We start from the raw sequence: 57,671 nt of genomic DNA on the forward strand, positions 1-57,671 counted from the left end.
TTGCCGGCGCCGCCGATGACGTTCTCGATCGAGATGAGCTCGTCGTCGCCGGCCTCGTCGCCCGAGGCCGTGCCGGCCGACAGGTCGACGGTGACGCCGGCCGTGTCGTCGGAATAATCGGCCGTGTCCACGCCGTCGCCGCCATCGAGCAGGTCGTCGCCGACGCCACCCTTGAGCACGTCGTCGCCCGCGCCGCCGAACAGCGCGTCGTCACCGGCACCGCCCTCGAGCAGGTCGTCGCCGGCCTCGCCGTGGAGCTCGTCGTCGCCTTCGCCGCCCTCGACAATGTCGTTGCCGGCCCCCGCCAGCACGAGATCGTCGCCGGCGCCGGCGAGGATCACGTCGTCGCCGGCCGTGCCGGCGATCTCGTCATCACCGGGGGTGCCGGCCGGCAGCTGCGGGGCGACGGTGATGGCGACGCTTCCGGTCGCGGTGCCGCCCTTGCCGTCGGAGATCTCGTATGAGAACGACGCCTCGCCCGAGAAACCCTCGGCCGGGGTGAAGACGATGTTGCCGTCGGCATCAAGCGCCACCGTGCCGCCGCTGACGGCGGTGACGGACTGGATCGTCAGGCTGTCGCCATCGGCGTCCGCGTCGTTGGCGAGCAGCGTGCTCGCCAGGATCGTCAGCGCCGCACCATAGGCCGCCTCGATCCCGGTGTCGTCGGCAGCGACCGGGGCGCTGTTCGGCGGNGTCGTTGGCGAGCAGCGTGCTCGCCAGGATCGTCAGCGCCGCACCATAGGCCGCCTCGATCCCGGTGTCGTCGGCAGCGACCGGGGCGCTGTTCGGCGGCGGCGCATCGACGATCTTGCGCAGCGAGACGTCGTCGAGAGCGGCGCCGTAGCCGTTGAGGTTGGTCTCCGAGCCCTGGAAGATCAGCTCGTTGGTGCCGTCGCCGGAGCCGCCGACGACCTCGACAGTGATCGCCTGCCAGACATTGCCCGGCACGCCTTCATAGACGAGTTGCCCGCCCCAGTAGACGCGAACGCCATCATCACTGGTCCTAGCGTCGGCATCGGCGATGTGGAAGGTCAGCCGGTAGGTGGCACCGTCCTCGACGCCCGCCACTGTCTGGACGAGCTTGGCATTGTTCCTGTTGCCGTCCATGTCGAACCAGACATTGCCGTCCTTGGCGCTGACGCCGTTCTGCGTGTCGAAATGCAGCTCGGCTCGGCCGCCGGCAGACGTATTGACCTGCTTCCAGCCGGGAATGACGCCGTTGTCGTTGCGATAGCCCCAGTCGCCGTTCCAGTTGCCGTTATAGGAACCGGTCAGGTCCTCGAAGCTGCCGTTGACGATCAGGTTCGGGTTCTCGTCGATCCAGACCATCGAGACCTTGTCGAGCGCTACGCCGGCGCCGTTCGGGTTCACCGTGGTGCTCTCGAATTCAAGCTTGTTCAGGCCATCGCCGGCACCGCCGACCACATCGATCGTGATCTCCTGCCACTTGTTCTTCGGGATACCGGTGTAGATCACCTGGCCGCCCCAATAGACCTTGATGGTGTCGCTGGCCTGGTTGGCGTCGGTGTCGGCGATCGAGAACTTCAGGCGATAGGTCTCGCCCTGCTCTACGCCGGCGATGGTCTGGACCAGCCTGGCGTTGTTGTTCGCGCCTTCCATGTCGAACCAGTAGGCACCCTCGGCGGGGCCGACGCCGCCGACCGTGTCGCGGTGGATCTCGGCCCGGTTGTCGGCGACGTTGACCCAGCCCGGGATGACACCGGCCGGGCTGGTGTTGCGATAGCCCCAGGCGGCGCTGTCATTGGCTCCGGTGAGATCCTCGAAGCCACCATTGACGATCAGCTCGGGCCCGGTCGTGCCGGGCGGGAGGATCGTCAGGGAGAGGGTCGCCGTGCCCGTGCCGCCGGCACCGTCTCTGACGAGAAAGGTGAACGCGTCCGTGCCGGTGAAGCCCGCAGCGGGGGTATAGCGATAGCTGCCGTCGGCAGCGATCTCGACCGTGCCGTGCGCCGGCCCCTGACCGAGGGCGAAGGTCAGCGATGCGTCGCCATCGGCATCCGTCGCCACCAGCTGTCCGTCGATGACATTGTTCCGGCTCCCGGTCGCAATTCCGTCGACGGCATCCGGGGCCGAGTTCTGCATCGGGGCGCCTGCCAGAGTCGCGAGCAGGCTGGGGAGCAGCGCGGCGACCTCGGCATCGCTGCCGGGGACCGCGATCGCGGCGAGCTGGGCGCCGGTGAAGATCGCCCCGCCGCCGGTCGTGATCGAAGCCGGCTGACGCGCCGGATCGACCCCGTCGAGCAGGACGATCGCATCGCTGCCCGCGCGGATGATCAGGTTGTTGCCGTCGCGTATCACGGCGAGATCGGCGGGAAGGTCGCCTTCGAAATGAAGCGTGCTGGCGCTGTCCAGCGAGACCAGGTCGATCCCGTCGCCCACCCGGAAGACGACGCTGTCGCCGGTCGCGACGATGACGTCGTTGCCGGCGCCGCCGATCAGCGTGTCGGTGCCCTCGCCTCCGGAGAGGAAGTCGTCGCCTGCACCGCCATGCAGTTCGTCATGGCCGGCGCCACCGAACAGCACGTCGTTGCCGCCATCGCCATAGACCACGTCGTCGCCCGCGCCGGCGCGGGCGATGTCGTCGCCCTGCATGGCGTAGATCTTGTCCGCGCCGTGGGTGCCGGTGACGACGTCCCCCTGCGCCGTGCCGAAGACGGCCTTGACCCCGGCGATCGCCTCGATGCTTTCGCGGGCGAGCCTGGTGTCGTCGACGAAGATCGCGTCGACGCCCATGTCGACATATTTCTGGACGTCGGCCTTGGCGCCAAGGACCGTCCAGGTCACGACCTTGAGGCCGGCCGCATGCGCCGCCGCGACATCCACCGCGGAGAAGGAATTGACGCTAGGCGCGATGATGTCCGCGAAGGTTACGGTGTCGGCGATGTTGCCGATGCCGCTGCGCAGATAGGCCAGCGGGATGTCGACGCCATATTGCGGCATGATGGTGTTGTGCAGGTCCTTCAGGTTGCCGGCGCCGAAGCTCTGGATCGTGACGAGTTCGGGATCCGTGAAGTCATGTGCGACCAGCGCCTTGATGACGGCTTCGCTGGTCGCGTAGTTGGTGCTCTTCGTCTCGGGAATGACGCCGATCTTGCGCCCGGTCTCGATCGACATCGTCTTTGCGATCTCGATGACCTCGTCGAAGGTCAGGAGGTTAGGCTCGATCGCCTTCGCCTCGGCATAGGTCAGATTCTGGTAGTTGTGGTTGTCGTGGCTCGCGACGAGCACGCCGTCCTTGGTCAGATAAAGGTCCGGCTCGATGAAGTCCGCGCCGTAATTCACCGCCCAGACATAGGCGTCGCGGGAATGGTCGGCATAGGGATTGGTGCCGCGATGCGCGAGCAGGATGATGTCGGACATGACGATGGTTCCGGAGGGCGCAACGGGGGGCCAGCCAGCCGCGCCCCTCGCAGCTTGCCTAGGCGGATAACTCTGATGGGCAGCCTGCCCCAATAGGCACGGCATTGATGCCCGAGGGCGTCCGGGGACGCCCTCGGGACGGTTTCGATCAGACGAAGCGGAAGTCGTCGGCGTGCAGCGAATTCAGCTGAATGCCGCTAATCGTCAGCGTGTTGTCGGCATCAACCGTGATCACGACGTCCGCTCCGACCTGGGCCGCATGCGAGAAGAGCGCGTCGATATCGGCGAAGATCGCCCTGTCGAACTCGATCACGTCCTCCTGGCCGCCGGCGAAATCCGTGATCGTGTCGCGGCCGAAGCCGGGCGCGAAAACGAAGACGTCGTTGCCGGAGCCACCGGTCAGGATGTCATCGCCGGCGCCGCCATCGAGCACATCGTCGCCCGAGCCGCCGCTCAGCTTGTCGTTGCCGAGGCCACCGAGCAGGATGTCGTCGCCAGAGCCGCCCGAGATGTCGTCGTTGCCTTCGCCGCCGTCGAGGAGGTCGTCGCCCGAACCGCCCTTCAGCGTGTCGTTGCCGAGCCCGCCGTAAAGCGTGTCGTCACCGGCGCCGCCGCTGAGCGTGTCGTCGCCCGCGCCGCCGTCGAAGGTATCGTCGCCATTGCCTCCGGTGACGACGTTGTCGCCGTCGCCGAAAGCCAGGTTCTCGATGTTGACGAAGGTCTGGACGCCGATACCGGCGCCGGCGACACGGCCCGAGGCCATGTCGACATAGATCGCGCCGCTGGCGGCGGAGAGATCGAGCGTGTCGTAACCGTCACCGCCATCGATGTAGTCGTTGCCCGGCCCGGCGATGATCGTGTCGTTGCCCGCTCCGCCATGGATCGTGTCGTCGCCCGCGCCGCCGCTGATGATGTCGTTGCCCGCGCCGCCATGGATCGTGTCGTTGCCGGCCTCGCCATAGAGGATGTCGTCGCCATCGCCGCCGTCGATGAAGTCGTCGCCGGCGCCGGAGTAGATGGTGTCGTTGCCGACCCCGCCGCGGACGCTGTCGTCGCCATCGCCGAGATAGATCTGGTCGTCGCCGTCGCCGGCATCGATGTCGAAGTCGCTCGACGAGGTCGCCGTGACGAGATCGTTGCCGGCACCGAGCAGGATCTTGCCGTTGACGACCGCACCGACATAGAGGTTCAGGTGGTCGTCGCCGTCACCCATGTCGATGGCCGCGCCGCCGGTGGCTTCGATCAGGCCCGAATTGCCGAGCTTGTCGTTGCCGCCGCCCATCGAGACGCCACCGATGATAGTGGCGCCGGCGACGTTGATCACCTCGTCGGCATGGTCGCCGATCAGGTTGATCGCCTCGTTACCGCGCAGGTCGAAGCCGGCGGCCTCTTCCGGCGAGACGTTTTCGGGGCCGTTGCCCTGGCCCTCGATCAGGCCGCGGTTGACGATCAGGGTTGCGCCCGGTGCGCCGGCATTGCCGGAATTGTCGACCTGGATGGCGCGGCCATGGCCGCGGATCGTCGCCCCGGTGTCGTTGACGATGGTGCCGCCGCCAGCCGCGATGGCTTCGGACACGTTCGGCTCGCCGTCCTTCGAACCGCTCGCACCGAGGCCCTCGATCGTGCCGGTGTTCAGGATGGTCACGAGGCCGTCGACGTCGATCGCATCGCCGTCGCTGTCGGCGAGGCCGGCGGATCGGCCCTGCATCACGCCGTTATTGGTGATGTGGACGCGGCTGGCCTCGGCGCCATCGTTGTCGATGTTCACCGCCGAGCCGTTGCGGCCGATGATCGTGCCGTCGTTGACAATGGTGACCGTCTTCTTGCCGGTGATCGCGTGTTTGGCGCCTTCCAGCAGGCCGCCGGCATGGTTGTTGACCTTGCCGCCGCTGTTCTCCTGGAAGTCGATCAGGTCGCCGCCGGCGACCGCGCCGGTCTCGGAGGTGATCGTGCCCCAGTTATTGACGGTGCCGTTCTGCCCCGGGCGGATGACGTCGGTGTTCTCGCCATGCTGGCGGATGATGCCGCCGGCCTGGTTGTTGATGGTGACGCTGGCGCCGTTGTCGTCAAAATCGTCGAAGTCCATGACGCGGCCATCGGCCTCGATGACGCCGGCGTTGCTGACGACGATGGTCGCGCCGGCCGCACCGGCCCGGCTCGGACCGATTTCGCCGCGCAGCGTGCCGCCGGCGAGGTTGTCGATGGTCAGCGAACCAGCCGCCCCGGCCGTGGCCTGAAGCAGGCGCTCGCCGGCATTCACCTCGATCAGCCCGGCATTGGTCAGTACGGCGTCGCCGCCGCCGGCCCAGGTAACTGCATTGTTCGAGACGATCAGCTTGCCGCCGGCGTCGATCTCGACCTCGTCGTCATTGTCGATGATCAGGCCGGACGTGACGGTGGCGCCGTCGCGGATGACGATCTCGTCATAGACCGCGCTGCCGGCGACCGACCAGCTGCCGGCCTGAACCTCCAGCCGCTCGACGCCGGTCGCCGCCGCGAGCGAGCCGGTGCCCGCGCCGAGCAGCTTGACCGTGTCGAAGCCCGTGCCGCCGTCGACAATCGCCGCGGCCCCAGCCCCGGCCTTGACCTCGATGCTGTCGTCGCCCTCGCCGCCGATCGCGGTGTCGCCGGCACCAATGACGATGCGGTCATTGCCGGCGCCGCCATTCAGCACGTTGGCCTGGTCATTGCCGATCAGCACGTCGTCGCCGCTGCCGCCGATGACGTTCTCGATGCCCTGCAGGGTGTCGAGGCCGATATCGGCGCCGGTCGCCTTGCCGGTCGAAAGATCGACCGTGATGCCGCTCGTCTCGGCGGAATAATCAGCGGTGTCGATGCCTTCGCCGCCGTCGAGCAGGTCGTTGCCTTCGCCGCCGACCAGGGTGTCGTTGCCAGCGCCGCCAAACAGGAAGTCGTCGCCGAGGCCGCCGATCAGGCGGTCATTGCCCTCGCCGCCCTGCAGGACGTCGTCGCCTTCGCCACCGTCGAGCAGGTCGTCGCCCGCGCCACCGCGAACGAGGTCGTCGCCGGAGCCGGTTCGTACGATGTCGTTGCCTGAGCCGGCGTCAACGACGAGATCGTCCTCGACCTCGGTCGCAGTCAGCGTATCGTCGCCGGCGCCCAGCCGGATCTCGCCATAGATGTTCGAGCCTTCGAGCAAGGTGACCGCGTCGTTGCCGTCGCCCATGTCGATGGCGATGCCGTCAAGGCCGATGATCGTGCCGGAATTGACCAGCGTGTCGTCACCGCCGAGCATCGAAATGCCGCTGAACAGCAGGTCGTTGTTGGTGAAGTTGTCATTGCCGTCGCCGAACGGGTTCGTCGTCGCCGCTTCGTTGCCGGGAACGAGATTTGGCGCGCCGTCCGAATTCGGCGGCGTAGGCAGCTGGGGGGGCGTTGAGACGCTGGTGACCGCCGCGCTGCTGCGGACGGCCTTGCTACCGCCACCGCCGGCAATGATCTCCATCGCGGCCGGCGCACCACCGGAAGCCGATATGCCGCCCGGCATCGCGAGATGGATCGCGGGATCGACGATGGTGTTGTCGAGCGTCGTGTCGATCAGGCTTGGATTGGTCGAGCTGCCGTTTACCGCGCTGGAGCTGCCGATGCTGCCGGTCGAATCGACATCGGCCTCCCCCTCGCCCTCATTGCCGGAAGCGCCGGCCGAACCGCCGCCCGTGCCCAGGCCGTTCACAGTCACGGTTTCGCCGGCGGCGATGTTGCGGTCGGCGGTCCAGGTCCAGCTCGTCGCGCTGCCCTCGCCGAACTCGGCACCGTCCTGCCGGACGGTGATTACGTCGCCCGCGAGGACGGGTTCGAGAACCCTGACCGTGACGCTGCCACCGGCATCAGGGCTGAAGCCGATGTAGCTGACCGAACCGACTGGGCGAGCCATAGCATATTCCTCTAAGTCAAACGGGTAGCAGCGGCCCAGACGGGGCGCGGGTCGAGACGGATCGTTCCGGGCCTCGGCGTGCGCTAATGACGCGCCGCGAATGACAACAATTTTACGTTTTTTTAACTAACTAGAATTTTAGCATTCCGAGCACGCTGAAATTATTCGTCGGCTACAGATTAAGGCAGCGCGGCGATCGGCAAGATCGCCACGCCGTCGTTGGCAAGCTTCACCGCACTGTCACATCGCGGCCCTATCGCTCCGCGCCGCCCATCCTGAGTGCTCGGCCCAGGGCCGAAATCCCGGAGGGTCAGGCGCGCGGATGCTCGCCCCGCATGCAGCCGGGGCTCGTCCGGGTGCTGTCCAGTTCGGTACGCGTCCCGGGGAAACGCCCTTGCTCCCAAAATCTCAAAAGAACGCGGCCAGCGAAGCACTGGCCTCATGTCGTTCGGCCTTCCTCGCAGTGGCCCTGTTCTCCGCCGTCGTGAACGTGCTGATGCTGACAGGCTCGATCTACATGCTGCAGGTCTATGACCGCGTACTGCCGTCGCGGAGCGTTCCGACACTGGTCGCGCTCTCGCTCATCGTGGCGGCGCTCTACGTCCTGCTCGGCGTGTTCGACTGGCTGCGCCAGCGCATCCTCACCCGCATCGGCGCAGAGCTTGACCGCAGGCTCGGCGGCCCGGTGCTGACCGCGATCATCTCCGGGCAGCTCCGCGGCGCCCCCGTCGGCACGCAGCCCTCGCGCGATCTCGACAGCGTCCGCGGCTTTCTCTCCGGCCTGGGCCCGACGGCTCTGTTCGATCTCCCCTGGATGCCGCTCTACGGCGCACTCTGCTTCATCCTCCACCCCTATCTTGGCTGGACGCTGGTCGCCGGCGGCGTGATCCTGATCATGCTGGCGCTGCTGACCGAATTCATGTCGCGGCGGCCGAGCGCCGAGCTCGCCCGCACCACGGCGGAGCGCGCCACGCTGATCGAGGCCTCGCGCCGCAACGCCGAGGCAGTCTCCGCGCTCGGCATGGGCGGGCGCATCGGCGCCATGTTCGAGCGGATGAACGATCGCCATGTCGCGGCGAACCTCGGAGCCGCCGACATCACGAATGGTATAGGCGGTGCATCGAAGGTGATCCGCTTCATGCTGCAATCGGCGATGCTCGGCGTCGGCGCCTGGCTGGTGATGCATGACCAGGCTTCTTCGGGCGTGATGATCGCCGCATCGGTGCTCAGCAGCCGGGCTCTCGCGCCGATCGAGCTGGCGATCGGCAGCTGGCGCCCATTCATCGGGGCGCGCCAGGCCTGGGGCCGGCTGCGCACCGCCCTGGCGGAAGGCCCGGCCGCACCGGCCGTCGCGCCCGAGCTGCCGATGCGCGGCGTGACGCTAGAGCATGTCTCGGTGGCTCCCCCCGGTAGCCCGACGCCGACAGTCAAGGACATCGCCTTCACGCTCGAAGCCGGACAGGGCCTTGCGGTGATCGGCCCCTCCGCCTCGGGCAAGTCCTCGCTGGCGCGCGCGCTCGTCGGTGTCTGGCCCGTGTCACGCGGCAACCTGCGCCTCGACGGCGCCACGCTCGAGCAATGGCCCGAGGAGCAGCGCGGCGCCGTCATCGGCTATATGCCGCAGGACGTGCAGCTCTTCGCCGGTACCGTCGCCGAGAACATCGCGCGCTTCGACCCGGCGATGACGGAGGAGGCGGTGCGCAGCGCAGCCAAGGCCGCAGGCGCCTACGACCTGATCCTCGGCCTGCCGAAGGGCTTCGAAACGCCGGTCGGCGAGGCCGGCGGCACGCTCTCAGGCGGTCAGCGCCAGCGCATCGCCCTGGCCCGCGCGCTCTATCGCGACCCCTTCCTCGTGGTGCTCGACGAGCCCAACGCCAATCTCGATGCCGATGGCGATGCGGCCCTGACCGGGGCGATCTCGGGCGTACGCGCCCGCGGCGGCATCGTCGTTGTGATCGCCCATCGCCCCTCGGCGCTGGCTGGAATCGACCTCGTGCTGATCATGGCCGAGGGCCAGGCGCAGACCTTCGGACCGAAAGAAGAGGTCCTGCGCAAGAGCCTTGCGGCAAAGCCCGGCAATGCCGCGGCGGTACCTTCGAACTCCAGGATCGTGGTGGCTGCCGATGCGCGCGGTTAACGAGAACAAGGCCGGCGGAAGCCTCCCGCTCGCAGGCGCCAATGCAGGTGGCAAGCGGCCGAATCCGCGCCGCGACATCCGCCGCGCCACGCTGTTCGGCGTCGCGACCATGGCCGTGTTATGCGGCACCGTCGGGCTCTGGGCGGCGACGGCACCTCTCTCTGGTGCGGTGATCGCCTCCGGCAAGGTCGTGGTCGAGAGCAATGTCCGGCGTATCCAGCATCCGGCCGGCGGCGTCGTCGCCGAAATCCGGGTGAAGGAAGGTGACCGCGTCAAGGCGGGCGATGTCCTGGTACGCCTCGACGAGACCAATGCCCGCGCCAGCCTCGCCCTGATCGAGATCGAGCTCCTGCGCTTCCAGGCGCGCAAGGCACGGCTCGAGGCCGAGCGCGACGGCGAGGCCGAGCTCGAAATGCCAGCTGCCCTGCGCGACCGTAGCGAAGACCCCGCCGTCGTGCAGGCCATTGGGGCCGAGACGCGGTTGTTCCGCACCCGCCGCGCTGCGGCCGAGGTGCAGCGCTCGCAGTTCCGCGAGCGGATCGCGCAGTCGCATGAGGAGATCAAGGGCCTCGCCGCGCAGATCGAGGCACGGCAGGTCCAGGCCAAGCTGATCGGCCAGGAACTCGACGGCGTGCAGAAGCTCTACGACCAGAGCCTGGTCGCGCTCTCGCGGCTGACGGCGCTGCAGCGCGAGGCCTCCCGCCTCGTCGGCGAGCGCGGCAGCCTGACCTCGGACACCGCCCGGGTGAAGGGCCGTATCGCCGAGGTCGAGCTGCAGATCGTCCAGATCGACGAGGATCTGCGCCGCGAGGTCACGACGGAGCTGCGCGACGTGGACGGCAAGATCGCCGATCTTACCGAGCGCCGCGTCGCGGCCCGCGACCAGCTCGACCGGATCGAGATGCGCGCGCCACAGGACGGGCTCGTCCACCAGCAGATCGTGCACACCATCGGCGGCGTGATCGGCCCGGCCGAGCAGATCATGCTGATCGTGCCCGAGACCGACGGGTTGGTGGTCGAGGCACGGGTGGAGCCGACGATGATCGACCGCCTGCATGTCGACCAGCCGGCGATGCTGCGCTTCCCGGCCTTCGACAGCGCCACGACGCCGGACCTCAAGGGGCGGCTGATCCATGTCTCGGCCGACGCCAGCACGGACCAGCAGACCGGTGCCTCGTTCTACACGGTGCGCGTGGCGCTCGACCGCACGGAAACGGACCGCCTCGGCGGCAAGACCCTGCTGCCGGGCATGCCGGTCGAGACCTTCATCCAGACAGGGACGCGTACCGCCTTCGCCTATCTGGCCAAGCCCTTCCAGGACCAGATCACCCGCAGCTTCCGCCATTGAGGGCGTCTGCCGATCGCGTGAAACGTCTTCCCGTCACCGCTGTGCAAACCCGCACGGCGGTGACGGGAAGGACTGGAATCGAATCCGTTCGGAGGATGCGTTGAGCAGCGGCTACCCGCTCAGCCCCACCAGCGCTCTGCAACCGGGAAACGACCGGCCGCATCCTCGATGATCTGGCCGAGCGAGAACAGCGTCTCCTCGTCGAAGGGCCGCCCGATCAGCTGGAGGCCGAGCGGCAGGCCCTGCGCATCGAGACCTGCAGGAACGGCGATGCCGGGAAGGCCGGCCATGTTCACCGTCACGGTGAAGATGTCGTTGAGATACATCTCGACGGGATCGGCAGAGCCCTTCTCTCCGATTCCGAAGGCCGCGGATGGCGTTGCGGGCGTCAGGACGGCGTCGATGCCGGCAGCATAGGCCTGGTCGAAATCGCGCTTGATCAGGGTGCGGACCTTCTGAGCGCGGACGTAATAGGCGTCGTAATAGCCTGCCGAAAGCACATAGGTGCCGATCATGATGCGGCGCTTGACCTCGGCGCCGAAGCCGGCGGCGCGGGTCTTCTCGTACATCTCGACGATGTCCTTGCCCTGCTCGCGCAGGCCATAGCGCACGCCGTCATAGCGGGCGAGGTTCGAGGACGCTTCGGCGGGCGCGACGATGTAATAGGCCGGCAGGGCGTATTTCGTATGCGGCAGCGAGATCTCGACGATCTCGGCGCCGGCAGCCTTCAGCCAGTCGATGCCCTTCTGCCAGAGCGCGTCGATCTCATCGTTGAGCCCGTCGAGGCGGTATTCCTTCGGGATGCCGATCTTCATGCCCTTGACCGAGCGGCCGATGGACTTCTCGTAGTCCGGCACGGCGATGTCGACCGAGGTCGTGTCCTTCGGGTCGTGCCCGGCCATGGAGCCAAGCATCACGGCGCAGTCGCGAACGCTCTTGCCTATCGGCCCGGCCTGGTCGAGCGATGAGGCGAAGGCGACGACGCCCCAGCGCGAGCAGCGGCCATAGGTCGGCTTGATGCCGACCGTGCCGGTGAAGGCTGCGGGCTGGCGGATCGAGCCGCCGGTATCGGTCGCGGTCGCGGCGAGGCAGAGATCGGCGGCGACAGCCGCAGCCGAGCCGCCCGAAGAGCCGCCCGGCACGAGGTGGTTGCCCTCGACGGCGCCGCCCTGCCCGGCCGAGACATTGGAGCCCTTACGGCGCCACGGGTTCACGACATTGCCGAAAGCCGAGGTCTCGTTCGACGAGCCCATGGCGAATTCGTCATTGTTGAGCTTGCCGAGCATGACGGCACCGTCGCGCCACAGCTGCGACGAGACCGTGGACTCGTAAGGGGGCACGAAATTGCCGAGGATGTTCGAGCAGGCCGTGGTGCGCACGCCCTTGGTCGCGAACAGGTCCTTGATGCCGAGCGGCAGGCCTTCGAGCGCGCCACCCTCGCCCTTCGCCAGCTTCTCGTCGGAAGCCGCCGCCTGCTTCAGCGCGTGCTCGGGGGTCTCCAGAACATAGGCGTTGAGCGCGCGAGCCTTCTCGACGGCTGCGATATGCGCCGTGGTGAGCTCCGTGGCGGAGAAGGTCTTGGCCTTCAGCCCGTCGCGGGCTTCGGTCAGGGTCAGGCGGGTGAGATCGGTCACGGGCGGAAAATTCCGTTCTGCATGCGGATGGAGATCCCCGGCCCATGCTCCGCATGTCCGGGGATGATCGAATGAGCGGCTAACGGCCGCTCATTCGATCACCTTCGGCACCATGAAATAGTCGTCCTCGGAGGCCGGCGCGTTGGCGACGATCTTCGCAGCGATCTCGCCGTCGGTCACGACGTCCTCGCGCTGCTTCATCGCCATCGGCATCACCGAGGTCAGCGGCTCGACACCGGAGACATCGACCTCGTTGAGCTGCTCGACGAAGCCGAGGATTGCGTTGATCTCGCCTTGCAGCTTCGGCAGGTCCCCCTCCGGCACGGCGATGCGCGCCAGATGCGCGACGCGTTTGACGGTGGCGAGATCGACCGACATGGCGGACTCCTGAAAGGGGGGCGGCGCAGAGCGCCAGACGAGATCAGGGCTATAAGGTGCGGATCGACCGCTCGCAAGGATTGGCGGGCCGCCTCAGATCGCGAAAGCCTCGCCCTTCCTGGGCAAAATCGCTTCGATCGCACTGCCCTTCAACCCGGCGACGAAGGCGTCGGCATTCTGGTCGATGATCGGGAAGGTGCCGAAATGGCAGGGAATCGCGACCTTCGGCTTGACGAAGCGGGTCATGGCGAGCGCGGCGACCTTGCCACCCATGGTGAAGCGATCGCCGATCGGGCAGATGCAGGCTTCGACGCCATGGATCTCGCTGAGCAGCTCCATGTCCGAGAAGATATCGGTGTCGCCCATGTGCCAGAGCGTCTTCGCCCCCTTCGCCTTGATGATCGCTCCATTGGCGCTACCGACGGGCACGTTGACACCGCCCTCGCCCATCCCGGCAGAATGGTCGGCGCGGACCAGCGTGACGCTGAAGGGGCCGAGGTCGACGGTGCCGCCGGTATTCATCGGCTGGAAGCTCTTCAGACCCTTCGAGGCGAGGTGCATGGCGAGGTCGTAATTGGTGATCACCGCCGCGCCGCTCGATTCGGCAATGGCGAGGGTATCACCGACATGGTCGCCATGGCCGTGGGTCACGATGATGTGGGTCACGCCCGTCGAGATCGCCGCGATGTCGCCCTCGAAGACCGGGTTGCCGGTAAAGAACGGGTCGATCAGAACGACGGCACCGTCGATCTCGGCGCGGAAGGCGGAATGGCCGTACCAGGTGAGTTTCATGCGGAGGCTCCGGACTCTCGAGATGCGAGCTCCTGTCTAGGCCGTTCCCACGGGTCGACCAAGTCGACAATGCCGCCGCCTGGATGCAGGCTAGTCGCAACGCAGCGCAAGTTACGGACCCACCTCATGCCCCACTCCTCCGAGGTTTCCAGCCAGGAACTCGCCCGCAGGATCGCCCAGGGGCGCGGCGATGAACCGGCCGATCTCGTCATCCGCGGCGCGCGGCTGCTCGATCTGGTCACCGGAGCGCTGGTCGAAAGCGACATCGCGATCTGCGGCGACACCATCGTGGGAACCCATGGACGCTATGAGGGCAAGACCGCGTTCGACGCGGCCGGGCTGATCGCCGTGCCCGGCTTCATCGACACGCATCTGCATGTCGAATCCTCGCTGGTGACGCCGTTCGAGTTCGAGCGCTGTGTGCTGCCGCATGGCGTCACCACGGCGATCTGCGACCCGCACGAGATCGCCAATGTGCTCGGTATCGAAGGCATCACCTATTTCCTCGAATGCGCCGAGGCGCTCCGCATGGATCTCCGCGTCAACCTGTCGAGCTGCGTGCCGGCGACGCATCTGGAGACGGCAGGTGCACGGCTGGAGGCCGGCGACCTGACCCCGTTGATGGACCATCCCAAGGTGATCGGGCTGGCCGAGTTCATGAACTTCCCGGGCGTGATCAACCGCGATCCCGGCTGCCTCGCCAAGCTGGAGGCGTTCTCGCACCGCCATATCGACGGCCACGCGCCGCTGGTGCGGGGCATGGACCTCAATGCCTATCTTTCGGCCGGCATCCGCACCGACCACGAAACCACGGCGGTCGAGGAGGCGCGGGAAAAGCTCGCCAAGGGCATGGCGATCCTGATCCGCGAAGGCTCGGTCTCGAAGGACCTGCACGCGCTGATCCCCCTGATCTCGCGCGACGCCTCACCCTTCCTCGCCTTCTGCACCGATGACCGCAACCCGCTCGACATCGCCGAGGAAGGCCATCTCGACTACATGATCCGCACGGCAATAGCCCATGGCGCGGATATCCTCGCGACCTATCGTATCGCCTCGCTTTCGGCCGCGCGCAATTTCGGCCTGTTCGACAGGGGTTTCATCGGCCCGGGTAAGCGCGCGGACATCGTCCTGGTGGAGGATCTGGCGGCCTGCTCCGTGAAACGGGTCTTTACGGGCGGCAGGCTGGTCGAGGACGCGCTGTTCGGCGACCGCGTCCCGGTCGCGCCGGTCGGGCTCGCCAGCGTCAAAAGCCGAGCGCTGACGCCCGAGGATTTCAGGGCTGCCGCAGGCGAAGGCGAGACGCCGGTGATCGGCGTCGTGCCCGGCCGCATCATCACCGAGCGCCTCGCGATGCAACTGCCGTCGCGGGTCGGTGAAGCCCTGCCCGATCTCGCCCAGGACGCCGTCAAAGTCACGGTGATCGAGCGACATGGCAAGTCGGGCGGCATCGCGACCGGCTTCGTCCACGGCTTCGGCATGAAGCATGGCGCCATCGCCTCGTCAGTCGGCCATGACAGTCATAATCTCTGCGTCGTCGGTGTGGACACGGCCTCGATGGCCGCGGCCGCCAATCGGCTTATCGAGATCGGCGGCGGCTTTGCGGTTGCCGATGGCGGCACGGTCACGGCCGAGCTGGCGCTGCCGGTCGCCGGGCTGATGAGCGACCAGCCCTTCGAGATGGTGCGGTGCGATCTGGAGGCGTTGCGGGCAGCAGCCAAAGCGCTCGGCGTGGTACTGGCCGAGCCGTTCCTGCAGGTTGCATTCCTGACCCTGCCGGTGATCCCGCATCTCAAGATCACCGACAAGGGGCTGGTCGACGTTGATCGGTTCGACTTCGTATAGGGTAGCTCGCGGCCTATTCGCGCGAGAACAACTCGCCGCAGCGCGAGAAGGACAGCCCCATGCCGTCGCTGTCGCGGCTGATCCGGATGGATTCGATCACGCCCTGCGCATCGACCGAGATCTGCGCCTCGCAGACATAGTTGATCTGCTGGGGCGGCTGGTAAGTGGTCTGCGTCATGCTGCGCTGCGGCTGGCCCGCAGGGGTCCAGGTCGGCATCTGCCGCGTCTGGAAGCTGCCCGGGCGCGTCGTCGTCGCCTCACCGCCGCGCCACGTGTGGATCTGGCCGCCATTGTCGAGCGGGTAGCTCGATACCGGCGGACCGTTCGTCACGAAGAAGGAATCGGCGCGCTGGCCGACCCATTCGCTGCGCATCGTCTTTGCGGCTTCCTGCGTCGTCTGGCAGCCGGCGAGCACCGCCGTCGCGAGCAAGGCGGCAAGCATGGTCGTCTTCATCTTTCCCCCAAAAGGCATCTCAGGCCGTCGCGGTCCGGTACGGCTCTCGCGTTGCCTAGACGAAGTCTCTTCAATTTTTTCTTTTGATTTCCGTAAAATGCTCTGCATCCGGCAGACTTCCGGTCGAGCCGCGAAAACGCCCGCGGTGGCTGGGCGCTCATGCTAAGTTTTCTCGGAACCACGTCGTCATCCCGGACGAGCTGCGAAGCAACGTAGCTCCGGGATCCATCGTAGAGTTCAGCGCCCTTCGATGGATCCCGGGGCAAGCCCGGGATGACGTTGTGGTTCCGTGCAAAATCAGCAAGCCACAAACAACGGCGAGAGCGCGGACGACTTGCGATTTTACAGCGTAACCTCAATGCCTTCCGCCCGCGCCTTCGCGCGTAGGTTTAGCCTTCTCGTGCCCGGCAGGCGCGTGCCGTCCTGCTCCTCGATGGCGTGGACAAGGGCGCGCATGCGCTCGTCGAACCAGTTGCCGCCCATCGCATGCGGGTCGATGGCGAGGATGAGCTGACCTGTGTCGGGCGGGCCGCCCTTGTCATCGAGGAAGGACGAGGCCTGGAACCCGAAATGCGCGCCGACCAGGGCCGCCGCCAGGATTTCGACCATCATGGCGAGCGTGGCGCCCTTGGCGTCACCAAGCGGGACCATCGTTCCGGCAAGCGCTGCGGTCGCATCGGTCGTCGGCTTGCCTTCGCCATCGAGCGCCCAGCCCTCGGGGATCGCTTCGCCCTTTTGCTTCGCAGCCACGATCGGGCCGCGGGCGACCTTCGACAGCGCCATGTCGATAACCACCGGCTCACGCCCGGCGAGCGGCGCCGCGAAGGCGATCGGATTGGTTCCGAAGACCGGCTTGGAACCGCCCCATGGAGCGATCGCACCGGGCGTGTTGGCAAACAGCATGGCGACGAGCCCCTGCTCGGCCAGACGCTCGACATGCAGGCCCGCCGCCCCGCAATGGCCGGAGCGCCGGATCGGCGCGGCCATGAGCCCCTGCGCACGGGCGAGTTCAGGCAGTTCGGCCACGGCGAGGTCGATCGCCGGATAGGCGAAGCCGTGGCCGGCATCGATTGCGAGGACACCGGGCTTCGGCCGTGTCGCCTTGGGCACGGCTTGGCCATCGATCTTGCCCGATTTCAGCATGGCGAGATAGGTCGGGACGCGCGACAGGCCGTGGCCCTTCAGCCCGTCGGCCTCGGCCATCACCAGCGCCCAGGCGACCGAGGCTGCGTTGGCGGAAGAGGCGCCGGACTCCGCGAAAAGCTCCGTTAGGCGGGCCTCGGCCTGCTCCAGCGAAAGCCGCGTCATGCCCTGCCCTCCAGCGCCGCCATGACGCGCTCGGCCACCAGGCCGGAAACGCGGCCATTCGACTCGACCGTGTTGCCGGCGATATGCGGCGTCAGGATCAGGTTGGGCACGCCGGCGAAGAGTTTTCCTGCACCGCGCAGCGGCTCCTCGGCGAAGACGTCGATCGCCGCGCCGCCGAGCTTTCCCCCCTTGAGCGCTTCGACCAGCGCCGCCTCGTCCATGATGCCGCCGCGTGCCGCATTGATCAGGATCGCGTCCGACTTCATCCGGGCCAGGGCGTCCTTGCCGATCAGTCCCCTCGTCTCGGGGGTGAGCGGCAAGTGGATGCTGACGACATCCGAGGTCGCGAGCAGCGCATCAAGGTCGAGCCGTTCGGCCGCGGCCCAGACCTTGTCGCCGGCCGGGACATAGGGGTCGTAGGCGGCGACGGTCATGCCCAGCAGGCGACCATGCGCGGCAGTGTTGCGAGCGATCGCGCCGAAGCCGACGAGGCCCAGGCGCTTGCCGGCGATCTCGCGGCCGATCAGCTTGGTCTTCGGGAATTCGCCGGCGACCATTGCGGCGTTGGAGAAATAAGCGCCGCGCAGCAGCGTCATCGCGCTGCCGATGACGTATTCGACCACCGACAGGCTGTTGGCCCCCGTCGCCGGGAACACCTTGATGCCGCGCGCCGTGCAGGCGTCCATGTCGATATTGTCGAGCCCGACGCCGAGGCGGCCGACGACCTTGAGATTCTTCGCAGCGGCCAGAACGTCGCCACGCACCTGCGTCTGGTTGCGCACGATCAGGGCGGGAATATCGGCAACCAGCTTCGCCAGTTCCTCCGGCTTGCCGAAGAGCTCCGGGTCGTGATGGACCTTGTAGCGGGCGCTCAATGCGGCGACAGCCGCGTCGTCCATGAATTCCGTGATGACGATATCGGTCATGGAGGAAAGCCTTTCAGCCTTGAGGTTCAGCCCAGTGCGATCAGGCCGCCGGTGACGATGACGAGAATGACCAGGCTTGTGCCGGTGACCAGCACCATATGACGCCAGCCTAGCCGGGCCATGGCGCCAAGCGAGGTACCGAGCCCGAGCGCCGCGATGGCGATGAGCAGGCCCCAGCCCGAGATCGCGAGGAGCAGGTTGCGGACCGGGCCATAGAGTTCCGCCAGCGCCGGCTGCGCCGCCAGCACGCTGTTCACCAGGCACAGCACGAGGAACATGATGGCGAAGACGGGCACCGGCACCTTGGCCCTGGCGGAGAGGTCACCGGCACGCTGCGCCTCGTCGCGCAGAAGCCACCAGCCGACGATCAGGACGGCCGGCAGCAGCAGGAAGACGCGGAAGAGCTTTACGATGATCGCGGCATTGGAGGCCTCGACCGAAACCGACTGGCCGGCGCCGACCACCTGCGCGACATCGTGGATGGTGGCGCCGAGCATGATGCCGGTCTGCTCGGGAGACAGGCCCAACCAGACGCAGAGCAGCGGATAGGCCAGCATCGCCAGGGTCGAGAGCGCGTTCATAGCGATGACCGTGAAGGCGACGTCGGCGGCCTTGGTCTTGTAGTCCGGCACCACAGTCGCGGTCGCAAGCGCGGCGGAAGCACCGCAGACCGCCGTCGCGACGCCGCCGAGCGCGCCCATGCCGGTCTCGCGACCGAGCCAGCGGGCGAGCAGGAAGCCTGAAGCGATGGTCACAGCCATCGCGACGACCACCAGCAGCGCCGTGGTCAGCCCGAGGGCGACGATGTCGCCAAGCGCCACGCGCAGGCCGAGCAGCGCGATCGCCCAGCGCAGCAGCTTCTTGACGCAGAACACCATGCCTGCCTGGAAACGCGGCGCGTTGGCGACGGGATGGAGCAGCATGCCGATGATCAGGGCGATCACCACGGCCGGAATGCCGAAACGGCCCCCTGCAGCGGATCTAAGCAAGGGATCGGCAAGATAGGCCGCGAGTGCGACTGCGCCGGAGAGCAGGATGCCCGGCAGCAGCGGGCTGAGCGTGCCCGCCTTGCGGGATGCGGCAATGTTGGTCATGGCGCGATTTCGATGGTGAAGCGCAAGCGCGGTTCGGATCCGTAGAGCGGCGCAGAGAAGCTCTCGACGAACCTCCCGCCATTACGTTCGATGATGCGTCTCGACGCGTGGTTTTCGACATCGCAGGTGATGACGATCCGCGACAAGCCGATTTCGCGCGCCTCGTCGAGCATCGCTGCGAGTGCGGCCGTTGCATAGCCGTTGCCGGAGAAGGCAGGCAGGATGCTGTACCCGACATGGCCGAGGACATGCGGCGGCAGCGCCTCGACCGGTCGCCCCTCCGGCTCTTCGAGCCAGCGCAGGTTGATCGACCCGACGAAAGGCTCGTCGGATCTGTCCTGCGCGAAGATCCAGCGGGTGCGGCCCGGAATTTTGTCGACCTCGCTGCCGTCGTTCAGGCGGATGCGCCCGCCGCGGCCGAGCAGGTCGGCGATGAACGCATCCGGCTCCGCGGCGATGGCCGCGAGCTGCTCGGGCGCGACGTCACGCGTCGTGTTCGGCGACCAGCCGCCGCACAGCGCCGTTTCATAGGCGCCGAGCAGAAGCCGGTCCGGAACCCGCAAGGTCACGCGTGCCGCCATGCCGTGTCACATCCTCCCGTTGCCGGCCAGCTCCCGTCCGCGGGCGCCCGGCTCAGGCCGAGCGGTATAGCTTGGTCATCGAGAACTCGCGATGGCCCAGAGCCTCGGCTGCCGTGAGCCTGCCATTCGCAGTGCGCACGATGTTCTCGATCAGTGCGTCGCCGGCCTGCGGGATCGTCATGTCGCGGCGCAGGATGCCGGACACGTCGACGTCGATATGCTCCGGCATGGTGCGCATCGTCTTCGGGTTGCCGGTGATCTTGATGACCGGGACGATCGGGTTGCCGATAACGTTGCCCTGCCCGGTCGGGAAGGTGTGGACGACATAGCCGCCCGCCGCCATCAGGGTCACGCATTCGGCCGCGGCCGAGGAGGTGTCCATGTAGTAGAGGCCAGGCCCCTTGGACGGCGCTTCGGCCGGCTGCAGGATGTCGATGAACTTGCACTCGCGGCCGATCTTCTCGAGATTGCCGAGCGCCTTCTCTTCGATCGTGGTGAGGCCGCCGGCGATGTTGCCCTTGGTCGGCTGCGAATCCGAGAGATCGTCGGTCTTGTGGGCCTCGATCACGTCGTCCTGATAGGCCTTCCACATCTTGTACCAGCGCTCGCCGATCTCGGGCGTCGCGGCGCGGGCCTTGCAGAGATGCTCGGCGCCGGTGATCTCGGAGGTCTCGCCGAAGACGCCGTAGACGCCGCGCGGGATCCACTTGTCGTACATGTTGCCGACGGTCGGGCAGGAAGACAGGCCGGTGGTGGTGTCGGACTCACCGCATTTGGTCGAGACCCAAAGCTCCTCGATGCCGCACTTCTCACGCTGGAGCTCGGTCGCCCACTGAACGAATTCCTTGGCGACATAGGAGGCCTTCGCGATGGTGGCGATGTCGCCGTGGCCCTCGATGCCGAAGCCGACCACGGGCTTGCCGGTCTTGGCAATGCCGTCCACCACGCGCTTGGTCCAGCCATCCTCGATGCCGATGACGATGACGGCGGCGACGTTCGGGTTGGAGCCCGTGCCGATCAGGGTGCGGAAATGGACCTCCAGATCCTCGCCGAACTGCAGGCGACCATAGGCGTGCGGGATGGCGAGCGTGCCCTTGATGTTGTTGGCGACGGCCTCGCAGGCGGCATTGGAGAGATCGTCGAGCGGCAGCAACAGGACATGGTTGCGCACACCGACGCGGCCGTTCTCGCGGCGCCAGCCCAGGAAGGAATCGAGATCCTTGCCGCTCGGGCGGCGGATCGTCGGGGTCTTGAATTCGGGGGCCTCGATGCTGCGGCCGGCGACGGCGGCCATCTCACCCTTGGCGAGATCGAAGTTGGCGACGATGGACATGGCGTTTCCTCTGTTCCGTTGTGGCTCGACCTTTGGCGGGAGCCGTGGCGTTTGCGCAGCTTTACGAGTGAGTTAGAGGCGAATTCTCGCGCTACGAATCACCAGCGCTTCGTCTTGGCGTTGTGAATGTGCAGGTGCTCGCCCTGCTTCACGTCGGCCCGCGCCTCGCCGATGTCCTGACCGTACTTCCAGATCGTCTCGCCCTTCTTGATGTCCTTGAGCGCGACCTTGTGGCCGATCGGGATGTCCATCTTCGCCGTCAGGCGGAAATCGGAATTGTCGTGCGTCACCACGCAGAGCATGTCGGTGCCGGCTTTCAGGCCCTCGACGACGACGACGCCGACCGTGTCCTTCTTCTCGTGAACCAGGAGGTGGGGGTTGCTCATCGATGTCTCCTCACGAACGATTTTTCGTGGCGAGCGAGCCTAATCCAGACTCGACCGCCGCCTTTATTAGTCTTATATAAGACAGATGAGAGAGCACAAGCTCGAAGATGCATTACGGCTTAATTCGGCTTCAGGGGCTGAAATCCTCGGATTTCGGCCGCTTTACCGTCAGGTCAAAGAGAATTTCGTGCGCCGGCTCGTCGATGGCTCCTGGTCGCCCGGCATGGCCTTGCCGAGCGAGGGCCAACTCGCCAGCGAGATCGGGGTCAGCCAGGGCACCGTGCGCAAGGCGCTGGACGAGCTCGCTGCCGAGAACCTGTTGGTTCGTCGCCAAGGGCGCGGCACCTTCGTCGCGGAGCATGATGAACAACGCATCCTGTTCCAGTTCTTCAAGCTGGTGCGGGACGATGGTATTACCCACTTTCCCGACAGCACCGTTGTTCACGTCGAGATCGCCGGCGCCAGCGATGCCGAGTACGCGGCACTGGAGCTCAAGGCGGACGATCAGGTCATCCGTATCCGCAGGCTGAGGTCGCTCGGCGGCGCGCCGCTGATCCTGGAGACGATCAGCCTGCCGGAACGCGTCTTCCCCGGGCTCGCGGATGGGCCGGTCCCCAATAATCTCTACAGCCTGTTCGCACGCCGTTACGGCGTCACCATCGCCAATGCGCGCGAGAAGCTGAAGGCGGTCGTGCTCACCACCGAACAGGCGGATGTCCTGCAGGTCGCCGCAGGATCGCCCGCGCTCGAAATCGACCGCGTCGCGCTTTCATTGGACGGCTCGCCCGTCGAGCGGCGCCTCAGCCTGTGCCTGACAGAGGAGGTTCACTACCAGTCAGACCTGCGCTGAGCATTTCCGGTCCTGAACTTACCCACCAAAGCCGCCGAAGAGCGGCAGTTCACAACGACCAACGGAGGAAACGCATGAACATCACAAAACGGGCCGCCCTCGCCGGGCTGCTCTCGCTCGGGCTTGCCACGCCGAGCCTGGCGCAGACCTTCCCGACGAAACCGATCACGGTCATCGTCTCCTTCGCGGCCGGCGGACCGAGCGACGTCATCGCCCGCCTGCTCGGCGAGCAGATGAGCAAGACGCTCGGCCAGCCTGTCGTGGTCGAGAACATCGCTGGCGCCGGCGGGACGGCCGGCGCCAAGCGCCTCGTCGCAGCCGACCCCGACGGCCACACCATCCTGATCCACCATCTCGCGCTTGCCGCCGCCCCGGCGCTCTATGCCAATCTGGGCTACGACACCAAGGCGGCCTTCGCTCCCATCGGCCTCGTCAATACGGGGCCGATGGTCATCACCAGCAAGCTCGCGCTGCCGCCGACAGACGCGAAGTCGTTCTTTCCCTATGCAAAGGAGAACGCCGCGAAGCTGACCGTCGCCCATGCCGGCGTCGGCTCGAACTCGCATCTCTGCGCCGTGCTGATGTCCCAGCAGTTGGGCGCCAAGTTCTCGCAGGTCGCCTATCGTGGCACCGGCCCTGCGATGAACGACCTTGTCGGCGGGCAGATCGACATTCTCTGCGACCAGTCGACCTCGGCGATCCCCCAGATCCAGGGCAAGAAGATCCGCGCCTATGCGGTAACCTCGGCACAGCGCCTCGACGTGCTGCCCGAGACGCCGACGATGGCGGAAGCCGGCGCCAAGCTCGACATGACGATCTGGCACGGCCTTTATGCCCCCAAGGACACGCCGGTTGCCGTCCTGGACAAGCTGAACGGCGCGTTGCGCGTGGCGCTCAAGGACCCGGCAGTGATCGAGAAGTTCAAGGCCTTTGGCACCACCGCCTTCCCCGAAGCCGAATGGACCCGCGACGCCCATGCGAAGCTGTTCGCTGCGGAGATTGACAAATGGGCCGCCTCGCTGGCGGCCGCGGGCGTCAAGCCGCAAGGGTAACCACGCCCCTACGACACCGATCCGAACATCCTGTTCGGGTCGGTGTCGTAGGTTTTTGATTCTCACGTCAGCGATTACCGAAAACCGCATTCCACTTTTCGGGCCGATGCTCGCGCATGCGTTGCTCGCGTCCTGCAGCGACGCATGCTACCGCCTGCGCATGTCCAGCAACATCGTTCCGCTCGAAGCCTTCCTCACCCTGCCCGACCGGGCGCGGCTGCTCGGGCTCGACCTCGGCACGAAGACGATCGGCCTCGCCCTATCCGATGTCGAGCGGCAGATCGCGACGCCGCTGGAGACGATCAAACGGGTCAAGTTCGGGCAGGACGCCGCCGCGCTCCTCAAGGTCGCCGAAAAATACGAGATCGTCGGGCTGGTCATCGGCCTGCCGCTCAACATGGACGGCACGTCCGGGCCGCGCGTGCAGTCCACACGAGCCTTCGTGCGTAATCTCGCGCCGCTCACGGCGCTGCCGATCGTGTTCTGGGACGAACGCATGTCGACGCTGGCCGTGACGCGAACGCTGCTCTACGCCGATGCATCGCGGGCCAAGCGCGCCGCCGTCGTCGACAAGATGGCGGCCGCCTACATTCTCCAGGGCGCGCTGGACCGGCTGATGCGCCTTCCCCCGGATGAGGTCACGGAAGTCCCGACCAGCGCCTGAACGCAAAAGCGCCGCCACGGCGAGAGCCGGGCGGCGCGACGAGTTGTGCAGGGATTTCCAGCCTTGCTTCAGCGATAGTCGCGGAAGTCATATTGGGGCTGGTAGTAATAGCGGCGATAGACTGGAGCCGGCGCATAGACGGGCGCGGGCGCATAATAGCCATCGTAATAATAGGGATCGGCATATGCAGGGCGGCTCGCGGCGATCGCCGCCGCGCCCAGGATGCCGAGGCCCACACCAGCCGCGATCGCAGCACCGCGATTGCCGCGATAATAGCCGCCGCGGTAGCCCCTATAGCCGCGATACTGGGTGTATTCGGCCTGCGCCTTGTCGAGGCGAGCGGGGTCGAAGCTCTTGCCGGTTTCGCCGGCAAAGGCCGGCGCCACGAAGCCGGCCGAAACGACGCCCACCGAGGTGAGCGCGATAATCGCGGTCTTCCTGAGAGACATCATCGTTAAATCTCCTGTTTTGCCGGAATAGGCCGGCTTGAAGGTAGCTTCACACCCGCCGCTTGAATGGGCCATGAACCAATCGCGGCCGGATTGCGGCGGGTGCATTACCGCACCAATTCTACGCCATTGCCCGAATGCATCCGCCATGAAAGGAGTGGATCATGGGTCCTCCCGGACCTTCGACGGCGGCATTGACTTACCAACGGTCAAGCGAAAGTTTTGTTCCATTTGGTCCAGTGGTTCCTGGGAGCAATGCGACCGCCATCAAGACGGGAGCCACTCGTCCAATTCTCAATTGTTTCGCGGATGCCATGCTCGCCAGCCTGATCGCCGTCTTCCTCGTCATCGCGACCGGCTGGGCCCTCAAGGTCCGCGGCATCGTCTCGCCTACACATTGGCTTGGCGTCGAGCGCCTGACCTACCAGGTGCTGTTCCCGGCCGTCGTCATCCACACCCTTGCAGTGGCCGATCTCAGCCGGCTGCCGGTGCTGGCGATGGGAGCGAGCCTCGTGATCTCGATCCTGGTCGTCGCCTCGCTCCTGCTGGCGAGCCGCCCACTGCTGGCGCGGGCCGGCGTGGGGGGCCCCGCCTTCACCTCGATCTTCCAGGGCTCGGTCCGGTGGAACACCTTCGTAGCCCTGGCGATGGCCGCCGGGCTGAACGGGCGCGACGGCACGACGCTCATGGCGATCGCTGTCGCGGCGATGATACCGCTGCTCAACGTGATGTGCGTGCTGGTGCTGGCGCGTTACGCCAATGGCCGGCCGATGGGGGCCGCCGCCACGATAAAGTCGATCGCGTTCAACCCCTTCATCTGGTCGTCCGCGCTCGGTCTCATCCTCAACCAGTTCCAGGCCTACCTGCCGGCTGCGATCACGACCTATGTCGACATCATGGGCCGGGCTGCGCTGGGCGTCGGCCTGCTCGTGGTCGGAGCAAGCCTCGACCTGCGCAGCCTCGCCCGGCCGCGCCTCGCCCATTGCGTCGCGATCGTGCTCAAGCTCGTTGTCATGCCGGTGCTGGCCTGGACGATCGCTCGCCAATTCGGCGTATCCGGCCCGGCCCTGACCATGACCGTCGTCGCTGCCGCGGTCCCGACCGCGACCGCAGCCTATTTCCTGGCACGTGATCTCGGCGGCGACGCACCGCTGATGGCCGAGATCACCACGCTGCAGACACTGCTCGCCCTGGCGACCCTGCCGCTCGCCGTGCTTTTCCTTATTTGACATCTATCGGGACGCTTGAGATTTCAGACCCGTACACGTTATGATTGCAGTTGAGCATCTCTCTCAGGAGCGGCCTGAGTCGAGAGCACGACAAGAGGGCTAAGCCCAAGGGCTCAAGGATCCGTCGGGGATGACGCCAAAGCAACGCAATCAGCACCCCTCGCCCGCCGAAGGGAGCTCGGCCCATGGCGCAATGGAGCCCCAGGCCCGCAGCAGGAGAGGCGCGGCGAACCGTCGCCGCCCGATCGGCAGCCCGCCCGTACTGCAGCGCGACCTGGCCGTTTATATCGAGGGCTTGACGGCCGAGATGCGGACCATGGCGCATGCAGCCGATCTCAACAGCCTCGCCTATTTTCTCGAGATGGCGCGGCTGGAAGCGTCGATTCAGGCGCAACGCCTTGCGCGCTCCGCAGGGGAATAAGAGCGAAAGCTGACGCAGCGCGCGGTAACGCCTGCCGCTCCTCGCTCTAGCTATTTGTCTTGACGCATTTTCTTCACGCGAACCGGTACCCGCTTTGCTCGAAGATGCTCTAGGCGAGGCTGACTTCGCCTCCCGGATGACGCCGCACGACGCCGTCGAGTTCGAGTTCGAGCAAGGTCCGGCTGATCTCGCGGGCCGGGTAGCCACCGGCGCGCACGATGTCGTCGACCGTGACCGGCGCGGTGCCGAGAAGCTGCAGCACGGACTGCCGCAGGTCGATGCCCTCGCCATTGCTCGAAGGCGCGTCCGGGTTGCCGATCAGCCCTGAAGCCGGCGCCGGAGGGGCGGGCTCGATGCCCGGCAGTTCGAGTTCGTCCCAGAGCGCCTGCTCCCGTGGCTCTCCAGCCCCATCCCACAGCCCCTGCGGCACCTCTCCAAACCCCCTGCCGTCATCGAGCAGTGGCGTCAGCGCCTCGATGACATGGGAAGCCTCGGCGCAGAGCGTGGCGCCTTCCCGGATCAGATGATTGCCACCCTCGGCGCGCGGATCGAGCGGCGAACCCGGCACGGCGAAGACGATACGACCCTGCTCATTGGCAAAGCGCGCCGTGATCAGGGAGCCGGATTTGCGCGCCGCCTCGACCACGACCGTGCCGAGAGACAGACCCGATACAAGCCGGTTGCGCCGCGGAAAATCCCGTCCTCTCGGGGCCAGCCCGAGCGGCATCTCGCTGATCGCGGCACCCTCCTCCAGCAGACGCTGCAGCAGCGGCAGGTTCTGCGGCGGATAGACGTGCTCCAGCCCGCCTGCGAGCACCGCGACGGTGCCGGTGGCGAGGCTCGCCTCATGCGCCGCCGTATCGATGCCACGCGCCAGGCCCGAAACCACGACGAAGCCGGCCTCCCCCAGTTCGCGCGCGAGCCGTGCGGTGAATTTGAGCCCCACGGCCGAAGCGTTGCGTGAGCCAACCACGGCCACGCCGGGCCGCAGCAGCGCCTCGGGTCGTCCGAGCACGGACAGGAGCGGTGGCGCGCTGTCGATCGCCTGCAGCGGCCGGGGATAGCCGGCTTCCCCCAGCGCGATCAGGCGGGCGCCGCGCCGGTGCAGGCCTTCGAATTCGCGCTCGGCCTCGGCCGTCGTGCAGATGCGGATGTCGCGGCCCGCCTGCCGGGCGAGACCGGGCAAGGCCTCGAGCGCGGCCGCCGCGCCGCCGAAACGGTTCATCAGGGAGCGGAAGGTGCGCGGCCCGATGCTTTCGCTGCGGATCAGGCGGAGCCAATCGAGGCGCTGGCGATCGGTGAGGACGATGCCAGCCATCTTCGGTCAGCCCTTCTGGCCTATCTTGCCCTCGCTGCCCGCGAGCAGCCGGGCGATGTTCGTCCGGTGCATGAACCAGAGCAGGACGGCCAGCACAGCCATGAGGAGCGCCGCCTGTCGGTTGCCGGTCACGACCCAGAGGACAAGGGGGGTAAGCAGGCTCGCGACGAGAGCCGACAGCGAGGAGTATTTCGAAAGCTTGGCGACGGACAGCCAAATCGCGGCGAAGGCGAACGCCACCGGCCAGGCGAGGCCGATCAGGATGCCGAGATAGGTCGCGACGCCCTTGCCGCCCTTGAAGCCGACCCAGACCGGGAAGAGATGGCCGAGAAAGGCGGCGAGCCCGGCCGCGAGCGCAGCCTGCGGGCCGCCGAGGAAATGAAGGCCGATCAGGACCGCCGCCGTCCCCTTCAGCATGTCGCCGAGCAGGGTCAGCGCCGCCAGCTTCTTGTTGCCGGTGCGCAGGACATTGGTCGCGCCGATATTGCCCGAACCGATGCTGCGCAGGTCCGGCCCGCCGCTCAGCTTGGTCAGGATCACGCCGAAAGGGATCGAGCCGAGCAGATAGCCGAGGGCGAGCGCGATCAGCGTGGCGGAGCCCGACAGGCTCCAGTTCAGCGTCTCAGCCATCCAGCCCTCTCGCCCCTACTCGGCCGCCACGATAGAATCTGTATCGACGATTAGAACGCGCCACGCCATCCCGGACAAGCCACCTCAACGAGGACGCGCACTGGTTCCGGAACCTTGTCGTTCAGACTTCGGCCTCATGGACCACGCTGCCGCCGACGAGCGTCGCCATGACGATGCCTTCGAGCCGCGCCTCGTCGAAGGGCGAGTTCTTGGCGCGCGACTTCAGCTTCGCCTTGTCGACGACATAGGGCGCGTCGAGGTCGAGCAGCATCAGGTCGGCCGGGGCCCCGGCAGCAAGCCGGCCGCAGCCGAGGCCGAGCAGGTCGGCCGGTCGGGTGGAGAGGGCCGCGAGCAGACCGGGCAACGCGATCTGGCCAGCCTGCACCATGCGCAGCGAAGCCGACAGCAAGGTCTCGATGCCCAGCGCCCCGTCCGCCGCCTCGGCGAAGGGCTGGCGCTTGGTCTCGACGTCCTGCGGATCGTGATCGGAGACGACGACGTCGATGATGCCTTCCGCCAACGCCTCGACCAGGGCGAGCCGCTCCTGCTCGTCGCGCAGCGGCGGCGAGACCTTGCAGAAGGTGCGGTAGTCGCCGACGTCGTTCTCGTTGAGTGTGAGGTTGTTGATCGACGCGCCGCAGGTGACGCGCAAACCGTCCGCCTTGGCGCGTCGCACCAGTTCGGCCGATTCGGCGCAGGAGATCATCGCGGCGTGGTAGCGCCCGCCCGTCGCCCGGGCGAGGCGGATGTCGCGCTCGAGCATCAGCGTCTCCGCCTCGCGCGGAATACCGGGCAGGCCCTTGCGGCTGGCGAACTCTCCCTCATTCATCACGCCGGAGCCGCGCAGGTCGGGATCCTCGACATGGTTCATGATCAGCGCATCGAAATCGCGCGCATAGATCATCGCCCGGCGCATGATCTGCGGATTGCGCAGGGCCTTGGCGCCGTCCCCGAACGCGACCGCACCGGCTTCCAGCAACAGACCGAATTCGGTGATCTCCTTGCCGAGCAGCCCCTTGGTCAGGGCGGCGCAGGGCAGGACGTTGACGATCGCCTTGTCGCGGGCGCGACGCCGGATGAAGTCGATGATCGCGGGATCGTCGATCGGCGGGTCGGTATCGGGGCGGCAGACGATGGTGGTGACGCCACCCGCAGCCGCGGCTTGCGAGCCGGTGCCCAGCGTCTCGCGGAACTCGGCGCCCGGCTCGCCGAGGAAGGCACGCATGTCGACGAGACCCGGCGCGACGACGAGCCCGCGCGCATCGATGCGGCGGACGCTCTCGGCTGTCGCCGGCGCCGCTCCGCCCCACTGGACCGAGGCGATGCTTCCCTCGCGCAAAAGCACGGCGCCCGGCCCCTCCCGCCCGGTGGCGGGATCGACGAGGCGCGCATTGACGATCGCGATGTCCTGAAGCTCAGTCATGCCCGGTTTCCGTTACGCCTTCGCCTCAGCCGTTCGGCAGGTGCTGCGCCAGCGCGTCGAGCACCGCCATCCGGACCGCGACACCCATCTCGACCTGCTCGCGGATCAGCGACTGTGCGCCGTCGGCCACCTCGGACGAAATCTCGACGCCGCGATTCATCGGCCCGGGATGCATCACCAGCGCGTCCGGCTGGGCGACGTCCAGCTTGTCACGATCGAGCCCCCAGTAGCGGAAATACTCCTTGGGCGACGGCACGAAGGCGCCGTGCATACGCTCGAACTGGAGGCGCAGCATCATGACGATGTCGGCGCCCTCGAGGCCCTTCTTCATGTCGGTGAAGACCTCGACGCCCATGCGTTCGATGCCGGCGGGCAGCAGCGTCGAAGGCGCGATCAGCCGCACCTTCGCGCCGAGCGCGTTGAGCAGGATGATGTTCGAGCGGGCGACGCGCGAATGCAGGATGTCGCCGCAGATCGCGACGGTGAGCCCCGCGATGCGGCCCTTGTTGCGGCGGATCGTGAGTGCGTCGAGCAGCGCCTGGGTCGGGTGCTCATGGGCGCCGTCGCCGGCATTCACCACCGAGCAGTCGACTTTCCGGGCGAGCAGATTGACCGCGCCGGCGGCGTGATGGCGCACGACGATGATGTCGGGGCGCATCGCGTTCAGCGTCGCGGCGGTATCAATCAGCGTCTCGCCCTTCTTCACCGAAGACGAGGCGACCGACATGTTCATCACGTCGGCGCCGAGGCGCTTGCCGGCGAGCTCGAAGGAGGCCTGCGTGCGCGTTGAGGGCTCGAAGAACAGGTTGATCTGGGTGCGGCCGCGCAGCGTCGCGGTCTTTTTCTCGACCTGGCGGGACAGCGCGACATAGGCGTCCGCCCTGTCCAGCAGCGCCTCGATGTCCAAATGGGAGAGCCCCTCGATGCCGAGGAGATGCCGGTGCGGATAGAGCGGTGCTGGCGATGTCATTTGAAGAGGGGTGTTTAGGCGCGACTCGGGCGCGGCGCAAGCGGCTCAACGCCGTTGTCACCATGCGGCTGCGCCGGATGGCGGATTGCGCGAAACGGCGCTACCTCTGAGGCGAGCGGCGCGGCCGCCCGACCCCGTCGCGAGGAGCCTGCCTTGACCACCGATGCCTTCGTCCCGGCCGCCCACGGCACCCTCTGGAACACGGTCACGCCGGCAGAAGCCGGCTTCGATGCCACCAAGCTCGACAGCGCCGTCGCCTTCGCCGGGGACCATGAAAGCCCGTGGCCGCGCAGCCTGTTCTACCCGGACGGCCGCTATGTCGGGAATGTCGAGTGGAACGAGAGCGGCCCCTGGAGTGAGATCGTGGGGCCGGTGCGCGAACGCGGTGGCCCGGCCGGGCTGGTGCTCAAGGGCGGAAGGATCGTCGCCGAATGGGGCGATACCGACCGCACCGACATGACCTTCTCGATCGCCAAGAGCTATCTCGCGGTGCTGGCCGGCGTCGCCTTCCAGGACGGGCTGATCCCCGATCTCGACGAGCCCGTCGGCAAGACGGTCGCCGGACCTTTCTTCGAGAGCGCCCATAACGCGCAGATCACCTGGCGCCACCTGCTCCAGCAGTCGAGCGAGTGGCAAGGCGAGATCTTCGAGAAATCCGACCAGGTCGATCACAACCGCCAGATCGGCCCCGGCGCCGACAACAGCCGCAAGGGCCAGCGGCGGGACATGCACACGCCCGGCAGCTTCTACGAATACAACGACGTCCGCGTGAATCTGCTCGGCTACTGCCTGCTCCAACGCTTCCGCCGCCCGCTGCCGGAGGTGCTGCGCGAACGGATCATGGACCCGATCGGCGCTTCGCCGGACTGGCAGTGGCAGGGCTACGAGAACTCCCATGTCGAGATCGACGGCAAGCGCATGCAGTCTGTGCCCGGCGGCGGGCACTGGGGCGGCGGGCTGTTCATCGGCGCGCGCGATCATGCCCGCTTCGGCCTGCTGATCGGCCGCAAGGGCGAGTGGGGCGGTCGCTCGCTGCTCTCCGCCGACTGGATCGCGCAGATGGTGACGCCTTCGCCCACGCTCGGCAATTACGGCTATCTCTGGTGGCTGAACCGCGCGCCCTCGGCGAAGCCCGGCGTATCGGCAAACGCTTTTTGGGCACTGGGCGCCGGCACCAACGCGATCCTCGTCGACCCGGAGCACGATCTCGTCGCGGTGCTGCGCTGGATTAACGGCGCGTCCTATGACGGCTTTCTGGCAAAGCTGTATGAGGCGCTTTGCTGAGCGTGTCTCGTATCATTCCCGTGCCGTCATTCCCGGCCTCCGCTTTGCGGCTTGTCCGGAATGACGGCGCGGGAATGACATGCAGTCGAGGAAACGTTGGCACCGTTCGACTCTGTCTCGGTCGAGGGCGATGTAATTCGCCATTCGACACGAGACGGGCCCCGCCCGGCTTGACGCGCTACCTTGCCCTGCGGTGCCCGCCTTCCTATTTCAGGCCACGTCCGAGGGATTGTGGCCAAAAGGCCGCCGCCTGCCGCGAAAGCGCAATCGGGGTTTGACACGGCCTGCGGGCTGAACCACTTTCGCGCGCAATTCCGAACCGCCGGGTCTTTTCCGGTCGCGGAGCCGACCCTCGCGGCCGGTTCCGCGCTCTGCTGAGGCTATTACCGAGACACCGCACCATGAAGCTCCTCGTCGTCGAGTCGCCGGCCAAGGCCAAGACGATCAACAAATATCTCGGCTCCGACTACGAGGTCGTGGCGTCGTTCGGCCATATCCGCGACCTGCCGGCAAAGGACGGCTCGGTCGACCCCGAGCACGACTTCGCGATGAAGTGGGAGATCGAGGGGCGCGGCGCCAAGCAGGTCTCCGAGATCGTCAAGGCGCTGAAGGGCGCAGACAAGCTGATCCTCGCGACCGACCCCGACCGCGAGGGCGAGGCAATTTCCTGGCACGTGCTGGAGGCGCTCAACGCCAAGAAGGCGCTTAAGGGCATTCCGGTCGAGCGCGTCACCTTCAACGCGGTCACCAAGGACGCGGTGCAGAAGGCGCTGGCCAACCCGCGCAATGTCGACCAGGCGCTGGTCGACGCTTATCTCGCCCGCCGCGCGCTCGACTATCTCGTCGGCTTCACGCTCTCGCCGGTGCTCTGGCGCAAGCTGCCGGGCGCTCGCTCGGCCGGCCGCGTGCAGTCAGTCGCCCTGCGCATCGTCTGCGACCGCGAACGCGAGATCGAGGCCTTCCGGGCCCGTGAATACTGGTCGCTCGTCGCGACGCTGGCCACCGCCGCAGGCGGCGTCTTCGACGCGCGCCTCGTCGGCGCAGACGGCAAGAAGATCACCCGGCTCGACATCGGCACCGGCGACGAGGCGAAGGCTTTCAAGGAGGCGCTGGAGAGCGCCGCCTTCAGCGTGGCGAGCGTCGAGGCCAAGCCGGTCAAGCGCCACCCCTACCCGCCCTTCCAGACCTCCACGCTGCAACAGGAGGCCTCTCGCAAGCTCGGCCTCGCCCCGGCACGCACGATGCAACTGGCGCAGCGACTCTATGAGGGCGTAGACATCGGCGGCGAGACGGTCGGTCTCATTACCTATATGCGTACCGACGGCGTCGACATGGACGGCTCGGCGATCGCCGCCGCCCGCAGCGTCATCGGCAAGGAGTTCGGCGAGAACTACGTCCCCGGCGTTCCGCGCAAGTACACCGTCAAGGCGAAGAACGCGCAGGAGGCCCACGAGGCGATCCGCCCGACAGATCTCGGCCGCCTGCCGTCCATGGTCGCACGCCATCTCGAGCCCGAGCAGGCCCGGCTCTACGAGCTGATCTGGAAGCGCACCATCGCGAGCCAGATGGAATCGGCGTCGCTCGAACGCACCACGGTCGACATCGCGGCCAAGGTCGGCGGACGCAATCTCGAGCTGCGCGCCACCGGGCAGGTCACACTCTTCGACGGCTTCCTGACGCTCTATCAGGAAAGCCGCGACGACGAGGACGACGAGGATTCCAAGAAGCTGCCGGCGATGAAGGACGGCGATCCGCTCGAGAAGCGTGCGATCGCCGCCGACCAGCACTTCACCGAGCCGCCGCCGCGCTATTCGGAAGCCAGCCTCGTCAAGCGCATGGAAGAGCTCGGCATCGGGCGGCCCTCGACCTATGCCGCGACGCTCTCGACGCTGCGCGACCGCGAATATGTCCGCATCGAGAAGAAGCGCCTCGTGCCCGAGGACAAGGGCATGCTGGTGACAGCGTTCCTGGAGAGCTTCTTCAAGCGCTATGTCGAGTTCGACTTCACGGCCAACCTGGAGGAAAAGCTCGACCAGGTCTCGAATGCCGAGATCGACTGGAAGGTGCTGCTGCGCGAATTCTGGGAGGAGTTCACCAGGTCGATCGGCGACACCAAGGAGCTGCGCGTCACCGAGGTGCTGGAGGCACTGAACGGCGTGCTCGGCGCCCATGTCTTCCCGCAGCGGGACGACGGTGGCGATCCGCGCTCCTGCCAGGTCTGCGGCACCGGCACGCTGTCGCTGAAGCTCGGCAAGTTCGGCGCCTTCGTCGGCTGCTCGAACTATCCCGAATGCCGCTATACGCGTCCCCTCACCGTCCAGGCGGCCGATGGCGAGGCGACCGCCGAGGGCGGCCAGGGTGCACCGGGCGTGCGCATTCTCGGCAAGGACCCGGTGACGGAAGCTGAGGTCACGATCCGCGACGGCCGCTTCGGGCCCTATATCCAGCTCGGCGAGGGCGAGAAGCCGAAGCGCTCCAGCCTGCCCAAGGGCATGAGCCCGGCCAGCGTCGATCTGGAGAAGGCGCTTGCCTTGCTCTCCCTGCCCAAGGAGGTCGCGAAGCATCCCGAGAGCGGGGAGCCGATCCTGGCCGGCATCGGCCGCTACGGGCCTTACGTCCAGCACGGCAAGACCTACGCCAATATCGACAAGGACGACGACATCCTGCAGATCGGCGGCAATCGCGCCATCGACCTGATCGTCGCCAAGGAAAGCGGCGGCGGTGGTGGGCGCTTCGGGCGCGGCGCGGCCGTGCCAGGCCGCGAGATCGGCGAGCATCCGGGCGGCGGCAAGCTCGTCGTCCGAGCCGGCAAGTATGGCCCCTATGTCAACTGGGGCAAGGTCAACGCCACCCTGCCCAAGTCGATAACGCAGGAGGCGATCACGCTCGAGCAGGCGGTCGAGCTGGTCAACGCCAAGGCGGAGACGAGCGGCACGAAGGGACCCGGAAAGGCCAAGGCGGCGAGCGCCGCGAAGAAGCCTGCCGCCAAGAAGGTCGCGGCCAAGAAGCCGGCGACCGGTGCCGCCACGACCAAGCACAAGGCGGCCTCGAAAGCGGCGGCAAAGGAGAAGCAGGCGAAGACGGTCTGAATCTGCTATCGTCCAGGGGCGTCGCGCAAGACCGGCTGCATCGCGGTGGCGCGCCGCCACCTGAGCTGACGATGCTGCGGAGAAGACGTCATGTTGAACGCAGGCCTGATCGCGATCGCAGTGAATGCCGGCCTCCTGACCTTCGTCGCCGATGGCCCGCCGCGTTTCGACATCGAAAAGTCCTGTGCCGGACTGACGGCCCGCAACAGCGGCATCGCCCGGCCGCAGCAGGCCTGTCACGACGACGAGAGCAAGGCGCAGACCGCGCTGGCCGCGAGCTGGGCCAACTATTCTGCTGCCGACCGCAACCGCTGCGTCGAGTCGGCCAGCCTCGTTGGCGCGCCGAGCTATGTGCAGGTTCTGACCTGCCTCGAGATGACGAAGCCAAAATAGGCCGTAGACTTGTTGGCAGCTTTCGCGGCAAGCCACGCCGTCTTTCCGGGGCAGGCGGCAGACATGCCGTCATCCTGGACAAGTGGCGCAGGCCGCGCAGCTTCTGGACCCATCGTAGAGATCTGCGCTCGACGATGGGTCCCGGGACGAGCTGCGGTCGCCTAGGATGGCAGCGCGCTTCCGCGCGAAATCATCCCGTCCTAGTTAAGGCTCGCCACGACCACCAGCCGCTTCACCTCGCCGCGCAGATAGGCCTGCAGGAAGCGGTCATAGTCCTTGAAGGAGACGCAGCCGTTGGAATCGCCGCGAGGGCCGAGCAGGTAGGGGTGGGTCAGCAGGCCGGCGCGACCATAGATGGCCTTGCTGCCGCCGACAGGGTGCATGCGCAACGCGCGCGTGCCGTGGAAAAGCGCCTCGCGCTCAGTCAGCGTGTAGGTATGCGGCGGGGTCGCGCCTTTCATCCGAACATGGACGAAGCGCACATCGTCCATCTTGTCGCCGAGGCCCGAATGAGCTTCGAGCCTTTCGCCATTCGGCATGTAGACGGTGCGTGCGCTGATATCATAGACCGCCGTTCCCGCCGATGCCGGGCCAGACGCGGGGCCTAAGGACGGGCTGAGCCTGCGGCCACGCGAACGGTCGACGACGTCGTCTTCCGGTGCGGCATAGGCCATGGCCGGGCCGTTCGGCTGGCGCGGCGCGCCGAACAGCTTCTCGAAGAAGGAGCGATTGTCCTGCGCCGCGGCGACAGGCGCCGGGGATGCTGCAGCCCTGGCGCGGCGCGTCGGCTGGCGCAGCGGGATGGCAGACTCGGCGGTTGCAGGCAGCTTCAGTTCGGCCGGGCGGGGTGCCGGCATGGGAAATCCCTTGATCGCCGTGGAAATGGCTTGCGCCGCTCCCGCATCAGCCTCTTCCGACGTCTCGAGCGGGATAGTGGCGGAGGCCGCCGGTAAAGGCAGCGCGGGATCAATGGAGGCGATCTGGGCCGCAGGCTCCGGCGCCGTCACCGGCTTCAGAGCCTCGGGCAAGGGCGTGCGCTGCAGCGCGGCCTGCATCGGCAGGTTCCCGCCAAACGAGCCCGGTGTCGTGCCGAGAATAAAGCCCGGCTTCAGCAGGTCGCCATGCGCCGTCGCGGATTTTGCCAGGGAGCCGGTGATCTCGACATCGGGCAGAAGCGTCGCGCGGAGCGGGCGCTCTGCCTGCGGCCCGGGCTCAAGCAACACGAATCCGATCCCGCAGCCGACAACAATGAGAGCGATCTGGAGAAAGATGTTGTGCGCCACCCGGTAACGGGTGCGTGCAACAAGCCGCCGCCTATGGCCCAATCCCGACATCCAGCAACGCTCTCGACTCGACGCAACACTTGCCTACCGCCGGGCCGAAAAGCGGGAAGACCGGCGACCGCAGCTGCATTCGAGTAGAGGGCCGCGTGGTTAAGGCCGGGTGAATGGATCGCATCGAAGGCGAGAGAATGGCGCGGCGGTGTCGGCTTCCCGATCCGCCGCGCGTCATTTTGGCTTGCTCTCAAGAACAGCTGGACACGGCGCGTCTTAGAGCGGCTTCAACCCGGCTTCGATCTCGGCTCGCCGGCCCTCGAGGAAGGGCGGCAGCGCCAACTTTTCGCCCATCGTTTCCGCCGGCTCGTCTGCGGCGAAACCCGGCTCGTCCGTCGCAATCTCGATCAGGATGCCGTTCGGCTCGCGCAGATAGAGCGAGCGGAAATAGAAGCGATCGACCGGCCCGCTGTTCGGATAGCCGGCAGCGCGCAGGCGTTCCGCCCAGGCATCATAGTCCGCGAAGGTGGGCGTGCGGAGCGCCAGATGATGGACGCCGCCCGCTCCTTCCCGCGCCTGCGGCAAGCCGGGTTCGACAGCGACATGCAGTTCGGCCGCCGGGCCGCCCTCTCCGATCTTGAAGACGTGTATGTCACCGGACGCATGCCCCGCATCGCGATAGCTGCCGATGCGCTCGAGGCCGAGAAGCTGCGTCAGCACCACCTCCGTGCGGTCGAGCTTCGGCACGGAGATGGTCACCGGGCCGAGCCCACGGATCTGATGCTCGGCTGGGACTGGGCTCTTTTCCCAGACGACGAAGGGAATATCGCCGCCATCGGCGATCAGCGTCAGGCGCTGCCCCTCGGGATCCTCGAAATCGACACCGGCGCGGCCGTTGATCTGGCGGATCTCCGTAACCGCGACGCCAGCCTCCGACAGGCGCCCGCGCCACCATTCCAGCGACGCCTCGTCCGCAACACGCAGCGAGGTACGGCTGATCGAATGCGTACCTCGCCTTGCAGGAGCCGCAGGCCAGTCGAAGAAGGTCAGGTCGCTGCCGGGCGAGCCGGCGCCGTCGGCGTAAAACAGGTGGTAGGCCGAGGTATCGTCCTGGTTCACGGTCTTCTTGACGAGGCGCATGCCCAGCGTCTCGACATAGAACCGGCGATTGCCCGGCGCGTCTGCCGAGATCGCCGTGACGTGATGGATGCCTGTGAGCTTCATCGCTTGCCTCTTCATTTGGCGCCGGCCCAGCGGCGCGGCTTCTTGGGAGAGAAGATAGCAAGCGGGTTGGGCAATGGAAGACGGGCTCAGCCAAGTATGTCATTGCAATGATGCAATGTCAGAATCTGTACTCAACAGCGCCAGATTGTAACTCGGGCTCTCGCCTGAAGGGCGTGCATGGCACGTTTTTCAGATCCTCGTCTGTTAAGGCTTTGGCGCGGACGGCGCGGGCGCGGTCGTCTTGTCGGTCGGCGTAGCAGGCGTCGTGCAATCCTCCGGCTTAGCCTTGCAGTCGAAGACCATGGTCGGCGCGGCCGACTGCCCGGACTGGCCGGCCGACGGCAGGATCATGTTCTGCCCCTTGTCGATCTGTGAGGGATCGGTGGTCTTCGGCCCAAGTCCACCGCTCGACTGGGCTTCCGCCGGCTTCTGCGGTGGAGGCGTTGTCTGCCCCCCCGTCTGGGCGGTGGCGGCGAAGGCCAGTGACGACAGGGCGGCGGCGAGCGCGAGGCCCGAAAGCGAACGAAGCATCGGATTTCCCTTTGCGCGACCCGCAGATGACGGGCCTCATGACGAGGAAACCCCGTCTGCGCGCCGATGTTCCGGGTGGCATTCGAGCGAAACGACCGCCTCAGGCCGATACGGCGTGGCGTCCCGGCTTCGCCTTCAGCTTCAGTTCCTCCAAATCCTGCCGTTCGCGCGGCGTGTTCCGCATCAACTGGTCCCTGCCCGGCTGATACTGCACCGGCTGCATCAGATCGACGCCATACCAGGCGGCTGCGCGGAGCACGAAGGACGGATCAGCAAGATGCGGACGCCCCAACGCGACGAGGTCGGCCCGGCCGGAGGCGACGATGGTGTTGGCCTGGTCGGCGCTCGTGATGTTGCCGACGCACATCGTCGCGACGCGCGCCTCGTTGCGGATCCGGTCCGAGAACGGCGTCTGGAACATGCGGCCGTAGACGGGCCGCGATTCCCGCACCGTCTGCCCCGTCGAGACATCGACGAGGTCGCAGCCCTCGGCCCGGAAGGCCTCGGCGATCGCGACCGAATCCTCCGCGGAAAGTCCGCCCTCGGCCCAATCCGTCGCCGAGACGCGAGCCGATATCGGCTTCTCGCGCGGCCAGAGTTCGCGCAACGCACGAAAGATCTCGAGCGGGTAGCGCAGCCGGTTCTCGACCGGGCCGCCATATTCGTCGCTGCGGCGGTTGGTCAGAGGCGACAGGAAGCTCGCGAGCAGATAGCCATGGGCGCAGTGCAGCTCCAGCATGTCGAAGCCGGCGCGCAAGCCGCGTTCGGCGGCGGCGACGAACTCGGCCTTGACCCGGTCCATATCGGCGCGGCTCATCTCGCGCGGGACCTGGCTCTCGGGATAATAGGGCAAGGGCGAGGCCGAGATGATCGGCCAGGCGCCGTCGGCGAGCGGGCGGTCCATGCCCTCCCACATCAGCTTGGTCGCGCCCTTGCGGCCGGCATGGCCGAGCTGGAGACAGATCTTCGCGCCCGAATTGGCGTGGACGAAGCCGACGATGCGGCTCCAGGCTGCCTCCTGCTCGTCGGTGTAGAGCCCGGCACAGCCGGGCGTGATGCGGGCGTCCGGCGCGACGCAGACCATCTCGGTGAAGATAAGGCCCGGGCCGCCGATGGCACGCGAGCCGTAATGCATCAGGTGCCAGTCCCCCGGCAGGCCGTCTTCCGCCGAGTACTGGCACATCGGCGAGACCACCATGCGGTTCTCGATGCGCAGGTCGCGCAGCATGAGCGGCTGGAAGGCCGGCGGCACCGGCGTGCCGTCCTTGCGGCGGCGGGCGAGCGGACCGAGTTCGCCCGCGACCATCTCGTCCACGGCCTCGACCATGTCCGGCGCGCGCAGGGCGAGATTGTCATAGGTGATCGCCTTCGACCGCGTCATCAGGCCGAAGGTGAAGCGCAGCGGATCGAAATCCCAGAAGCGGCGCAGCTGTTCGAACCAGACCAGCGAGACGTCGGCAGCATGCTGCGTCTTCTCGACCTCCTCGCGGCGTGTGTGCTCGAACAGCGCCAGTGCCCGGCCGACGTCGTGGCCCGCGCCGTGGAAGGCACGGTGGAGGCCGATCGCATCCTCCATCGCGAGCTTGGTGCCCGAGCCGATCGAGAAATGCGCGGTCGCCTTGGCGTCGCCGATCAGCACGACATTCTCGACGACCCAGCTGCGGCAGCGGATCATCGGGAAGTTGCGCCAGAGCGAACGGTTGGTGACCAGCCTGTGGCCCTGAAGCTCCTCGGCGAAGACGCCTTCCAGGAAAGCAGCGGAAGCGGCCTCGTCCATGCCGTCCAGTCCGGCCCGCGCAAAGGTCTCGGGATCGGTCTCCAGCACCCAGGTCGAGCGGCCGGCCTCGTACTGGTAGCAATGCGCGATGAAGACGCCGTGGTTCGTCTCCTTGAAGAAGAAGGTGAAGGCATCGAAGGGTCGGGTCGAGCCCATCCAGGTGAACTTGTTGGGGCGAAGATCGACCTCCGGCTGGAAGCGATCCCGCCAGCCCTCGCGGATGCGGCTGTTGATGCCGTCCGCGCCGACGACGAGATCGTAGTCGCGCTTTAGCACCTCGATGTCGGCCGCCTCCTCGCCGAAGCGCAGGGCCACGCCGAGTTCGCGCGCCCGCGCTTGGACCAGCAGCAGCAGTGAGCGGCGCGAGCAGCCGCAGAATCCATTGCCGGGAACGCGGTGCAGGCTGTCCTTGAAGTGGATCTCGATGTCGTCCCAATATGCGAAATTATCGCGGATCGCGGCGTAGCTGGCCTCGTCGGCTGCCTTGAAGATGTCGAGAGTCTGGTCGGAGAAGACCACCCCGAAGCCAAAGGTGTCGTCCGGCTGGTTTCGCTCGAAGACGGTGATGTCGAGTTCCGGCCAGTCGCGCTTCATCAGGAGCGCGAAATAGAGTCCGGCGGGCCCGCCGCCGACGACCGCGATACGCATGATGCTCCTCCCGAGAGCCGCTTACGAAAATTATTTTAGGCCTGAAATAATTTTGACTCAAGCCGGGTCGAACCGGCCTTCGTCAAGACCAAGAACAGATCGCGCAAAACACCCGATTTGAGCGCTATTTCTGCAAAATATCTCCATGCCTTCGGCAGGAACGGCTTGGACGCTCCGCGCCCCTTGCAAAATCCTTTAGACCTAAAATACATTGCCTGCATCTGGAGGTGGATCGGATGCTCCTGTCAGGGCGGCACGCGGTGGTGAGCGGTGGAGGGCGCGGGATCGGCCGCGCTATCGCCGCAGCGCTGAAGCGCCAGGGTGCACGCGTCTCGATCCTGGGCCGCGACGAGGCCGCGCTGGCTGCGACATGCGAAGCGGGCGACGCCGACGCCCATGCGATCTGCGACATTCGCGACGAGGAGGCCGCGGCGGCGGCCGTGGCGCAGTTCGCGACCTCGCAGCCGGTCGACATCGCCATCGCCAATGCGGGCGCCGTCGAGACAGGCCCCTTCCTGCGCAGCCCGGCCGAGCGCTTCCGCCGGCTGAACGAGATCAACCTCATCGGCACCGTGAACCTGTTCCATGCCGCCCTGCCCGGCATGATCGAGCGCAGCAGTGGCCGGCTCATCGCGATCGCCTCCACGGCGGGGCATCGCGGCTATCCTTACGTCTCGGCCTATGTCGCGGCGAAACACGCCGTGGTCGGGCTGGTGAAGTCGCTCGCCCTCGAGACGGCGCGCTTGGGCGTCACCGTCAACGCCGTCTGCCCGGGCTATGCCGACACGGACATGGTCGCGACCGGGCTCGACACCATCGTCGCGAAGACGGGCGCGACGCGCGAGCAGGCGCTGGCCGAGATGGTCAGGGCAAATCCGCAGGGCCGGCTGATCGAGCCGCAGGAGGTCGCGGCAAGCGTGCTCTATCTGTGCGGGCCAGCCAGCGGGTCGGTGACGGGCCAGTCGCTGCTGATCAATGGCGGGGAGTTCTGAGCCATGGAGACCCCCGCCCCCGGCCTGATGCTAGACCGCGAGACCAAGGCCAGCGAACGCCCCGGCGACCACAAAGACGAATTGCGGCTCTGGCTGAGGATGCTGACCTGCTCGACCCTGATCGAGACCGAGATCCGCAACCGGCTCCGCGAGGAGTTCAAGACCACGCTGCCGCGCTTCGACCTGATGGCACAGCTCGACAAATCGAGCACCGGCATGACCGTCGGCGAGGTCTCGCAGCGGCTGATGGTTTCGAACGGCAATGTCACCGCCGTCGTCGCCGGGCTGCTGGCCGACGGGCTCGTCGACAAGCGCGCCGCGACGCAGGACAGGCGCGTCCAGGTGCTGACGCTGACCGCGGCGGGCCGCAAGGCCTTCAAGGCTATGGCCGAGCGGCATGAAAGCTGGATCGCCGAGCTTTTCGCCGGGCTCGACCAGCCGGAGATCGCGCAGCTGTTCCGCCTGCTCGGACAAACCAAGACCTCGCTGCATCGCGCCATAGCGGCGCGGGCGAACGAGGCTGCCCAGGGAGACGTCCGATGAGCCGGACCGCCAACGCCACGATCCTGCCCTTGGTCGATTTCACGCCGGCGCATTTCGCGCTGTCGGTCAGCGGGAAGGTCGCGACCGTGACGCTGAACCGTCCTGAGAAAAAGAATCCGCTGACCTTCGCAAGCTACCGGGAAATCACGGATTTCTTCGTCGCGGCGCAGAAGGACGAGCAGGTCAAAGCGATCGTCGTCGCCGGAGCCGGCGGCAACTTCTCCTCGGGCGGTGACGTGTTCGAGATCATCGGGCCGCTGGTCGCGATGGAGACGAAGGACCTGCTCAAGTTCACCCGGATGACGGGCGATCTCGTCAAGGCGATCCGGGCCTGTCCGCAGCCGGTGATCGCCGCGATAGACGGCGTCTGCGCCGGCGCCGGCGCCATCATCGCGATGGCCTCCGACATGAGGCTCGGCACGGCGGAGACCAAGATCGCCTTCCTGTTCAACCGTGTCGGGCTCGCGGGCTGCGACATGGGCGCCTGCGCGATGCTGCCGCGGATCATCGGGCAGGGCCGCGCGGCCGAGCTGCTCTATACCGGCCGCGTGCTGCGCGGCGAAGAGGCCGAGCGCTGGGGTTTCCTCAACCGGCTGGTAGCGCGGGACAGCGTGCTCGGCGAGGCCCAGGCGCTCGCCGCCGAACTGGCTGATGGCCCGACCTTCGCCAACGCCATGACCAAGCGCATGCTCGAGATGGAATGGGCGATGTCGGTCGAGAGCGCGATCGAGGCCGAGGCCGTGGCGCAGGCGCTGTGCATGCAGACCGAGGATTTCGCCCGCGCCTATCACGCCTTCGCCGCGAAGCAGAAGCCGGTGTTCGAGGGCAACTGAGATGAGCGCGCAGAGCAGCGGACCGTTCGGAACCTCGATGCTCGGCGATACGCTCGACTGGCCCTTTTTCGAGGAGCGGCATCGCCGCTTCGCCCGGGAACTCTCCGCCTGGGCCGATGCCACCCTGCCCGGCCTGCCGCATGACGATGTCGACGCCGCCTGCCGCGCTCGCGTGGCGGCGCTCGGCGAAGGCGGGTTCCTGCGCGCGGCCGTGCCCGAAGCCTATGGCGGGCTGAGTCCGGCGCTCGATGTCCGCACGCTCTGCCTCGCGCGCGAGATCCTCGCCAGCCGCGACGGACTCGCCGATTTTGCCTTTGCGATGCAGGGGCTCGGCACCGGCGCGATCACCGTCGCCGGCGCGGAAGCGATGAAGGCGCGCATCCTCCCCGGCGTCTGCGAGGGCGTGCGGATCGCGGCCTTCGCGCTCTCCGAGAAGGAAGCCGGTTCGGATGTCGCTGCCATGGCGACCACGGCGACGCCGGACGGCGCCTGCCATATCCGCATCGACGGCGAGAAGAGCTGGATCTCGAATGGCGGCATCGCCGATCATTACGTCGTCTTCGCCCGCACCGACGAGGCGCCCGGCGCGCGGGGCCTCTCGGCCTTCCTGGTCGAGGCCGACAATCCCGGCCTGAGCATCACGGAGCGGATCGACGTGATCGCGCCGCACCCGCTCGCGACGCTGCGCTTCGATGGCTGCCGCGTGCCGCTGGAGAACCGCATCGGCGGGCCAGGCGACGGCTTCAAGGTCGCGATGGCGACGCTCGACATCTTCCGCTCGACGGTGGGAGCTGCGGCTCTAGGCTTCGCGCGGCGCGCGCTGCACGAAACGATCTCGCATGCCAATGGCCGCAAGCTTTTCGGCGGTACGCTCGGGGATCTCCAACTCAGCCAAGCGGCGATCGCCGACAGCGCGGCAGAGGTCGATGCGGCCGCCCTGCTGGTCTACCGCGCCGCCTGGACCAAGGATCGCGGCGCGGCACGCGTCACACGCGAGGCCGCTCTCGCCAAGCTCGTCGCGACAGAGAACGCCCAGGCCGTGATCGACCGGGCCGTCCAGATCCATGGCGGCCTCGGCGTCACCAAGGGCGTCAAGGTGGAGGAATTGTACCGGGAGATTCGAGCGCTGCGCATCTATGAGGGCGCCAGCGAGGTCCAGAAGGTCGTGATCGCGCGCGACCTGCTCAAGACACATGCCGCAAAGGCAGGGGAACGAGATGAAAGCAACCGAATTCGCGAGATCGGGGCATGAAGACAGTTTTGCGCGGGACAACCTGCCCCCGCGCGAAAGCTGGCCCGATCTAAGGCTGGAAGAGGCCGCCCTCGCCTATCCCGAACGGCTCAACTGCGTCGCCGAACTGCTCGACCGCCATCTGGCGGAGGGGCGCGGCGGGCGCATCGCGGTGATCGCCGCCGGCCTGCAGTGGAGCTATGCGGAGCTCGCAGAGAAGGTGAACCGCATCGCCACTGTGCTGACGCGCGATCTCGGCATGGTCGCCGGAAACCGCGTGCTGCTGCGGGCCGGCAACACGCCGATGATGGTCGCCGCCTATCTGGCGGTGATCAAGGCCGGCGGCATCGCGGTCGCGACCATGCCGATGCTGCGAGCGGGCGAGCTCGCCTATCCGCTGCGCAAGGCGCAGATCGCGCTCGCACTCTGCGACCACCGCCTCACGGCCGAGCTCGAAGCCGCGAAGGCACAGGCCCCCGGCCTCGCCCTCATCGTCGGCTTCGGCAGCGGCGAGAGCGAGCTCGAGCAACTGATGGCGCAGCCGGGCTACGAGCATTTCGAGGCTGCGGATACCGCCCGCGACGATGTCTGCCTGATCGCCTTCACCTCGGGCACCACCGGCGAGCCCAAGGGCACGATGCATTTCCACCAGGACATGCTGGCAATCTGCGACACCTATGGCGCACAGGTGCTGAGGGCCTCGCCCGACGACCGTTTCACCGGCTCGCCGCCGCTCGCCTTCACCTTCGGGCTCGGCGGGCTCGTGCTCTTCCCGATGCGGATCGGGGCCGCGATGGTGCTGCCCGACAAGGCCGGGCCGGCCGAGCTAATCGAGGCGATCGAGCGCCACAAGGTCAGTGTCGTGTTCACGGCCCCAACCGCCTATCGCGCCATGCTGGACAAGCTGGAAGGGCGCGACATCGCCTCGCTCAGTATCTGCGTCTCGGCCGGCGAGACCTTGCCGAAATCCATCTTCGATGCCTGGCAGGAGCGGACGGGGATCGCGCTGATGGATGGCATCGGCGCGACCGAGATGCTGCACATCTTCATTGGCGCGCCGCGAGAGGCGATCCGGCCCGGCGCTACCGGTCTGCCGGTGCCCGGCTACGAGGCCATGGTCGTCGACGCGGAGGGCACTGAGGTTCCCGACGGTACGCCCGGGCGACTGGCGGTGCGCGGCCCGACGGGCTGCCGCTATCTCGCCGACGAGCGCCAGACGCGCTACGCCCAGAATGGCTGGAACATCACCGGCGACACCTATGTCAGGGATACCGATGGCTATTTCTGGTACCAGGCCCGCTCCGACGACATGATCGTCTCGGCCGGCTACAATATTGCAGGGCCGGAGGTGGAGGCCTGCCTGCTTACCCATCCGGACGTGCTGGAATGCGGGGTCGTCGCGGCGCCCTGCCCCGAGCGCGGCAACATCGTGAAGGCCTATGTCGTGCTGCAAGAGGGCGTTGCTGCCAGCGATGCGCTGGCCAAGGCCTTGCAGGAGCATGTGAAGGCGGCTATCGCGCCCTACAAATATCCCCGTGCCATCGCGTTCGTGGCGGCGCTGCCGAAGACCGCCAGCGGCAAGCTCCAGCGCTTCACCCTGCGCCAGATGGCGCGCGGCGAGACCTGAGCCGACACTTTGCAAGCACCAGACGAGCCGGAACGGCCCCGAAGCGAGGCGACGCCATGTCGAGTGAAACCCTGTCCCGCGCCATCCTGCCCGAGGGCTGGCCGATTCCGCGCGGCTATGCCAACGGCATGGTGGCGGAAGGGCGCGTGCTGGTAACGGGCGGGCTCGTCGGCTGGGATGCTCAAGGCGTCTTCGCGAAGGGTTTTCTGCCGCAGCTCCGGCAGACCCTTCTCAACATCAAGGCAGTCGTCGAGGCCGGCGGCGGGCGCGTCGAGGATATCGTGCGGCTGACCTGGTACGTCACCGACATCGAAGCCTATCGGGCGAGCCTGAAGGAGATGGGCCCGGTCTATCGCGAGGCGCTGGGCCGGCATTTCCCAGCCATGGCCGTCGTGCAGGTGGTTTCGCTGGTCGAGCCCAAGGCGATGGTCGAGATCGAGGCTACAGCGGTCATCGCGGGCTGACCCGTCACCAGACGGAAACCCGCCGTCATTCCGGGGCTTCGCGTAAGCGAAGAGCCCGGAATCCAGAACCGCAGGCGTTCAGAAGCGGTGCGCGATCATCCTGCCAATTCGGCGATTATGGGTTCCAGGCTCAGGCCTTCGGCCTGCCCCGGAATGACGGCCCGGCTCAGTCAGAGCGTGTCCTAGATGCCGCGGATCGCGCCGCCGTCGATGCGGATTTTTGCGCCGGTGACGTAGCTCGCCCGTTCGCTGGCCAGGAAGGCGACGACATCGGCGAATTCCTGCGGCGTGCCGTAGCGCCCGGCCGGAATCGTCGACCGCGAGGCCGCGGCAGCAAGATCGGGCGTGGTCCCGGTGCGGTCGGCGGCGGCCTTGTCAAGCTGGTCGACGCGCTCGGTGTGAATCCGGCCCGGCAGCACGACATTGACGGTGACGCCCTGCCCGGCGACTTCCGCGGCCAGCGTCTTCGACCAGCCGACCACGGCGGAACGGATGCCATTGGAGAGAGCCAGCCGCGGAATCGGCTGTTCGACGCCCGAGGATGCGATGGTGACGATACGGCCATAGCCGCGCTCGACCATGCCCGGCAGCAGGCCCTGCGCCAGATGGAATAGGTTCGCGGCCATCGCCTCGAAATGCTTCAGCCAGTCGTCTCGGCCGGCCTCGCGGGCCTCGGCCGGCGGCGGGCCGCCCGAATTGCCGATCAGGATGTCGACGCCGCCGGCCTCCTTCAGCGTGGCGACGAGCGAGTTCACCGAGGCGAGGTCGGCGAGATCGAGGCTCGCGGAGAAGATGCGGCCGCGGACCTCCTCGGGGCACTGGCTGGCCCAGGCGTCGGTCGCAGCAACATTGCGTGCCGCAGCGATCACCGAGGCGCCCTCGCTTGCCAAGGTCCGCGCGATGGCGGCTCCGAGGCCGCGGCTGGCGCCCAGCACCAGGGCACGCTTGTCGTGAAGGCCGAGATCCATGCTTTTCTCCATTGGGTTGGCGTCGCATGCGCGGCGCACCTCTTGCCCTGATAGCGACTCGATGCCTTCGAGGAAACGGCTGTCTGGCCATTCCAGGCCCAGCCGAGATCGCGGCGCGGCATCTCAGTGGAAATCGCGTGATTTCGGCAGGATTCGAACGTCGCGCGGATGGCGGTGGCGCGGATACTGCGGATGCTTGAACTCGTCCGCCCGCGTCAGCGGGACCTCAGCGCGATGGGTGTCCGACAGCGCGAGCAGATCGGCCGAGCGATCGACGACGCGCTGCGTCATCAGATGCACCACGCCTTCGGGGCTCTTCTGCACCCTGCCCTCGATCAGCATCAGCCGCGCAGCCATGACCTCGCGGCGGAAGCGCTCGAACAGCCGCGCCCACATCACGACATTCACGATGCCGGTCTCGTCTTCCAGCGTGACGAAGATCGCCTTGCCGTTCCCGGGGCGCTGGCGCACCAGCACGATGCCGGCGGCGCGCACCCAGCTTGCGTCCGGCCGAGCCTCGACCTCGACGCTGCTCAGGATGCCCTCGCTGCGGAAACCCGGCCGGAGTAGCTGCATCGGGTGCCCCTTCAGGGAAAGTCGAGCCGTCTGGTAGTCGGCGACGACGTGTTCGGCGAGCCGCATTCTCGGCAAGGCGGCTTCCGGCTCGGCGCCGAGCTCGCGCGCCGCGGCGACCTCGAAAAGCGGCAGCGACTCATCCGAAGGCAGGCGCCGCACCGCCCAGAGCGCCTCGCGGCGATCGAGGCCGAGCGAGCGGAAGGCATCGGCATCGGCGAGGAGGCGCATGGCCCGCGCCGGCAGCCGCGCACGGCGCATGAGTTCCTCGACGCCGTGGTAGCCGTCCTTGCGGTTGCGCTCGATAGCGAGCCCCCAATCCTCGGCGAAACCATCGATCTGGCGGAAGCCTAGGCGCAGCGCAAAGGGTGATGTCTGCCTTATTCCCCTCTCAGCTCTCATCCTGAGGAGCGCTTCCGCAGGAAGCGCGCCTCGAAGGATGCTCCCGACGGCTTCCGAGACCATTGAAGCATCCTTCGAGACGCCGCTGCGCGGCTCCTCAGTATGAGGGCAGTGGGCTCCGAAAGAACCTCCCCGGTCATCCCGGGCGACCGCAGGGAGACCCGGGATCCATTCCGGAACCTCTCCGATAAGCGCTCCGGAATGGACCCCGGAGCTCCGCTTCGCTGCGTCCGGGGTGACGGCGCCTTTTTCTTCAAGGTGATCGACGCGCTCCAATCCATTGTCCCAGAAGCTGAAATTGACGTCGATCACGCGTGGCTCGACGCCGCCGTTCTCCTGCGCCTCGCGCACGATCTGGGCCGGCGCATAGAAGCCCATGGGCTGTGAGTTCAGCAGCGCGCAAGCGAAGGCGGCCGGATAGTGCCTTTTCATAAAGGAGGAGACATAGACCAGCTTGGCGAAGGAGGCGGCATGGCTTTCCGGGAAACCGTAGCTGCCAAAGCCCTTGATCTGGTCGAAGCAGCGCTGGGCGAAATCGCGTTCATAGCCGCGCCCCACCATGCGCCCGACCATTAACTCCTCGAAATGGTGGATCGTGCCGACATTGCGGAAGGTCGCCATGGCCTTGCGCAGGCCATTGGCTTCGGGGTCGGTGAATTTGGCCGCCACCATGGCGAGACGCATCGCCTGCTCTTGAAAGAGCGGTACGCCGAGCGTCTTGTTCAGCACTTCGTAGAGCTCATCGGCCTTGCCATGCTCTGGCGCCGGCGAGGGATAGCTCACCTTCTCGATCCCCGCCCGCCGCCGCAGATAGGGATGCACCATGTTGCCCTGGATCGGCCCGGGACGAACGATGGCGACCTGGATGACGAGGTCGTAGAGCTTTTTCGGCTTCAGCCGCGGCAACATGTTCATCTGTGCCCGGCTCTCGACCTGGAAGACGCCGAGCGACTTGCCCTCGCAGAGCATGTCGTAGGTCTCCCCGTCGCCGTCCTTGATGTCGAGCGTCAGTTCGGGGCCACCCTCCGCCTTCACCAACTCGAAGGCCTTGCGGATGCAGGTCAGCATGCCGAGCGCCAGCACATCGACCTTCATCAGCCGCAAGGCGTCGATGTCGTCCTTGTCCCATTCGATGAAGGTACGGTCCGCCATCGCGGCATTGCCGATCGGCACCGTCTCGTCGAGGCGGCCGCGCGCCAGCACGAAGCCGCCGACATGCTGCGAGAGATGGCGCGGATAGCCGAGGAGCCTCATGGCGAAATCGACGGCGCGGCGGATGGTCGGATTTTTCGGATCTAGCCCGGCCTGGCGGACGCGGTCGTCGCCGATCTCAGTGCCCCAGCTGCCCCATTGCGTATCGGCGATGCGGGCGGTGACGTCCTCGGTCAGCCCCAGCGCCTTGCCGACATCGCGGATGGCGCTGCGCGGGCGGTAGCGGATCACGGTCGCGGCAATGCCGGCGCGCTCGCGGCCATAGGTCTTGTAGATCCACTGGATCACCTCCTCGCGGCGCTCATGCTCAAAATCGACGTCGATATCGGGGGGCTCCTTGCGCTCGGTGGAGAGAAAGCGCTCGAACAGCACATCGCTCTCGGCCGGGTCGACGGCGGTGATGCCGAGCACATAGCAGACGGCGGAATTCGCGGCCGAGCCGCGGCCCTGGCAGAGAATGCCCTTGCTTTCCGCGAATTCGACGATCTGGCGGATGGTGAGGAAGTAGCGGGCGTATTTCAGCCTCGCGATCAGGTCGAGTTCCTTCCTCAGCAGACCCTGGACTTTCGGCGGCACGCCGTCCGGGTAGCGAATCTCACCGCATTTGCGGACCAGTTCCTCGAGCCAGGCTTGATCGCTCCAGCCGGGCGGAACGGGTTCGTCGGGATACTCATATTCGAGCTGGCCGAGGTCGAACTCGATGCGGCTCATGAGATGCGCTGTTTCCGCGACCGCCTCGGGCGCATCCCGAAAAAGCCTCGCCATCTCCTGCGCCGTCTTGAGATGGCGTTCGGCATTGGCCTCAAGCAGGCACCCAGCCCGCTCGATGGAAACGCTCTCGCGGATGCAGGTCAGCACGTCCTGCAGGTCGCGTTGCTGGGCCGAGTCGTAAAGCACGTCGTTGGTCGCCAGCAGCGGGGTGCGGGTCGCGGCCGCGATCGCCTTCAGGCGTGAAAGACGGCGGCGATCGTCGCCCCGCCGGTGCATCGTGGCCCCGAGCCAGATCGCGCCGGCGGCGGCCTCGTCGAGCCGGGCGAGAAGCACCGGTAAGCCATCGAGGCTACGGCCCGGCATCAGGATCAGCAGGAGGTCGCGCGCATCCGCGAGCAGATCTTCCAGGACGAGACGGCATTCACCCTTCTTCACCCCCTCTTTGCGATTGCCATGGCTGAGCAGCCGGCAGAGCCGCCCCCAGCCCGCGCGATTGGCCGGGTAGACGACGATGTCGGGCGTGCCGTCGGCGAAAACGAGGCGGGCACCGGTGGCAAGCCTGAAGGCCTGCGCCATGCCCTGCATATGCTCGCGGGTGAGCGGCAGTTCGGCGAAAGCCGGGTTTTCGACCCAGATATATTCGCCGGGGCTGCCGCCTTCCCTGATCTTCTCGGGAACCGGCTGACCGTCCTCCCGCAACTGCCTGAGCGCGCTCCAGGCGCGCACGACGCCGGCCACCGTGTTGCGGTCGGCGATGCCGATGCCGGCATGGCCGAGCAGCAGCGCCGTCAACACCAGATTGGGGCCGGGCGAAGCGCCGCGCAGGAAGGAAAAGTTCGTTGCGGCAACGAGTTCGGAAAAATGGCTGGCATCTTGAATCATGCGAAGAGCCCATGCAGGAACCAGCGCGGCGGCGCCTGTTCGGGCTCGTAGAAGCCGATGCGGAACAGCCAAAAGCGGCGGCCTTGCGCATCCTCGACGCGATAATAGTCGCGCATCGGCTCGGAGGAGCCGTCGCGCCACCATTCGGGCGCGATCCGCTCCGGCCCCTCGGCGCGGGCCACGTCATGGGTGATGCGCCGCCAGCGGAAGCGGATCGGCGGGCCGTCCGGCACCTCCGCGATGGCCTCGACAGGCTGGGGCGGTTCGAAGAGCTGGAGCGGACGTGCCGGCGGTTCATGCGGTTCCGGCGCCGGCCAGGCGGCGGTCGAAGCCGGCAGCGCGGCCGACAAGGCCTTTGCCTCGCGTACGGGGTGGTGGGTATCCTGCGCGACGAAGCGCAGGACCCTGTCGCGGCCGAAGCGGGCGACCAGCCGGTCGACGAGATCGGCCACCGCCTCGTCCTCAACGGCGCGCCCATCGAGGCTGGGCTGATGGGTGTCCAGCGGTTCGAAGACCGGGACGGCGAGCCGCACCGCATCGAAGCCGAAGCCCGGATCGAGCGGATCGGCCAGCGTGTCGATGCGCTCGCGCCAGAGCCGCAGGATCGCGGCTGCATCGCGCGAGGGCCGCCCGGTTTCGACAATGAGCCGCCGGACCGCGCCGTCGCTGCGAAAAAAGCTGACCTCGAAGGCGCGACCGCCCTCGCCACGCAGTTCGAGCACGCGCGCGGCCTCCGCGATCAGCCGTGCGACCACCGCTTCCAGTCCCTCGCTGTCGAGCATGGGCTCGGCGAAATGGCGCTCGACGACGCAGGCCGGCGGCGGGCGCAGGGGCGTGATGCGCGCATCTTCCCGGCCCAGCGTGCGCCGCAACTTCACCGCCAGATCCTCGCCGAAGCGGGCGGACAGGGTGGTGGAGGGACGCTCGGCCAGATCGGCAATGGTCCTCAACCCGGCCCGCGACAGGGCGATCACGGTCTCGGCCGAAAGCTCCAGCGCCGCGATCGGCAAGGGCCGCAGCATGGCCTCGTCCGCGCCCGCGGGCACGATCCCGCCACCGCAGAAGCGCGACAGCGCATGCGCGGCTTCAGGCGTCCCGGCGATGGCGGCGCGGAAATCGAGGCCTCCCTTGCGCATCCAGCGGCCGATCGCGGCCTGCAGCGCCGCCTCGCCACCGAAGAGGTGGGCGCAGCCGGTGATGTCGAGCATCAGGCCGTAAGGCGGATCGAGCGCGACCAGCGGCGTGAAGCGGTCGCAGAAGGCCGCCAGCCTCTCAAGGAAGTGCCGGTCGGCCTCCGGCTCGGCCTCTACGGCGAGCAGGGACGGAATCCGTGCACGCGCATCGGCCAGCGTCAGATCGCGCGTCAGGCCCAGCGCGACCGCGCGCTGATCGCAATCGACGATCCGCAGCGCATTGCGCTGGGTCGCGACGACGACCAGCGGCGCCTCAACCGGCCCGCCTGATGCCGGGTTCCTCCCCTCCCGCCGCAGCCGGTCTGTCGGCAGGAAAGGGAACCAGAGTGCGAGATAGCGGCGCGGCATCGGGGTCGGCCCGGTGTCGATCGTCCTGGCCGCCGGTTGCGCCGGCCCGATGGTTTCGGACCGCATGTTCCTGGAAAGATTGTCGGTCACGGCTCCACTCCACACTCCACTCGCCTTCCGCCACGCCGCTTCGGTGGCGCAGCAATCGGATGCCGAAAACCGGGTCACCCGGCGCATTCGCCTCCAGCGCCTGGGACGGCAGGGCCGAGACCAGCCAGCGGGTCCGGGCCGCGCTGGGCGGAGGCGACACTGAGGCACGCAGCAGCAGCGTCGTCGCACCCGAGCCCTCCGCCGCCAGCGAAAGGCGGCGGCTGGCGGTCAGGTCGAGGCAGCGCGGCTCGCCCCAGGGCTCGATCAGCACCGCGCCCAGCGCCGGGCAACGCGCCGCCTCGGAGCCCGCCCTCAACACGCCCACCGCATCACGTGCGCGCACCAGCAGGACCCGCCCCGGATCGAGGCCGAGCTCGGTCAGGCCCGGCGGATGCAGCCGGCCGGTCTCGGCATCGACCACATCCTGCCGGACCCAGAGGATCGGCCGCATCCCGGCTGCCCGGATGGCGAGCCCGACCGCGAAACCCGTCGCAGCCGCGAGATCGGCGGTGGCCGGCGCATAGACCTCGTGCAGGGCGGCCCGCGCGATGCCGCCGCCCAGCGCAGCGTCGAGACCGGGCGCGCCGAAGCTCACCTGCCCGACAGCGGCCGGCACGGTGCGCAGGGCCGCCTCCTCGAGCTGACGGCGGAGATCGTTCAGGGCGAGAGAGTTCGATCGCATTCCCATGGGGCAAATGTTCTTTATTTGTTCTTTTGTAGGACGAACCCGGCAGGAAGGCGAGTCACCTCTTTCAGAGAATCGTCAGGAGCGACGCCCAGCGCGCCGCGGGCGCCTATTCCGCGGCGATGCCCATTGCCAGCCGCAGCGGCGCGACCTGCGCCTCATGGAGCGCCTGGTAGGGTCCGCCCGCCTGCACCAGATCCTCGTGCCGACCCTGTTCGGCGATGCCGGCCTGCGTCACCACGACGATGCGGTCGGCATGGCGGATCGTGGCGAGGCGATGGGCGATGACCAGCGTGGTGCGCCCCTCCGCGAGCTCGGTCAGGGATTGCTGGATCGCGGCTTCCGTTTCCGTGTCGAGGGCCGAGGTCGCCTCGTCGAGGATCAGGATCGGCGGATTCTTCAGGAAGATGCGGGCAATAGCGAGGCGTTGCTTCTGACCGCCCGAGAGCTTGACGCCGCGCTCGCCGATCAGCGTGTCGAGCCCATCCGGCAGGTCCGCGATCATCGTCTCCAGCCGGGCGCGGCGCGCGGCTTCCGTGATCTCCTCCTCGGTGGCGTCGAGCCGGCCATAGGCGATGTTCTCGCGGATGGTGCCGGCGAAGAGGAAGACGTCCTGCTGGACGATGCCGATCTGGCGCCGCAGCGAGGTAAGCGTCAGCGCCCGGATGTCGTGGCCATCGACGACGATGCGGCCGGAATCGACCTCGTAGAAGCGTGGCAGCAGCGACAGCAGCGTGGTCTTGCCGGCACCCGATGGGCCGACGAAGGCGACCGTCTCCCCCGCCGCGATCGAAAGGTCGATGCCGGCGAGCACGGGCCGGCCCGCAGCATAACCGAAACCAACCTCCTCGAAACGGATATCGCCCTTCAGCACGGGCGCCTCGACCGCATCGGCCGCGTCGGCGATGTCGGGCTCGGTCGCCAGCAATTCCCGGTAGCGCTGGAAGCCGGCGATGCCTTTCGGATAGGTCTCGATGACGCTCGCGATCTTGTCGAGCGGCCGGTAGAAGACGCCGACCAGCAGCAGGAAACCGACGAAGCCGCCGACGGTCAGGCTCCCCTGCACGACATACCAGGTGCCGGCCAGCATCACTGCCAGCTGAACGAGCCGCATGCCGAGATAATTCAGCGCCTGGCTCGCAGCCATGATGCGATAGGCATCGAGCTTGGTCGTGCGGTAGCGCTGATTGTCGCCGGCGAACAGCCTGCGCTCATGGGCCTCGTTGCCGAAGGCCTGAACCACGCGCATGCCGCCGATATTCTCCTCCAGCCGCGCATTGAAGGCACCGACGCGACCATATTGCGCCTGCCAGTTGCGGGTCATGCGGGCGCCGTAACGCGCCACGATGAAGCCGGCGAGCGGCACGATCGCCGCCGTGATGAGGGCGAGCTGCGGATGCACGCTCAGCATCAGCAGGAAGGCGCCGATGAAGGTCATCACCGCGATGAAGAGGTCTTCCGGGCCATGATGGGCGACCTCGCCGATCTCCTCGAGATCCTTGGTGACGCGCGCAACGAGATGGCCGGTCTTCTGCTCGTCGTAGAAGCGGAAGGAGAGCTTCTGGAGATGGTCGAAGGCGCGCTTGCGCATCTCCGTCTCGATATTGATGCCGAGCCGGTGCCCCCAATAGGTGACGATCGCCATCAGGCCGGAGTTGAGCGCGTAGATCGCTAGCAGGGCGGCTCCCGCGAGCATGATCATCGGCCAGTCGCCGCGCGGCAGCAGCAGGTCGACGAAGGCCTTCACCGCCATCGGGAAGCCGAGCTCGAGAAGGCCCGACAGCACCGCGCAGCCGAAATCGACCATGAAGAGAGCCCGGTGCGGGCGGTAATAGGCGAAGAACTCTTTCAGCATGGCGGGCTCATAGCAGATCGCCGGTAAGATGCATCGGCACGCTGGTGCGACTCGGCCATGACATCCCCGCTGGAGCCAAACCGCCCTGCCTCGCCGCGATGGTGGCGATCACGCCGAAGCGGTCGGCCTCCATCTGATCGCTGCCCTCAGCAGCAGATACAGGACGGTCGCGTTCAAGAGATGCCAAAGCCAGTGCGTGCCAAGCGGAATGCTCCCGCAGAGCGGGCCGTCGAGCGTTCGGAAGGTCAGGGATAAGGCGAAGGCGAGCCCTGCCAGACCGAGGAGTCGCGCGGTTTCCATGCCATCCGGCCGCCATCGCAGCACGATGGCCATGCCGGCGAGCGCAAGCAGGAAGGCGGCATAGCCTGTCGAGCCTCGCAGCCCCGGCGGCAGCAAGGGCGCGATTCCCCATGAAATCGAAAACGCCACCCCGACGAACGCAAGCGTGCCGAGACTGGTCGCCAGCGGCCTGAGCCCAAGGAAGCGCGCAAGCGCCAGCGCGAAATAGGAAAAGGCGAAAAGCTGGATCGGCACGACATCGGCGGCGAGCGTCCAGGGCTGCGGCGCGGCGTGGAACAGGAAGGAGCCGATGCCGATCGCGAAGACGAACAGGATCAGGACCAGCGCCGGGCAGTCGCGCCCGCCCGCTCGGCGCCAGAGCAGCAGCGCGGCGCATGCGGCCACCAGAAATGCGCCGTTGGTCACCGCGTTCCAGGGGTCGGCCCAGAAAGCGTCGCTCAACCGTTCGCAGTAGCCGTAGGCCCGCATCATCAGCTCCCTCTGCGCCTGGTTATCAACATCGGACGACGCTCGTGCGACGCATGCGGCGTCGCTCCGGAAGCGGCTTGCCGGGCACCCTGGGTTCGCGCAGATTGCCGCCGACCGGGACTGGAACAGCGGATAATGACCATGCGGCGAGCGGTGACGATGAGCCTGGCCTTCGGGCTGCTGCTATACGGCATCGCCGCGATGCCCACAGCTGCGCGGGCCGAGACCTGCGACGACCTGTGGTATGCCCGCAACGAGATCTACAAGGCGCAGGGCTACTGCTTCCGGACGCAGCGCGGCATCAGCGCCTTCGGCAATGCCGGCTGCCAATACGACAATGCCGAGGACCTGCCGCTGTCGAACAGCCAGCGCCGCACCATTGCCGACATCCAGCGCGAGGAGCGCGCGCGCCGCTGCCCGCGCTGAAACGCCGCCCCGTTAGCTGTGGACGCACGCTTTCGACTCGGACGCAATGGCGAGGCGCCGTGCTAGAAGCGCCGGTCGCGAGCCGTCCGAACGCCGATCCGGCACGCACGGGAAGCCGGACCACCTTGAAGACATCCTCACGGAGCCATACGAGCACGGCATGACGACGGCCATCGACATGGGCTTGAGCGGGAGCGGCGAACCCGCGCTTCTCGACCTCGCCGAGTTGCTGGCGACGCGCTTGCTGGTGCAGGGCAATTCCGGCTCGGGCAAGTCGCATCTGCTGCGGCGTCTGCTCGAACAGAGCGCGCCGCTCGTGCAGCAGGCCGTGATCGACCCGGAGGGTGATTTCGTCTCGCTGGCCGACCAGTTCGGTCATGTCGTCGTCGATGCCGAATGCGGCGAGGCCGAGCTGCAGCGTGTCGCGCTGCGGGTGCGCCAGCATCGCGTCTCGGTCGTGCTCAACCTGGAGAATCTCGAAGCCGACGAGCAGCTTCGCGCCACGGCGGCCTTCCTCGGCGGGCTGTTCGACGTCGACCGCAGCCAGTGGTTTCCGATGCTGATCGTCGTCGACGAGGCTCAGCTCTTCGCGCCGGTGATGGCGGGCGAGGTCTCCGACGAGGCGCGCCGGCTGTCGCTCGGCGCCATGACCAACCTGATGTGCCGCGGCCGCAAGCGCGGCCTTGCCGGCGTGATCGCGACCCAGCGCCTCGCCAAGCTCGCCAAGAACGTCGCGGCCGAGGCCTCGAACTTCCTGATGGGCCGCACCTTCCTCGACATCGACATGGCGCGCGCGGCCGACCTGCTTGGCATGGACCGGCGCCAGGCCGAGATGTTCCGCGACCTCGAGCGCGGGCAGTTCGTGGCGCTGGGGCCGGCCCTCTCGAAGCGGCCGCTGCCGCTCAGGATCGGCTCGGTGTCCTCGACCGACCGCGGCGGCGCGCCCGGGCTGATGCCCCTGCCCGAGCAGGCACCGGAAGAGGCCGGCAAGCTGATCTTCACAGCCGGCGCCGACGAGCCCGTTCCGCTGAGCCGACCGGTGCGCCCGGCGCCTCGCCCGCGACCGCCGGTGCATGACACGATGCGCCAGATCGAGGCTTACCGCCCTGCCTCGATGCCGGAGCCCGAGCCGGAGGTCGCCATGGAGCCGACC

46 protein-coding genes (1 of these 46 running past the window's edge) are annotated in these 57,671 nt (G+C 67.2%); 19 read left to right on the forward strand and 27 right to left on the reverse strand.

Translation table 11 applies throughout. From position 1 onward, the window contains the following. Positions 1-692, reverse strand: a 692-nt coding sequence (locus ASE63_RS05430) for a cadherin-like domain-containing protein (RefSeq protein WP_210169308.1), incomplete at both ends; no start/stop codon positions are given. Between the two features lie 2,837 nt (positions 693-3,529). Continuing rightward, positions 3,530-7,276 carry a hypothetical protein gene (locus ASE63_RS05440; RefSeq protein WP_056797759.1) on the reverse strand — a complete coding sequence of 1,249 codons (3,747 nt, stop codon included), beginning with the start codon at positions 7,274-7,276 and terminating at the stop codon, positions 3,530-3,532. A gap of 394 nt (positions 7,277-7,670) precedes the next feature. On the opposite strand from ASE63_RS05440, the gene ASE63_RS05445 reads away from it, so the two are divergent. Together ASE63_RS05445 and ASE63_RS05450 are read left to right on the forward strand one after the other, a co-directional pair. After that, positions 7,671-9,413 (forward strand): type I secretion system permease/ATPase, encoded by a 1,743-nt coding sequence (locus tag ASE63_RS05445; RefSeq protein ID WP_056797760.1) that lies wholly within the window; start codon positions 7,671-7,673, stop codon positions 9,411-9,413. Beyond that, positions 9,400-10,761, forward strand: coding sequence for an HlyD family type I secretion periplasmic adaptor subunit (locus tag ASE63_RS05450; RefSeq protein ID WP_082609688.1), 1,362 nt, complete (start codon positions 9,400-9,402; stop codon positions 10,759-10,761). Before ASE63_RS05445 ends, ASE63_RS05450 begins: the two co-directional genes overlap by 14 nt. Positions 10,762-10,880: 119 nt before the next feature. Here the strand turns inward: ASE63_RS05450 and gatA are convergent, their stop codons facing one another. The 3 genes from gatA to ASE63_RS05465 all read right to left on the reverse strand — a co-directional run bounded on the left by gatA (position 10,881) and on the right by ASE63_RS05465 (position 13,565). Further along, positions 10,881-12,395: an Asp-tRNA(Asn)/Glu-tRNA(Gln) amidotransferase subunit GatA gene (gatA, locus tag ASE63_RS05455; RefSeq protein WP_056797763.1), complete on the reverse strand. Its 1,515-nt coding sequence runs from the start codon at positions 12,393-12,395 to the stop codon at positions 10,881-10,883. A 90-nt stretch (positions 12,396-12,485) separates the two neighbouring features. Continuing rightward, on the reverse strand, positions 12,486-12,773 hold the full coding sequence (gene gatC / locus ASE63_RS05460) for an Asp-tRNA(Asn)/Glu-tRNA(Gln) amidotransferase subunit GatC (protein WP_056797764.1): 288 nt from the start codon (positions 12,771-12,773) through the stop codon (positions 12,486-12,488). Between the two features lie 93 nt (positions 12,774-12,866). Next, positions 12,867-13,565 carry a metal-dependent hydrolase gene (locus ASE63_RS05465; protein WP_056797767.1) on the reverse strand — a complete coding sequence of 233 codons (699 nt, stop codon included), beginning with the start codon at positions 13,563-13,565 and terminating at the stop codon, positions 12,867-12,869. Positions 13,566-13,691: 126 nt separating this feature from the next. Here ASE63_RS05465 and ade point away from each other — a divergent pair, with 126 nt between their 5' ends. After that, entirely contained in the window at positions 13,692-15,407 is a 1,716-nt protein-coding gene (gene ade, locus ASE63_RS05470; protein WP_056797769.1) for an adenine deaminase, read from the forward strand. Positions 15,408-15,420: 13 nt separating this feature from the next. Here the strand turns inward: ade and ASE63_RS05475 are convergent, their stop codons facing one another. From ASE63_RS05475 to ASE63_RS05505, 7 genes are all read right to left on the reverse strand, one after another. Continuing rightward, on the reverse strand, positions 15,421-15,861 hold the full coding sequence (locus ASE63_RS05475; RefSeq protein WP_056797772.1) for a hypothetical protein: 441 nt from the start codon (positions 15,859-15,861) through the stop codon (positions 15,421-15,423). A gap of 342 nt (positions 15,862-16,203) precedes the next feature. Then, on the reverse strand, positions 16,204-17,169 hold the full coding sequence (locus ASE63_RS05480) for an Ldh family oxidoreductase (protein ID WP_056797774.1): 966 nt from the start codon (positions 17,167-17,169) through the stop codon (positions 16,204-16,206). Further along, on the reverse strand, positions 17,166-18,095 hold the full coding sequence (locus tag ASE63_RS05485) for a hydroxyacid dehydrogenase (protein ID WP_056797776.1): 930 nt from the start codon (positions 18,093-18,095) through the stop codon (positions 17,166-17,168). Before ASE63_RS05485 ends, ASE63_RS05480 begins: the two co-directional genes overlap by 4 nt. Before the next feature lie 26 nt (positions 18,096-18,121). Next, on the reverse strand, positions 18,122-19,189 hold the full coding sequence (locus ASE63_RS05490; RefSeq protein WP_056797780.1) for a putative sulfate exporter family transporter: 1,068 nt from the start codon (positions 19,187-19,189) through the stop codon (positions 18,122-18,124). Beyond that, positions 19,186-19,770 (reverse strand): GNAT family N-acetyltransferase, encoded by a 585-nt coding sequence (locus ASE63_RS05495; RefSeq protein ID WP_056797782.1) that lies wholly within the window; start codon positions 19,768-19,770, stop codon positions 19,186-19,188. Before ASE63_RS05495 ends, ASE63_RS05490 begins: the two co-directional genes overlap by 4 nt. A 52-nt stretch (positions 19,771-19,822) precedes the next feature. Next, the gene (locus ASE63_RS05500) at positions 19,823-21,103 is read right to left on the reverse strand and encodes a UxaA family hydrolase (RefSeq protein ID WP_244491291.1); all 1,281 of its coding nucleotides are present in this window, start codon (positions 21,101-21,103) and stop codon (positions 19,823-19,825) included. 98 nt (positions 21,104-21,201) lie between these two features. Then, the gene (locus tag ASE63_RS05505; RefSeq protein WP_056797785.1) at positions 21,202-21,489 is read right to left on the reverse strand and encodes a UxaA family hydrolase; all 288 of its coding nucleotides are present in this window, start codon (positions 21,487-21,489) and stop codon (positions 21,202-21,204) included. A gap of 85 nt (positions 21,490-21,574) precedes the next feature. Between ASE63_RS05505 and ASE63_RS05510 the strand changes: the two genes are divergently transcribed. From ASE63_RS05510 to ruvX, 3 genes are all read left to right on the forward strand, one after another. Then, positions 21,575-22,339: a GntR family transcriptional regulator gene (locus ASE63_RS05510; RefSeq protein WP_056797788.1), complete on the forward strand. Its 765-nt coding sequence runs from the start codon at positions 21,575-21,577 to the stop codon at positions 22,337-22,339. A 74-nt stretch (positions 22,340-22,413) separates the two neighbouring features. Next, the gene (locus ASE63_RS05515) at positions 22,414-23,391 is read left to right on the forward strand and encodes a tripartite tricarboxylate transporter substrate-binding protein (RefSeq protein ID WP_056797791.1); all 978 of its coding nucleotides are present in this window, start codon (positions 22,414-22,416) and stop codon (positions 23,389-23,391) included. Between the two features lie 160 nt (positions 23,392-23,551). Then, positions 23,552-24,055: a Holliday junction resolvase RuvX gene (gene ruvX, locus ASE63_RS05520; RefSeq protein ID WP_056798083.1), complete on the forward strand. Its 504-nt coding sequence runs from the start codon at positions 23,552-23,554 to the stop codon at positions 24,053-24,055. 68 nt (positions 24,056-24,123) lie between these two features. On the opposite strand, the gene ASE63_RS05525 is transcribed toward ruvX, so the two are convergent. After that, a complete protein-coding gene (locus tag ASE63_RS05525; RefSeq protein WP_056797793.1) occupies positions 24,124-24,507 on the reverse strand; it encodes a hypothetical protein in 384 nt (127 codons plus the stop codon). 311 nt (positions 24,508-24,818) lie between these two features. On the opposite strand from ASE63_RS05525, the gene ASE63_RS05530 reads away from it, so the two are divergent. Both ASE63_RS05530 and ASE63_RS05535 read left to right on the forward strand, forming a co-directional pair. After that, on the forward strand, positions 24,819-25,733 hold the full coding sequence (locus tag ASE63_RS05530; RefSeq protein ID WP_056797796.1) for an AEC family transporter: 915 nt from the start codon (positions 24,819-24,821) through the stop codon (positions 25,731-25,733). A 130-nt stretch (positions 25,734-25,863) separates the two neighbouring features. Further along, positions 25,864-26,154 (forward strand): hypothetical protein, encoded by a 291-nt coding sequence (locus ASE63_RS05535; RefSeq protein WP_156410208.1) that lies wholly within the window; start codon positions 25,864-25,866, stop codon positions 26,152-26,154. Between the two features lie 109 nt (positions 26,155-26,263). Here the strand turns inward: ASE63_RS05535 and dprA are convergent, their stop codons facing one another. The 4 genes from dprA to ASE63_RS05555 form a co-directional block, all read right to left on the reverse strand. Further along, the gene (gene dprA / locus ASE63_RS05540; protein WP_056798087.1) at positions 26,264-27,463 is read right to left on the reverse strand and encodes a DNA-processing protein DprA; all 1,200 of its coding nucleotides are present in this window, start codon (positions 27,461-27,463) and stop codon (positions 26,264-26,266) included. A gap of 15 nt (positions 27,464-27,478) precedes the next feature. Continuing rightward, a complete protein-coding gene (gene plsY / locus ASE63_RS05545) occupies positions 27,479-28,102 on the reverse strand; it encodes a glycerol-3-phosphate 1-O-acyltransferase PlsY (protein WP_056797802.1) in 624 nt (207 codons plus the stop codon). 121 nt (positions 28,103-28,223) lie between these two features. Then, the gene (gene pyrC / locus ASE63_RS05550) at positions 28,224-29,525 is read right to left on the reverse strand and encodes a dihydroorotase (protein WP_056797805.1); all 1,302 of its coding nucleotides are present in this window, start codon (positions 29,523-29,525) and stop codon (positions 28,224-28,226) included. 25 nt (positions 29,526-29,550) lie between these two features. Beyond that, entirely contained in the window at positions 29,551-30,495 is a 945-nt protein-coding gene (locus ASE63_RS05555; protein WP_056797808.1) for an aspartate carbamoyltransferase catalytic subunit, read from the reverse strand. 153 nt (positions 30,496-30,648) lie between these two features. Between ASE63_RS05555 and ASE63_RS05560 the strand changes: the two genes are divergently transcribed. The 3 genes from ASE63_RS05560 to ASE63_RS05570 all read left to right on the forward strand — a co-directional run bounded on the left by ASE63_RS05560 (position 30,649) and on the right by ASE63_RS05570 (position 35,261). Further along, positions 30,649-31,779, forward strand: a complete 1,131-nt coding sequence (locus ASE63_RS05560; RefSeq protein WP_056797812.1) for a serine hydrolase — start codon at positions 30,649-30,651, stop codon at positions 31,777-31,779. A gap of 401 nt (positions 31,780-32,180) precedes the next feature. Further along, complete coding sequence (topA, locus tag ASE63_RS05565) at positions 32,181-34,868, forward strand: type I DNA topoisomerase (RefSeq protein WP_056797815.1); 2,688 nt, start codon at positions 32,181-32,183, stop codon at positions 34,866-34,868. Positions 34,869-34,958: 90 nt separating this feature from the next. Next, the gene (locus tag ASE63_RS05570) at positions 34,959-35,261 is read left to right on the forward strand and encodes a hypothetical protein (protein WP_056797819.1); all 303 of its coding nucleotides are present in this window, start codon (positions 34,959-34,961) and stop codon (positions 35,259-35,261) included. 200 nt (positions 35,262-35,461) lie between these two features. Here the strand turns inward: ASE63_RS05570 and ASE63_RS05575 are convergent, their stop codons facing one another. The 4 genes from ASE63_RS05575 to ASE63_RS05590 all read right to left on the reverse strand — a co-directional run bounded on the left by ASE63_RS05575 (position 35,462) and on the right by ASE63_RS05590 (position 40,715). Further along, entirely contained in the window at positions 35,462-36,484 is a 1,023-nt protein-coding gene (locus ASE63_RS05575) for a tlde1 domain-containing protein (protein WP_244491293.1), read from the reverse strand. A gap of 327 nt (positions 36,485-36,811) precedes the next feature. After that, a complete protein-coding gene (locus tag ASE63_RS05580) occupies positions 36,812-37,759 on the reverse strand; it encodes a ring-cleaving dioxygenase (RefSeq protein ID WP_056798093.1) in 948 nt (315 codons plus the stop codon). Positions 37,760-37,963: 204 nt separating this feature from the next. Continuing rightward, a complete protein-coding gene (locus ASE63_RS05585) occupies positions 37,964-38,290 on the reverse strand; it encodes a hypothetical protein (RefSeq protein ID WP_056797821.1) in 327 nt (108 codons plus the stop codon). 100 nt (positions 38,291-38,390) lie between these two features. After that, positions 38,391-40,715 (reverse strand): bifunctional salicylyl-CoA 5-hydroxylase/oxidoreductase, encoded by a 2,325-nt coding sequence (locus ASE63_RS05590; protein WP_056797824.1) that lies wholly within the window; start codon positions 40,713-40,715, stop codon positions 38,391-38,393. Between the two features lie 236 nt (positions 40,716-40,951). Between ASE63_RS05590 and ASE63_RS05595 the strand changes: the two genes are divergently transcribed. Genes ASE63_RS05595 through ASE63_RS05620 form a run of 6 tightly spaced genes read left to right on the forward strand, consistent with a single transcriptional unit; the run spans position 40,952 to position 46,405 of the window. After that, a complete protein-coding gene (locus ASE63_RS05595; RefSeq protein WP_056797826.1) occupies positions 40,952-41,707 on the forward strand; it encodes an SDR family oxidoreductase in 756 nt (251 codons plus the stop codon). Positions 41,708-41,710: 3 nt separating this feature from the next. Further along, a complete protein-coding gene (locus ASE63_RS05600; RefSeq protein WP_244491294.1) occupies positions 41,711-42,250 on the forward strand; it encodes a MarR family transcriptional regulator in 540 nt (179 codons plus the stop codon). Further along, positions 42,247-43,083, forward strand: coding sequence for an enoyl-CoA hydratase family protein (locus ASE63_RS05605; protein ID WP_056797829.1), 837 nt, complete (start codon positions 42,247-42,249; stop codon positions 43,081-43,083). Before ASE63_RS05600 ends, ASE63_RS05605 begins: the two co-directional genes overlap by 4 nt. 1 nt (position 43,084) lies before the next feature. After that, positions 43,085-44,335 carry an acyl-CoA dehydrogenase family protein gene (locus tag ASE63_RS05610; RefSeq protein WP_200962530.1) on the forward strand — a complete coding sequence of 417 codons (1,251 nt, stop codon included), beginning with the start codon at positions 43,085-43,087 and terminating at the stop codon, positions 44,333-44,335. After that, on the forward strand, positions 44,301-45,941 hold the full coding sequence (locus ASE63_RS05615) for a benzoate-CoA ligase family protein (RefSeq protein WP_244491295.1): 1,641 nt from the start codon (positions 44,301-44,303) through the stop codon (positions 45,939-45,941). The genes ASE63_RS05610 and ASE63_RS05615 overlap by 35 nt, the downstream gene beginning before the upstream one ends. 56 nt (positions 45,942-45,997) lie before the next feature. After that, the gene (locus ASE63_RS05620) at positions 45,998-46,405 is read left to right on the forward strand and encodes a RidA family protein (RefSeq protein WP_056797834.1); all 408 of its coding nucleotides are present in this window, start codon (positions 45,998-46,000) and stop codon (positions 46,403-46,405) included. 182 nt (positions 46,406-46,587) lie between these two features. On the opposite strand, the gene ASE63_RS05625 is transcribed toward ASE63_RS05620, so the two are convergent. The 6 genes from ASE63_RS05625 to ASE63_RS05650 form a co-directional block, all read right to left on the reverse strand. Then, positions 46,588-47,373 (reverse strand): SDR family oxidoreductase, encoded by a 786-nt coding sequence (locus tag ASE63_RS05625; protein ID WP_056798101.1) that lies wholly within the window; start codon positions 47,371-47,373, stop codon positions 46,588-46,590. A 123-nt stretch (positions 47,374-47,496) separates the two neighbouring features. After that, a complete protein-coding gene (locus tag ASE63_RS05630) occupies positions 47,497-51,153 on the reverse strand; it encodes an error-prone DNA polymerase (RefSeq protein ID WP_056797837.1) in 3,657 nt (1,218 codons plus the stop codon). Further along, complete coding sequence (locus tag ASE63_RS05635; protein ID WP_082609690.1) at positions 51,150-52,694, reverse strand: DNA polymerase Y family protein; 1,545 nt, start codon at positions 52,692-52,694, stop codon at positions 51,150-51,152. Before ASE63_RS05635 ends, ASE63_RS05630 begins: the two co-directional genes overlap by 4 nt. After that, complete coding sequence (locus ASE63_RS05640) at positions 52,600-53,466, reverse strand: hypothetical protein (RefSeq protein WP_082609691.1); 867 nt, start codon at positions 53,464-53,466, stop codon at positions 52,600-52,602. The genes ASE63_RS05635 and ASE63_RS05640 overlap by 95 nt, the downstream gene beginning before the upstream one ends. 112 nt (positions 53,467-53,578) lie before the next feature. Further along, complete coding sequence (locus ASE63_RS05645; protein ID WP_056797840.1) at positions 53,579-55,324, reverse strand: ABC transporter ATP-binding protein; 1,746 nt, start codon at positions 55,322-55,324, stop codon at positions 53,579-53,581. Positions 55,325-55,432: 108 nt separating this feature from the next. Continuing rightward, positions 55,433-56,095 (reverse strand): ceramidase domain-containing protein, encoded by a 663-nt coding sequence (locus tag ASE63_RS05650; RefSeq protein WP_056797843.1) that lies wholly within the window; start codon positions 56,093-56,095, stop codon positions 55,433-55,435. A gap of 198 nt (positions 56,096-56,293) precedes the next feature. Here ASE63_RS05650 and ASE63_RS05655 point away from each other — a divergent pair, with 198 nt between their 5' ends. Next, positions 56,294-56,518: a YARHG domain-containing protein gene (locus tag ASE63_RS05655; RefSeq protein WP_244491300.1), complete on the forward strand. Its 225-nt coding sequence runs from the start codon at positions 56,294-56,296 to the stop codon at positions 56,516-56,518. A gap of 160 nt (positions 56,519-56,678) precedes the next feature. Beyond that, positions 56,679-57,671, forward strand: the 5' portion of a protein-coding gene (locus ASE63_RS05660; protein WP_056797846.1) for an ATP-binding protein. It continues 519 nt past the right edge of the window; 993 of the gene's 1,512 nt are visible here — the first part of the coding sequence; its start codon is at positions 56,679-56,681; the stop codon falls past the right edge of the window.

The sequence above is a fragment of the Allobosea sp. Root381 genome, from assembly GCF_001429395.1.
GTDB lineage: Bacteria > Pseudomonadota > Alphaproteobacteria > Rhizobiales > Beijerinckiaceae > Allobosea.

Coding starts and splice junctions, on each gene's coding strand:
- ASE63_RS05635 (WP_082609690.1), bottom strand. CDS start 52,694: ATGCCGCGCCGCTATCTCGCACTCTGGTTCCCTTTCCTGCCGACAGAC.
- ASE63_RS05625 (WP_056798101.1), bottom strand. CDS start 47,373: ATGGATCTCGGCCTTCACGACAAGCGTGCCCTGGTGCTGGGCGCCAGC.
- ASE63_RS05450 (WP_082609688.1), top strand. CDS start 9,400: ATGCGCGCGGTTAACGAGAACAAGGCCGGCGGAAGCCTCCCGCTCGCA.
- ASE63_RS05610 (WP_200962530.1), top strand. CDS start 43,085: ATGAGCGCGCAGAGCAGCGGACCGTTCGGAACCTCGATGCTCGGCGAT.
- ASE63_RS05475 (WP_056797772.1), bottom strand. CDS start 15,861: ATGAAGACGACCATGCTTGCCGCCTTGCTCGCGACGGCGGTGCTCGCC.
- ASE63_RS05440 (WP_056797759.1), bottom strand. CDS start 7,276: ATGGCTCGCCCAGTCGGTTCGGTCAGCTACATCGGCTTCAGCCCTGAT.
- ASE63_RS05580 (WP_056798093.1), bottom strand. CDS start 37,759: ATGAAGCTCACAGGCATCCATCACGTCACGGCGATCTCGGCAGACGCG.
- gatC (WP_056797764.1), bottom strand. CDS start 12,773: ATGTCGGTCGATCTCGCCACCGTCAAACGCGTCGCGCATCTGGCGCGC.
- ASE63_RS05595 (WP_056797826.1), top strand. CDS start 40,952: ATGCTCCTGTCAGGGCGGCACGCGGTGGTGAGCGGTGGAGGGCGCGGG.
- ASE63_RS05655 (WP_244491300.1), top strand. CDS start 56,294: ATGCCCACAGCTGCGCGGGCCGAGACCTGCGACGACCTGTGGTATGCC.
- ASE63_RS05555 (WP_056797808.1), bottom strand. CDS start 30,495: ATGACATCGCCAGCACCGCTCTATCCGCACCGGCATCTCCTCGGCATC.
- ASE63_RS05535 (WP_156410208.1), top strand. CDS start 25,864: ATGACGCCAAAGCAACGCAATCAGCACCCCTCGCCCGCCGAAGGGAGC.
- ASE63_RS05490 (WP_056797780.1), bottom strand. CDS start 19,189: ATGACCAACATTGCCGCATCCCGCAAGGCGGGCACGCTCAGCCCGCTG.
- ASE63_RS05570 (WP_056797819.1), top strand. CDS start 34,959: ATGTTGAACGCAGGCCTGATCGCGATCGCAGTGAATGCCGGCCTCCTG.
- ASE63_RS05510 (WP_056797788.1), top strand. CDS start 21,575: ATGAGAGAGCACAAGCTCGAAGATGCATTACGGCTTAATTCGGCTTCA.
- ruvX (WP_056798083.1), top strand. CDS start 23,552: ATGTCCAGCAACATCGTTCCGCTCGAAGCCTTCCTCACCCTGCCCGAC.
- ASE63_RS05515 (WP_056797791.1), top strand. CDS start 22,414: ATGAACATCACAAAACGGGCCGCCCTCGCCGGGCTGCTCTCGCTCGGG.
- ASE63_RS05650 (WP_056797843.1), bottom strand. CDS start 56,095: ATGATGCGGGCCTACGGCTACTGCGAACGGTTGAGCGACGCTTTCTGG.
- ASE63_RS05505 (WP_056797785.1), bottom strand. CDS start 21,489: ATGAGCAACCCCCACCTCCTGGTTCACGAGAAGAAGGACACGGTCGGC.
- ASE63_RS05645 (WP_056797840.1), bottom strand. CDS start 55,324: ATGCTGAAAGAGTTCTTCGCCTATTACCGCCCGCACCGGGCTCTCTTC.
- pyrC (WP_056797805.1), bottom strand. CDS start 29,525: ATGACTGAGCTTCAGGACATCGCGATCGTCAATGCGCGCCTCGTCGAT.
- ASE63_RS05590 (WP_056797824.1), bottom strand. CDS start 40,715: ATGCGTATCGCGGTCGTCGGCGGCGGGCCCGCCGGACTCTATTTCGCG.
- ASE63_RS05585 (WP_056797821.1), bottom strand. CDS start 38,290: ATGCTTCGTTCGCTTTCGGGCCTCGCGCTCGCCGCCGCCCTGTCGTCA.
- ASE63_RS05530 (WP_056797796.1), top strand. CDS start 24,819: ATGCTCGCCAGCCTGATCGCCGTCTTCCTCGTCATCGCGACCGGCTGG.
- plsY (WP_056797802.1), bottom strand. CDS start 28,102: ATGGCTGAGACGCTGAACTGGAGCCTGTCGGGCTCCGCCACGCTGATC.
- ASE63_RS05630 (WP_056797837.1), bottom strand. CDS start 51,153: ATGATTCAAGATGCCAGCCATTTTTCCGAACTCGTTGCCGCAACGAAC.
- ASE63_RS05615 (WP_244491295.1), top strand. CDS start 44,301: ATGAAAGCAACCGAATTCGCGAGATCGGGGCATGAAGACAGTTTTGCG.
- ASE63_RS05605 (WP_056797829.1), top strand. CDS start 42,247: ATGAGCCGGACCGCCAACGCCACGATCCTGCCCTTGGTCGATTTCACG.
- ASE63_RS05465 (WP_056797767.1), bottom strand. CDS start 13,565: ATGAAACTCACCTGGTACGGCCATTCCGCCTTCCGCGCCGAGATCGAC.
- ASE63_RS05495 (WP_056797782.1), bottom strand. CDS start 19,770: ATGGCGGCACGCGTGACCTTGCGGGTTCCGGACCGGCTTCTGCTCGGC.
- ASE63_RS05485 (WP_056797776.1), bottom strand. CDS start 18,095: ATGACCGATATCGTCATCACGGAATTCATGGACGACGCGGCTGTCGCC.
- ASE63_RS05640 (WP_082609691.1), bottom strand. CDS start 53,466: ATGCGATCGAACTCTCTCGCCCTGAACGATCTCCGCCGTCAGCTCGAG.
- ade (WP_056797769.1), top strand. CDS start 13,692: ATGCCCCACTCCTCCGAGGTTTCCAGCCAGGAACTCGCCCGCAGGATC.
- ASE63_RS05480 (WP_056797774.1), bottom strand. CDS start 17,169: ATGACGCGGCTTTCGCTGGAGCAGGCCGAGGCCCGCCTAACGGAGCTT.
- ASE63_RS05500 (WP_244491291.1), bottom strand. CDS start 21,103: ATGTCCATCGTCGCCAACTTCGATCTCGCCAAGGGTGAGATGGCCGCC.
- ASE63_RS05600 (WP_244491294.1), top strand. CDS start 41,711: ATGGAGACCCCCGCCCCCGGCCTGATGCTAGACCGCGAGACCAAGGCC.
- topA (WP_056797815.1), top strand. CDS start 32,181: ATGAAGCTCCTCGTCGTCGAGTCGCCGGCCAAGGCCAAGACGATCAAC.
- ASE63_RS05525 (WP_056797793.1), bottom strand. CDS start 24,507: ATGATGTCTCTCAGGAAGACCGCGATTATCGCGCTCACCTCGGTGGGC.
- ASE63_RS05620 (WP_056797834.1), top strand. CDS start 45,998: ATGTCGAGTGAAACCCTGTCCCGCGCCATCCTGCCCGAGGGCTGGCCG.